The 57671-nt window shown below is 38.1% G+C and carries 51 protein-coding genes (2 of these 51 cut by a window edge); 30 read left to right on the forward strand and 21 right to left on the reverse strand.

Annotation, left to right across the window (positions count from 1 at the left end; translation table 11 throughout):
- From dnaE to CH354_RS16340, 3 genes are all read left to right on the forward strand, one after another.
- Positions 1 to 1779 carry the 3' portion of a DNA polymerase III subunit alpha gene (dnaE, locus tag CH354_RS16330; RefSeq protein ID WP_100727407.1) on the forward strand. The gene continues 1719 nt to the left of window position 1, outside the view, so 1779 of the gene's 3498 nt are visible here — the last part of the coding sequence; the start codon falls outside the window, past its left edge; it ends in the stop codon at positions 1777 to 1779.
- 53 nt (positions 1780 to 1832) lie between these two features.
- Positions 1833 to 2891, forward strand: a complete 1059-nt coding sequence (locus CH354_RS16335; RefSeq protein ID WP_409036418.1) for a helix-turn-helix domain-containing protein — start codon at positions 1833 to 1835, stop codon at positions 2889 to 2891.
- A 71-nt stretch (positions 2892 to 2962) separates the two neighbouring features.
- A complete protein-coding gene (locus tag CH354_RS16340) occupies positions 2963 to 4852 on the forward strand; it encodes an AMP-dependent synthetase/ligase (RefSeq protein ID WP_100727358.1) in 1890 nt (629 codons plus the stop codon).
- A 41-nt stretch (positions 4853 to 4893) separates the two neighbouring features.
- Here CH354_RS16340 and CH354_RS16345 read toward each other — a convergent pair whose 3' ends face one another.
- Positions 4894 to 5808, reverse strand: a complete 915-nt coding sequence (locus tag CH354_RS16345) for a M23 family metallopeptidase (protein WP_100717596.1) — start codon at positions 5806 to 5808, stop codon at positions 4894 to 4896.
- 45 nt (positions 5809 to 5853) lie between these two features.
- On the opposite strand from CH354_RS16345, the gene CH354_RS16350 reads away from it, so the two are divergent.
- From CH354_RS16350 to CH354_RS16365, 4 genes are read left to right on the forward strand one after another with little or no spacing between them, the layout of a single operon-like run.
- Positions 5854 to 6771 carry a sigma-70 family RNA polymerase sigma factor gene (locus tag CH354_RS16350; RefSeq protein WP_100727357.1) on the forward strand — a complete coding sequence of 306 codons (918 nt, stop codon included), beginning with the start codon at positions 5854 to 5856 and terminating at the stop codon, positions 6769 to 6771.
- A 36-nt stretch (positions 6772 to 6807) separates the two neighbouring features.
- Positions 6808 to 7518 carry a hypothetical protein gene (locus tag CH354_RS16355; protein ID WP_100727356.1) on the forward strand — a complete coding sequence of 237 codons (711 nt, stop codon included), beginning with the start codon at positions 6808 to 6810 and terminating at the stop codon, positions 7516 to 7518.
- A gap of 12 nt (positions 7519 to 7530) precedes the next feature.
- Positions 7531 to 9348: a CHAT domain-containing protein gene (locus CH354_RS16360; protein WP_100727355.1), complete on the forward strand. Its 1818-nt coding sequence runs from the start codon at positions 7531 to 7533 to the stop codon at positions 9346 to 9348.
- Complete coding sequence (locus CH354_RS16365; protein ID WP_100727354.1) at positions 9345 to 10085, forward strand: hypothetical protein; 741 nt, start codon at positions 9345 to 9347, stop codon at positions 10083 to 10085. Before CH354_RS16360 ends, CH354_RS16365 begins: the two co-directional genes overlap by 4 nt.
- 6 nt (positions 10086 to 10091) lie before the next feature.
- On the opposite strand, the gene CH354_RS16370 is transcribed toward CH354_RS16365, so the two are convergent.
- Positions 10092 to 10358 (reverse strand): sigma-54 down-regulated protein, encoded by a 267-nt coding sequence (locus CH354_RS16370; protein ID WP_100717631.1) that lies wholly within the window; start codon positions 10356 to 10358, stop codon positions 10092 to 10094.
- 122 nt (positions 10359 to 10480) lie between these two features.
- Between CH354_RS16370 and mtnA the strand changes: the two genes are divergently transcribed.
- A complete protein-coding gene (mtnA, locus tag CH354_RS16375) occupies positions 10481 to 11554 on the forward strand; it encodes an S-methyl-5-thioribose-1-phosphate isomerase (protein ID WP_100727353.1) in 1074 nt (357 codons plus the stop codon).
- Positions 11551 to 12063 carry a peptide-methionine (S)-S-oxide reductase MsrA gene (gene msrA / locus CH354_RS16380; RefSeq protein WP_100717602.1) on the forward strand — a complete coding sequence of 171 codons (513 nt, stop codon included), beginning with the start codon at positions 11551 to 11553 and terminating at the stop codon, positions 12061 to 12063. The genes mtnA and msrA overlap by 4 nt, the downstream gene beginning before the upstream one ends.
- A 34-nt stretch (positions 12064 to 12097) precedes the next feature.
- On the opposite strand, the gene CH354_RS16385 is transcribed toward msrA, so the two are convergent.
- From CH354_RS16385 to CH354_RS16400, 4 genes are read right to left on the reverse strand one after another with little or no spacing between them, the layout of a single operon-like run.
- Entirely contained in the window at positions 12098 to 13579 is a 1482-nt protein-coding gene (locus tag CH354_RS16385) for a DUF342 domain-containing protein (RefSeq protein ID WP_100717603.1), read from the reverse strand.
- Positions 13580 to 13631: 52 nt separating this feature from the next.
- Positions 13632 to 14669 (reverse strand): alpha/beta hydrolase family protein, encoded by a 1038-nt coding sequence (locus CH354_RS16390; RefSeq protein WP_100727352.1) that lies wholly within the window; start codon positions 14667 to 14669, stop codon positions 13632 to 13634.
- A 6-nt stretch (positions 14670 to 14675) separates the two neighbouring features.
- A complete protein-coding gene (locus CH354_RS16395) occupies positions 14676 to 15191 on the reverse strand; it encodes a chemotaxis protein CheX (protein WP_100727351.1) in 516 nt (171 codons plus the stop codon).
- Positions 15192 to 16358 (reverse strand): hypothetical protein, encoded by a 1167-nt coding sequence (locus CH354_RS16400; protein ID WP_100727350.1) that lies wholly within the window; start codon positions 16356 to 16358, stop codon positions 15192 to 15194.
- A 77-nt stretch (positions 16359 to 16435) separates the two neighbouring features.
- On the opposite strand from CH354_RS16400, the gene CH354_RS16405 reads away from it, so the two are divergent.
- From CH354_RS16405 to CH354_RS16415, 3 genes are all read left to right on the forward strand, one after another.
- Positions 16436 to 17176: a class I SAM-dependent DNA methyltransferase gene (locus CH354_RS16405; RefSeq protein ID WP_100717607.1), complete on the forward strand. Its 741-nt coding sequence runs from the start codon at positions 16436 to 16438 to the stop codon at positions 17174 to 17176.
- A 43-nt stretch (positions 17177 to 17219) separates the two neighbouring features.
- Positions 17220 to 18647, forward strand: a complete 1428-nt coding sequence (gene lpdA / locus CH354_RS16410) for a dihydrolipoyl dehydrogenase (protein WP_100727349.1) — start codon at positions 17220 to 17222, stop codon at positions 18645 to 18647.
- A gap of 528 nt (positions 18648 to 19175) precedes the next feature.
- Positions 19176 to 19961: a YqjF family protein gene (locus CH354_RS16415; protein WP_243396123.1), complete on the forward strand. Its 786-nt coding sequence runs from the start codon at positions 19176 to 19178 to the stop codon at positions 19959 to 19961.
- Between the two features lie 96 nt (positions 19962 to 20057).
- Here CH354_RS16415 and CH354_RS16420 read toward each other — a convergent pair whose 3' ends face one another.
- Entirely contained in the window at positions 20058 to 20897 is an 840-nt protein-coding gene (locus CH354_RS16420) for a DUF1554 domain-containing protein (RefSeq protein WP_165780361.1), read from the reverse strand.
- 742 nt (positions 20898 to 21639) lie between these two features.
- On the opposite strand from CH354_RS16420, the gene CH354_RS16425 reads away from it, so the two are divergent.
- The gene (locus tag CH354_RS16425; protein ID WP_100727347.1) at positions 21640 to 22287 is read left to right on the forward strand and encodes a hypothetical protein; all 648 of its coding nucleotides are present in this window, start codon (positions 21640 to 21642) and stop codon (positions 22285 to 22287) included.
- 88 nt (positions 22288 to 22375) lie between these two features.
- Here CH354_RS16425 and CH354_RS16430 read toward each other — a convergent pair whose 3' ends face one another.
- The gene (locus CH354_RS16430) at positions 22376 to 22774 is read right to left on the reverse strand and encodes a type II toxin-antitoxin system VapC family toxin (protein WP_100727346.1); all 399 of its coding nucleotides are present in this window, start codon (positions 22772 to 22774) and stop codon (positions 22376 to 22378) included.
- Entirely contained in the window at positions 22758 to 23036 is a 279-nt protein-coding gene (locus CH354_RS16435) for a FitA-like ribbon-helix-helix domain-containing protein (RefSeq protein ID WP_100727345.1), read from the reverse strand. The genes CH354_RS16430 and CH354_RS16435 overlap by 17 nt, the downstream gene beginning before the upstream one ends.
- 93 nt (positions 23037 to 23129) lie before the next feature.
- On the opposite strand from CH354_RS16435, the gene CH354_RS16440 reads away from it, so the two are divergent.
- Entirely contained in the window at positions 23130 to 23363 is a 234-nt protein-coding gene (locus CH354_RS16440) for a HepT-like ribonuclease domain-containing protein (RefSeq protein WP_100727344.1), read from the forward strand.
- 91 nt (positions 23364 to 23454) lie between these two features.
- Here the strand turns inward: CH354_RS16440 and len are convergent, their stop codons facing one another.
- Positions 23455 to 24126 (reverse strand): Len family endostatin-like outer membrane lipoprotein, encoded by a 672-nt coding sequence (gene len / locus CH354_RS16445; RefSeq protein WP_243396125.1) that lies wholly within the window; start codon positions 24124 to 24126, stop codon positions 23455 to 23457.
- A gap of 256 nt (positions 24127 to 24382) precedes the next feature.
- Here len and CH354_RS16450 point away from each other — a divergent pair, with 256 nt between their 5' ends.
- Positions 24383 to 24679 carry a toxin gene (locus CH354_RS16450; protein WP_100727343.1) on the forward strand — a complete coding sequence of 99 codons (297 nt, stop codon included), beginning with the start codon at positions 24383 to 24385 and terminating at the stop codon, positions 24677 to 24679.
- The gene (locus CH354_RS16455; RefSeq protein WP_100727342.1) at positions 24660 to 24932 is read left to right on the forward strand and encodes an antitoxin; all 273 of its coding nucleotides are present in this window, start codon (positions 24660 to 24662) and stop codon (positions 24930 to 24932) included. The genes CH354_RS16450 and CH354_RS16455 overlap by 20 nt, the downstream gene beginning before the upstream one ends.
- Before the next feature lie 173 nt (positions 24933 to 25105).
- Here the strand turns inward: CH354_RS16455 and CH354_RS16460 are convergent, their stop codons facing one another.
- Positions 25106 to 25951, reverse strand: a complete 846-nt coding sequence (locus tag CH354_RS16460; RefSeq protein ID WP_100727403.1) for an alpha/beta fold hydrolase — start codon at positions 25949 to 25951, stop codon at positions 25106 to 25108.
- 48 nt (positions 25952 to 25999) lie between these two features.
- Between CH354_RS16460 and CH354_RS16465 the strand changes: the two genes are divergently transcribed.
- Both CH354_RS16465 and CH354_RS16470 read left to right on the forward strand, forming a co-directional pair.
- On the forward strand, positions 26000 to 26389 hold the full coding sequence (locus tag CH354_RS16465; RefSeq protein ID WP_100717614.1) for a DMT family transporter: 390 nt from the start codon (positions 26000 to 26002) through the stop codon (positions 26387 to 26389).
- 26 nt (positions 26390 to 26415) lie between these two features.
- On the forward strand, positions 26416 to 28227 hold the full coding sequence (locus CH354_RS16470; protein ID WP_420843839.1) for a sulfatase: 1812 nt from the start codon (positions 26416 to 26418) through the stop codon (positions 28225 to 28227).
- Between the two features lie 66 nt (positions 28228 to 28293).
- Here CH354_RS16470 and CH354_RS16475 read toward each other — a convergent pair whose 3' ends face one another.
- Positions 28294 to 32553, reverse strand: coding sequence for a beta strand repeat-containing protein (locus CH354_RS16475; protein WP_100727341.1), 4260 nt, complete (start codon positions 32551 to 32553; stop codon positions 28294 to 28296).
- A gap of 78 nt (positions 32554 to 32631) precedes the next feature.
- Between CH354_RS16475 and CH354_RS16480 the strand changes: the two genes are divergently transcribed.
- The 3 genes from CH354_RS16480 to CH354_RS16490 all read left to right on the forward strand — a co-directional run bounded on the left by CH354_RS16480 (position 32632) and on the right by CH354_RS16490 (position 37298).
- Positions 32632 to 33825 (forward strand): CaiB/BaiF CoA transferase family protein, encoded by a 1194-nt coding sequence (locus CH354_RS16480; protein WP_100727340.1) that lies wholly within the window; start codon positions 32632 to 32634, stop codon positions 33823 to 33825.
- Positions 33826 to 33900: 75 nt separating this feature from the next.
- A complete protein-coding gene (locus tag CH354_RS16485) occupies positions 33901 to 34992 on the forward strand; it encodes a metallophosphoesterase family protein (protein ID WP_100766543.1) in 1092 nt (363 codons plus the stop codon).
- Positions 34989 to 37298, forward strand: a complete 2310-nt coding sequence (locus CH354_RS16490; protein ID WP_100766544.1) for an ATP-binding protein — start codon at positions 34989 to 34991, stop codon at positions 37296 to 37298. Before CH354_RS16485 ends, CH354_RS16490 begins: the two co-directional genes overlap by 4 nt.
- On the opposite strand, the gene tpx is transcribed toward CH354_RS16490, so the two are convergent.
- Together tpx and CH354_RS16500 are read right to left on the reverse strand one after the other, a co-directional pair.
- Positions 37282 to 37797 (reverse strand): thiol peroxidase, encoded by a 516-nt coding sequence (gene tpx, locus CH354_RS16495; protein WP_100717619.1) that lies wholly within the window; start codon positions 37795 to 37797, stop codon positions 37282 to 37284. The two genes, CH354_RS16490 and tpx, sit on opposite strands and share 17 nt — an antisense overlap.
- Positions 37798 to 37845: 48 nt before the next feature.
- A complete protein-coding gene (locus CH354_RS16500) occupies positions 37846 to 38973 on the reverse strand; it encodes an LBF_2804 family protein (protein ID WP_100727337.1) in 1128 nt (375 codons plus the stop codon).
- Positions 38974 to 39030: 57 nt separating this feature from the next.
- Between CH354_RS16500 and CH354_RS16505 the strand changes: the two genes are divergently transcribed.
- Positions 39031 to 40119, forward strand: a complete 1089-nt coding sequence (locus CH354_RS16505; protein ID WP_100728997.1) for an acyl-CoA desaturase — start codon at positions 39031 to 39033, stop codon at positions 40117 to 40119.
- Between the two features lie 4 nt (positions 40120 to 40123).
- Here the strand turns inward: CH354_RS16505 and CH354_RS16510 are convergent, their stop codons facing one another.
- Positions 40124 to 41950, reverse strand: a complete 1827-nt coding sequence (locus CH354_RS16510; protein ID WP_100727335.1) for a sensor histidine kinase — start codon at positions 41948 to 41950, stop codon at positions 40124 to 40126.
- Positions 41951 to 41999: 49 nt separating this feature from the next.
- Here CH354_RS16510 and rsgA point away from each other — a divergent pair, with 49 nt between their 5' ends.
- The 4 genes from rsgA to CH354_RS16530 all read left to right on the forward strand — a co-directional run bounded on the left by rsgA (position 42000) and on the right by CH354_RS16530 (position 49190).
- Positions 42000 to 42953, forward strand: a complete 954-nt coding sequence (gene rsgA, locus CH354_RS16515; RefSeq protein WP_100717623.1) for a ribosome small subunit-dependent GTPase A — start codon at positions 42000 to 42002, stop codon at positions 42951 to 42953.
- Between the two features lie 65 nt (positions 42954 to 43018).
- Entirely contained in the window at positions 43019 to 43990 is a 972-nt protein-coding gene (locus tag CH354_RS16520; RefSeq protein WP_100727334.1) for a FecR family protein, read from the forward strand.
- Complete coding sequence (locus CH354_RS16525) at positions 43987 to 45600, forward strand: LIC10124 family lipoprotein (RefSeq protein WP_100727333.1); 1614 nt, start codon at positions 43987 to 43989, stop codon at positions 45598 to 45600. The genes CH354_RS16520 and CH354_RS16525 overlap by 4 nt, the downstream gene beginning before the upstream one ends.
- On the forward strand, positions 45597 to 49190 hold the full coding sequence (locus CH354_RS16530) for a tetratricopeptide repeat protein (RefSeq protein ID WP_100727332.1): 3594 nt from the start codon (positions 45597 to 45599) through the stop codon (positions 49188 to 49190). Before CH354_RS16525 ends, CH354_RS16530 begins: the two co-directional genes overlap by 4 nt.
- A 77-nt stretch (positions 49191 to 49267) precedes the next feature.
- On the opposite strand, the gene trmB is transcribed toward CH354_RS16530, so the two are convergent.
- Complete coding sequence (gene trmB, locus CH354_RS16535) at positions 49268 to 49927, reverse strand: tRNA (guanosine(46)-N7)-methyltransferase TrmB (protein WP_100719769.1); 660 nt, start codon at positions 49925 to 49927, stop codon at positions 49268 to 49270.
- 48 nt (positions 49928 to 49975) lie between these two features.
- Here trmB and CH354_RS16540 point away from each other — a divergent pair, with 48 nt between their 5' ends.
- Complete coding sequence (locus tag CH354_RS16540; RefSeq protein WP_100727331.1) at positions 49976 to 50923, forward strand: MBL fold metallo-hydrolase; 948 nt, start codon at positions 49976 to 49978, stop codon at positions 50921 to 50923.
- Between the two features lie 20 nt (positions 50924 to 50943).
- On the opposite strand, the gene CH354_RS16545 is transcribed toward CH354_RS16540, so the two are convergent.
- Together CH354_RS16545 and CH354_RS16550 are read right to left on the reverse strand one after the other, a co-directional pair.
- On the reverse strand, positions 50944 to 51963 hold the full coding sequence (locus CH354_RS16545; protein ID WP_100727402.1) for a hypothetical protein: 1020 nt from the start codon (positions 51961 to 51963) through the stop codon (positions 50944 to 50946).
- Positions 51964 to 52037: 74 nt separating this feature from the next.
- Positions 52038 to 52508, reverse strand: a complete 471-nt coding sequence (locus tag CH354_RS16550; RefSeq protein WP_243396127.1) for an LIC_13246 family protein — start codon at positions 52506 to 52508, stop codon at positions 52038 to 52040.
- Between CH354_RS16550 and CH354_RS16555 the strand changes: the two genes are divergently transcribed.
- From CH354_RS16555 to CH354_RS16565, 3 genes are all read left to right on the forward strand, one after another.
- On the forward strand, positions 52492 to 53058 hold the full coding sequence (locus CH354_RS16555) for a hypothetical protein (protein WP_100727330.1): 567 nt from the start codon (positions 52492 to 52494) through the stop codon (positions 53056 to 53058). The genes CH354_RS16550 and CH354_RS16555 overlap by 17 nt on opposite strands.
- A 46-nt stretch (positions 53059 to 53104) precedes the next feature.
- The gene (locus tag CH354_RS16560; RefSeq protein ID WP_100719767.1) at positions 53105 to 54316 is read left to right on the forward strand and encodes an NADP-dependent isocitrate dehydrogenase; all 1212 of its coding nucleotides are present in this window, start codon (positions 53105 to 53107) and stop codon (positions 54314 to 54316) included.
- Between the two features lie 85 nt (positions 54317 to 54401).
- Complete coding sequence (locus CH354_RS16565; protein WP_100727329.1) at positions 54402 to 55682, forward strand: adenylate/guanylate cyclase domain-containing protein; 1281 nt, start codon at positions 54402 to 54404, stop codon at positions 55680 to 55682.
- Positions 55683 to 55774: 92 nt separating this feature from the next.
- Here CH354_RS16565 and CH354_RS16570 read toward each other — a convergent pair whose 3' ends face one another.
- The 3 genes from CH354_RS16570 to CH354_RS16580 all read right to left on the reverse strand — a co-directional run.
- Positions 55775 to 56614 (reverse strand): hypothetical protein, encoded by an 840-nt coding sequence (locus CH354_RS16570; RefSeq protein WP_100727328.1) that lies wholly within the window; start codon positions 56612 to 56614, stop codon positions 55775 to 55777.
- A gap of 112 nt (positions 56615 to 56726) precedes the next feature.
- Complete coding sequence (locus tag CH354_RS16575; RefSeq protein WP_100727327.1) at positions 56727 to 57482, reverse strand: rhomboid family intramembrane serine protease; 756 nt, start codon at positions 57480 to 57482, stop codon at positions 56727 to 56729.
- 86 nt (positions 57483 to 57568) lie between these two features.
- On the reverse strand, positions 57569 to 57671 hold the 3' end of the coding sequence (locus tag CH354_RS16580) for an SLC5 family protein (protein WP_100727326.1). The gene runs 1739 nt beyond the window's last position; only the last 103 of its 1842 coding nucleotides appear in the window; its start codon lies off the right edge, out of view — the gene reads right to left on this strand; the stop codon is at positions 57569 to 57571.

Raw genomic sequence — 57671 nt, forward strand, 5'->3', positions numbered from 1 at the left:
CAAAAACGACATGGGATCCAACTTGATTTAGATACCATTCCACTCGATGACCCAGCTACTTTTAGTTTATTAAGAAAAGCGAATGTGTTAGGTATTTTCCAGTTGGATTCTTCCTCGGGGATACGTGATCTTTTTGCAAAAGCACAGGTACAAAAATTTGAAGAAATTGCCGCCTTGCTTGCGTTATACAGACCTGGTCCAATGGGTTCAGGGATGTTGGATGATTATTTAGATCGTAAAAACGGAAAGAAAAAGGTTATTTTTCCTCACGAAAGTTTGGCAGAGGTGCTCGGCGAAACTTACGGTGTTGTTGTTTACCAAGAACAAGTAATGGGTATCTCAAGGATCATGGGTGGATTCTCTGTGGGAGACTCGGATGTTCTTCGTAAGGCGATGGCCAAAAAAGATAAATCCAAACTTCCTGCTTTAAAGGAAAAATTTGTAAAAGGTGCCATTGAAAAAAAGATCAATGAAAAGTTAGCAACCGAACTATTTGAGCAATTAGAAAAATTTGGTGAGTATGGATTTAACAAATCCCACTCGGTTGCTTATGCATTTGTGACTTATCAAACTGCTTACCTAAAAGCAAATTATTCTATTGAATACCTCACTGCTTTATTATCGGGAGACCATTCTAAAATTACTGATGTTGTGAAATACATCAATAATGCAAAAGATATGGGAATTAGAATCCTGGGTCCAGATCTAAGAGAATCGGGAATATCATTTGAGATTACAGACGACAAAACAGTTCGATTTGGATTATCTTCCATCAAAGGTGTGGGAGAACTTGCCGCAGAAAATATCATCAAAAATCGAAATGAACTTGGTGGTTACAATCAACTCAGTGATTTTACACAAAAATTAGATACTCGTCTTGCGAATAAAAAAGTTTTAGAGTCACTCGCACAAGGTGGAGCATTCGATTCTTTTGGTTATACGAGAAAAACAATTTTTGAATCTACAGATATCATTCTAAGCTATGCAAACAAAAAACAAGCCGAGGAAAAAGAAGGCCAATTTTCTTTGTTTGGTGGAGCAAATGGTGGAACGGAAGAAAACTTAAATTTACCAAAAGATGGAATAGAGTGGAATGGAGACGAACTTCTCCGTCGAGAAAAAGAAACAACAGGTTTGTATTTGTCTGGCCATCCACTTGACAAATTCACAGAACAACTCAAAAGCCTAAACCCAACTTCCATAGAAAATTTAGAGGAAGTTCGACCTAAATCCAAAGTGGAAATTGCCGGTGTATTATCCAAAAAAGTTGTTAAACTCACAAAGAAAAAAGAAGAATTTGTCAACTTTATGTTGGAAGACCAAACTGGGGAAATTGAGTGTGTGGCTTTTCCAAAAACATACGCTGAATTCAAACATCTTTTCTCTGAAGACAACACAGTTTTCATTAAAGGAATTTTAGAACGGATTGATGCCGACGAATCCGAGTTAAAGGGTCAAATCATTGTTAACAAACTAGAAGAGCTCAATTCGGTAACGATTGAGAAAAAAATGGAAAAAACCCTTCATTTAACCATCAATATGAAGGAAGAAAAAAATCGAGATGTGATTTTAAAACTCCAAGATATACTTTCTGTTCATAGAGGTGCCTCTTCTGTATTTTTCCATTTAATTGGGAATGGTGATGAAAAAAAAGTCATACGTGCCCATGATCATTTTTCCATCGAAATCACAACAGACCTAATGAAGATGTTAACCGATATTTTAGGAAAAGGTGCTGTGCGGTATACGGTAGGGGAAGAAGTGAGAGTTTACGGGTAAATCCTGTGGGAAAAGAATCAATTTCCCTCGTTTTATTATTAGAGTTTTTATGGATGGGGTCTGGTGCCATCTTTTGCCTCATTTGGGCATTGTCTAACATCGTCAAAAATCGAAAAAAATCCGATCTGCTTTGGTCCTTCATTTTGTTTTCGACAGGCTTGTGGTTGTTAACTGGAGCCTTTATGTTTACAGGATTTTATTACCAACTTCCTTTCATAGTTTTCATCCATATCCCATTTGTATTCTTATCAGCTTCCTTTTTGTATCTTTATTTGGAATATTTGTTTTTGGAGAAAAAAATCAATCTGCATTGGATTTGTTTTTTACCTTCCTTGGTTTCCATTGTTTTACTCGTTCCATATTATCTCAAATCAGATGTAGAAAAAATAAATATTTTAAATACAATCACATCTACTGAGTATGGAAGTATACTAACAGGTCTTAATTTTGGAATCAAACTTTCCATTTTAATTTCTGTAGGAATATTTTTATTTCGCGAATGGATTCCTAATGTTCGTTTGTCTGTATTTTTTACGAAACGTGCAATTTATTCCTTAGTATTTATACTTTTAATATGGATTGATTTACTCGTAGGTAGTATAGGTTTTAGTTTTCAAATTCCCTTCTTTCGGAAATTGAGCGCATACCTTTTACCCATTCTTATGTATTTTTATTTTTTCACACGCGAATTATGGGAACCCTTTGTTTCTGATGTTCGTGAGACAATTCAAAAAAATAAATATGAAAAATCGAAGTTGGTTTCTGTTCCACTTGAAGTAATCGATCAAAAATTATTCGAATTGATGTTGGAAAAAGTTTTCTGTGATGAGGACTTAAGTTTATCTAAACTTGCAGAGTTAGTTGGAGTTAAATCGGGACAATTGTCAGAATACTTTCATAAACGATATGGTTTTGGTTTTTACAATTACATCAACCAATATAGGATCGAAGAAGCAAAACGTTATTTATTGGAACCAAAAGAACGAACCATTTTGTCCATTGCTGATGCAGTAGGTTTTAATTCCAAATCCACTTTCAATCGTGTTTTCTTGGAAAAGGTAGGAGTGACTCCAACAGATTTCCGAAAACAATCAAAACCTTCCGAACCATAAGTCTCAAAGAATTCTAGAGGACGACAAACATTTTTGTATCGATTACTCTTGTATCCTAAAGAGGAATATCGATGCGAACCATGATAGATTTTTATTTAGATCTCCCGAAACGATTTGGGCATAAAAAAGCTTTTGGAACCAGATTAGGGCCTGGTGTTTACCAATTCAAAACCTATATGGAATTGTTAAATGATGCAAAACATTTGGCATTGGGACTTGGCGAAACTTTATCTGAAAGAGACAAGGTCGCTATTTTTGCTGACAATTCATATGAATGGATCCAAACGAGTATCGCAACAACTCTCCTTGGTGCAATTGACGTACCACGTGCTTCGGATGTTACCGACCAAGATATATTGTACATTCTCAATCACTCGGAATCCAAAATACTCTTCGTCGAAAATGAAACTGTATTTGAGAAAGTGATCAGGTTAGAAAAAGATTTAGAATTTCTAAAAGAAATCATTTTGTTTTATCCACCAAAACAAAATAAGGAACTCAAATCCAGGAAAATTAAGACTATAACCTTACAAGAATTAGTGACAAAAGGAATCCAAAAAAGAAAAGAAGACCCTTCCGATCATATATTTTTAGAGAATACAATCAAAGAATCTGATTTGTTTACTATGATTTATACATCTGGTACAACGGGAACACCGAAGGGAGTCATGTTGACTCATGGAAATATCTTATTTCAATTGAAGAACTTGCCACTCAGTTTGAAAAAAGGGGATAAAACGCTTTCGATTTTACCCATTTGGCATATTTTCGAGAGGATTTTTGAGATCTTTAGTTTATCTTATGGAGCTTGTACTTATTATAGTAGTGTTCGTACACTCAAAGAAGATTTAAAATTTGTTAAACCCAACTTTATGGCTTCTGCACCTAGGTTATGGGAAAGTATTTATGGTGGAATCTTAGGTACTTTAAATAAATCTTCGTTAACCAAACAAAAGATGTTTCAACTTTCGATGTATTTTGCGAAACGTTTTTTTCACTCAAGACAAGTCATTACTGGAAATGTACTCGATATCCATCCAATGGTTCTATGGAAACAAATCATACGATTTGTTTACCATTTGATTCGATTCTTTATCGTATGTATTCCATATTTTATTTTTGACTTTTTGGTTTTATCCAAAATTCGAAATGCAACAGGAGGAGAACTAAGAGGTTCCGTATCAGGAGGAGGGGCACTACCATTTCATGTTGATGAATTCTTTAATATGATTGGCATTCCTGTTTTGGAAGGTTATGGTATGACAGAAACTGCACCAGTACTTGCCATGCGAACCTTCGAGGAAATTATTCCTGGTTCCGTTGGAAAAATATTTCCCAAAACAGAACTACGACTTGTCGACTTAAACACAGGTGAAGTTTTCCTAGATACTGAAATCGGCAAATATGTTTATGGAAGAAAAGGAGAAATTCACGTAAAAGGAAAACAGGTTATGGCAGGTTACTATAAAAACCCTGAAGCAACAAACAAGGTGCTCGTAGCAGGTTGGTTGAATACTGGTGACTTAGGTATATTTACTTCAAACCATAACTTACGTATAGTAGGTCGTTCCAAAGAAACGATTGTATTGCTCGGTGGAGAAAATGTGGAGCCAGTTCCGATCGAATCCAAAATTTTAGAATCTGAATGGATTGACCAATGTATGGTTGTTGGTCAGGACCAAAAATTTTTAAGTGCACTGGTTTATCCCAATCTAAATCGATTTGAAACGACACCAGGAAAAGAATTTTGGAAAGATAAAGATGTGATCCAAAAAATGGAATCAGAGATCAAATCAAAGATCAATGCCCAAACAGGATTTAAATCGTTTGAACGAGTGGTTGGTGTGATTGTGATCCCAAAACCTTTTGAAATAGGTGATGAATTCACTGCGAAGTTATCACTCAAACGCCATGTGATCACAGAAAAATATAAAAACCAAATCCAGGCTCTATACGAGTGATTGGTATTTCGTGAATCTTTGAATCGGAGATTGGTGGAGGATTAATTTCCTCCACTGATCCTTGTGATGTTGATACTAAAGTTTCTTTCCCCTTCATGACCAGAAAAATCTTTTGTTTGTACTTTGATTGTATTTTCGCCTGCTTTGAGATTCAAAACTCCTACCAGATAACGATCTTTAAAGAATAAATCATCAAAACTATGGCCATCCTTTGTTTTCCATTTGGAACCATCAAACTGAAGGGATTCAAAATTTGCCACTTTGTATGTTTCGCCATTAAACAAGTATTTCACTTCTTTGATGCCTCTTCTTTGGCTATTTTTGATTCCGCCATCAATGATACTCACCGTAAGTGGAAATGCTTTGGATACATTGATATTGTCACCATCATTGAGATTGGTATAATTTTCTCCCACATGGATGAACAAATTGGCGATTTGAGGAGGCATATTGTCTTCGACTGGAGGTAAATAAGAGAGAGGGTCGAGTAAAATTTTTCCGTAGTCTTTCCCTAGAACAAAGTGTAAATGTCCACCAGTTGAGTGACCTGTGTTGCCTGATATTCCAATTGTATCACCCGCTTTCACTGGTTTGTGATTTTTGACGAGTTCGTTCCTAGTTCCACCTAAGTGGTAATATCCGCTCACATAACCATTTTTATGCGCAATCCAAACAATATTGCCTGATCCTCTTTCTTCCTCAAAAGGATTATCTTCCGCATAACGAGAGTACAAAATGAATCCATCTCCCATGGAGCGAACTGGTTGTAAGACTGAGGAAATGTCTAAACCATTGTGAAAATGGTCTTTTCTCGATTCACCAAACGTGCTCGTGATTAGAGAGGAGAGTTCCAAACCTTGGATGGGCCAAACAAAATTAAGTTTCCCTTCGGACTTCTGTCCCTCAGCGAAAATAAAACTTGCCAGAAGAGTCAAAATCACAACAATACGTTTCATGTTATTAGAAGTCTTGGGGTGGGTTCCTTTTTAGGAAAGTAGTTTATGGAACAGACTTCTTATTCCACCGAAGAAATTTTAGAACTTGTCAAAGAATGTGGGACTGGCAATGAAAAAGCCCTACAAAAGTTTTTTGATCATTATTCCCAAGATATTTATAATTTTCCCATTCGAGTTTTCCATCTAACGGAAGATGATGCTTCCGACTATTATATTTATGCTTTTGAGCGACTCAAATCTGGCAAACGGTTCAAGAGTTTTGTCGGGAAATCGAGTTTTAAGACTTGGTTTTTTTCCGTACTGCGAAACCTACTCATCGATTGGCAACGCACCAAACGTGAGGTCAAAACCCAGTCGGTTTCCAAGGTCAATAAGGAAGGAAAGGAATACAGTACAATCGAAGACGAACCCGATAAACGTGCGGATGCCCTTGCCCATGCCCTTGATGTCTCAGACCAATTCCAATCCGTACTTTCCACAATTAAAATGGAAAATCGAATCGTATTCAAATTATCTTTTGTGTACTACCTACACCTAGATCCTGAAGAATTAGTGTACATTGCAGAAAAAACGAGCCGGCCCGAGGAAGAGATTCGTTCTGAGATTTTGTCTCTACGAGAAGAGTTATCCAACCGCGAAGAGGAAAACCTCAAGATGGAAGACAAAATCACATCTTTGTATTTGAATATTCTAGATTTAAAAGAGCAGAAAAAACAAAAGGCACAGGGAGATTCTGTAGAAGCACAATATTATAAAGAACGATTGGACCATGCCCTTGCGAAGAAGTACGAACAGCGAAAAAAACTGATCGAGAAAAAACAAAAAGGCCACTTCCTTGTCCGCACCCCTTACCGGGAAATTGCCCGAATCTTAGGGATTTCCGAAGGTGGGGTGAGTGTCACCCTGCTCCGAGTCCTCGAAAAAATACAAAAAAAAATGCATTCTGTAGCGGGAGAGTCGTGATTTCCTTCGTCATACAATATACCGTGGGGGGGCCACATGGAAAATCAGGACTTTAACGCAGAATCATTGGAAATAGCGAGGGAATTATTCCTGAAGGGTGCATTTCCTGGTGAGGCTGAGTTGCAAGATCACCCAGACCTTTGGGACGCATACTGGTACTGTGAGGAATCCTTTTTTGCCGAATTGAGAAAAGAGGTATGGAAGGAAGATGCGTTGGCAGAAACCTTTCTCCTCCAAAAAGCTGAAAACACTGTTCACCGTGCCCAACTTCCATTCCCAGAATACTTAAAAGAATACACTCGTAAACAATTATCGGCTCCCGAGTCAAAAGACAATTTGATTGTCCGCCTAACACAATCAGGGATCCGGGTGATTGACAGTCTCATTGAATCCTTCCAAATCCGAGAGACAATGGAACTAGCACCGATGATGCGATCGGCTTCGGCTGATGTACGTTCCGAAAATACTAGCTCTGTTATTTTCGAAGAAACCACTAAAGAAAACCAAAAGTTCTATTACCAGATCGTAAAAGAAAATGAGACAGAAGTGTACCTATCCGTCAAAGCAGATGGAAGTTCTGGGTTCCAACAAGTGAACCTACGAAGGGATGGAAGGTTCATTTTATCCAACAAAATCAATTTGGATGGCAGTGCCAGTTTTTCGGGGTTAACCCCTGGTAGTTACACCATAGAGTTTGTGGGACCTAATCTTTCAAAATCGTTTGACTTGTCCATTCTCGTTGGATAGCTTCTTGGGAGAATGCTCTCCCTCATCATAGATCGTGTCGGAAATGTCAATATCTTCAATGTTTTAGAAGATAATCTTCCTGTAGAAGAATCCCACATCCAATCTACGTTAGATGACGATTTGATTTTGGAATATTTGGCTGAAGTGGAACGACTTGTCCATGTTTCACAATCTGTTTTGTCCAAACCCAACCAAATTTTAAATGTTGATATCTTACAAGATTTGAAAGTACTCGGGGAAACATTTTTCCAACAGTTTTTCCCAACCTCTATCATCGAAAAATTAAAAAACACAAACAAACAAAGTATCCATTTTAATATTGATCCAACACTCGCTCTTGTTCCTTGGGAATTATTACATGATGGAACGAGTTTTCTATCTGACAAATTTCGAATTGGAAAAACGATTCGGGGTGGTTTACATCGTTCCACTCATAAAGAAAATCGCAAAATTAAGATGCTCATCATTGCAGATCCAACAGAAGATTTGCCACATGCTCAGAAAGAAGGTGAAGTTTTATTCTCTGTTCTAAGCCAAAAAGTACCAAACCATCTTCTCGAACTAGAATTCATAGGTGGGAAACAAGTCACCAAACTCAAGTTACTCTCGCTGATCAAAGACAAACACATCATTCATTATTCAGGCCATTTACATTTTTCCGATGATTCCCTGGAAAATGGTTGGTTATTATCGGATGGAAAAGTACTAAAAGCTCGCGAAATTAAATCAACAGGTATAGATACCGATTTAGTTTTCTCTAACTCTTGTATGTCGGCAAAGTCTGCTGGTAAAAAATTAAATACAAATATTTTAAATCAATATGCAGGAGCTTTTTTGACTGCTGGAATCAAAACATTTGTTGGAACCAATTGGGAAATTTTGGACAATGAAAGGACAATTGATTTTACTGTAAGATTTTATACGTATCTTTTTTCAGATAAATCAGTTGGAGAGTCTTTATTTTTATCGAAAGAATTTGCAAGACGTAACTACCATGCGAATGATTTAACATGGGCTAATTATTCTTTGTATGGAAATCCTGATTTTTCAATGTTTGTGAAAGAACGAAGGAATTTTCATTCAGCAAAAATTTTAAATCCAACTGCTGTATTGGAGTTTTATCCAACACCAATTGCTGCTTCTTATTCCAAGTGTAATCAATTAAATAAAAACAAAACGATTGATAAAACTAATCTCCTCAATTTGATTCGATTGTTTGAATCGATAAGCCAAGTGATAGGGATGATTGTTTTTAGTGATCATGCAGCACATGCTATGAACAAATCCATTCCTAATAATTTGGATGATGCTGTGACCCTTCGTAAATGGTGGGAACTTGTTTACAGTTGTGTATGGGATTTTCAAAAATTAAAAATAACAAGTATATTTGATTCTGCTCTTCCCGTTTTACACGAACAAAAGGAAACCATTTTTAAAATCTTAGGATGGTTGGAAGTTTGGGAAGAGAGTGATATCGATTCGGAAGAATTGGAATCATACCAGATCATACTTCAGTTTTTTTTAGAAAATATGTTATTGGAATTTGCAGAATTAGAACGAATCAGTATTTTATTGGTTTCGGAGAACAATAACCCACATTTTTATTTTAAAGGGATCAAACCGTCCTATTTATACCCAACTTCCCATGGATCCCGTGAAAAACTTCTAGAACAATTGTCACATCATAAAGGCAACTTGGTGTTGTTACACGAAAGCAGAAAAATGGTAATCCCATTTCAAACTTATTTCAAAGAAAAAAAAGAAACGGGTGAATTGGAACTTGTCTTCAATGGTCTGATTCCATTTGTAATCGGAGCAAAACAGAATTGAGTTTATGCCATCCAGAACGAGGAAATGTTTCTTGTGGTGCCTGTTGTGGTCTCTTCAATTTAAAACTGACAACCCAAGAATTCAAAAATTTACTATTAGAACGAACAACAGAATTTCAAAAGACCGTCAATTTTGAAATTAGGCATACATTCCCCATCTACCGAAAAGATAGAGAAACCAAAGAATCAAATCTTCCTAAAAAAGATGAGATGACATACAATTGTCCATTTTTGGGTTATGTAGACGACACCAAACAAAGGATAGGTTGTATGATCCATCCTATTTTTACAGGGGATCCCAAAAGTCAAAATTTTTCATTTTATGGAACATCCATTTGCCAGGCTTATGACTGTAAAACGAAGGAAAGTGCTCTTTCCGAATTGTGGGAAGTTTTGTTTGTCGAAATTGCGAAAGATTCGATCGAATATTCTTTTTTATCTGCAGATCATATTTTTACTCATGCAGTTGAGAAATTTTTTGCCCATTCCTATTGGAATGTGGAAGACATGTTTCAAACCTTTCGATTGGAACTTGTAGAATTGTTTCGATTACGATTGGTTACATCCATTCAAAAGAATTTCACATCCTTTGAAATCAATTACGATGCTTTTTTGACCTTAGACTCTGTTTGTTCCTATTTTGAGTCGGAACTCGGAATGGATTGGATCAGTTGGAAAGAAGAGTGGGAAAAGAAAAACCCGAATAGAGGTGAAGTATCCGGGTTTTTTGATAAGTGATTTGGATTATGCTTTTGAAGTAACAGTTGCTACTTTTGCTTTTGCTTCCGCAACAACAGTGTTAGCTTTTCCAACGATGGTTTCTACTTGAGAAAGACCTTCTTGAACGTATTTTCTAAGGTTTACAGAAATTTCGCTTTGGTCTTGAGCACCTTTCGCTGCTAAGTTTTGAAATTCTGCATTGATGCTAGAGAAAGCCTTTTCTGCTTCTACTTTTGCAGTGTTTACTGCGCCTAAGATAAAGTTTAATCCGTCTTTTACTTGTTGTTCCATTTTCATTTCTCCTTTTTTCGGTTCTCAGTTGTGCAATGCACTATTCCTTTTTGTGCGCTGCACAGAGATCCGTCAACCCGTTTTTTCATTTTTTTCCTGCATCGCACAAAAAAAATGGAAAGATGCCCCAACCGGAATTTTTACCCATCCAGTGGAAATCCACTTATCTCTCCTTACTTGACCAAAGGGCCTTGCCAGGAAAAAAAGAATTTTTAGAAATTAAGTCAGTTGAAGAAACAATCATTGCAATTCGTGAAATGGCTGTTAGGGGAGCTCCGGCTATCGCCATCACTGGCATTTTTGGTCTTACACTTGGTGCCCAAAAAAAATCAGGGAAAGTAAATTCCCAAGAAATTGAATCTCTCATCAAACAAGTGTTTGAGTCTAGACCAACTGCAGTGAATCTTAGTTTTGCCTTACAAGAAGCAAAAAAACGAGTGGAAGGGGAAAGCCTTTGGGAATCCGTGCAAACAATTTGGGAATCGTATGCATTAGAGATGATGGTGGAAGATCTAAATGCCAACCAATCCTTAGGAAAAAATGGGGCAAATTTATTTCCCAAAAACCAGGAAGAGTTTCATATCATCACACATTGTAATACAGGTGCGCTTGCCACGGCTGGTCATGGAACAGCACTTGGGGTGATTCGAAGCCTACGTGATATGGGAAAAAAGGTAGTTGTTTACGCAGATGAAACAAGGCCATTTTTACAAGGTTCCAGGCTCACTGCGTTTGAGATGATGGAAGAAGGGATCGAGTGTTATATCATCACGGATGGAATGTCTGGATGGCTCATGAACCACAGGAAAATAGATGCAGTCCTTGTTGGTTGTGATCGTGTTGCGGCCAATGGAGATACGGCGAATAAAATTGGTACATACAATTTAGCAATTGTTGCCCATGAACATAATGTACCGTTTTATGTTTGTGCAACAAAAGACAGTTTTGATCTCAATCTAAAAACGGGGGAGGAAATCCCCATTGAAATGAGAAAAGAATCAGAAGTGACCCAATTTGATTTTTTGAAAACTCCTGAGGGAAAGTATTTATTTCCAGAAGGGAAAACCTCACCCGTTGGTGCAAGAGCTCTCAATCCTTCTTTTGACATTACAAAGGCCAAATTTATTAAAAACTTCATTACAGAATTAGGATGTTTTGTACCTGGAGAGATTCCTGTTCGTCTAAAGAAAGTATGACGGAAAAAGCAATTTTAGGTGGTGGGTGTTTTTGGTGTACGGAAGCAGTTTACTTACGTATCCAGGGTATAATTTCCGTAGAATCTGGTTATGCGGGTGGTCAAACACCAAACCCAAGTTATAAGGAAATTTGCACAGGAACCACTGGTCATGCTGAAGTGATCCAAATTGAATTTAACCCAGAAGTGATATCTTATTCCAAAATTTTAGAGATTTTTTGGGCATCACATGACCCAACCACACTCAATCGACAAGGGAATGATGTAGGAACACAATACAGATCAGTGATTTTCTATTTGAATGAAAAACAAAAAGAACTCGCTGTCGAATCCAAAAGGAAACATGCTTATATGTTCCCTGATCCCATCGTTACTGAAATTTCACCAGCTCCCACCTTTTACAAAGCAGAAGACTACCACCAAAATTATTTTACCTTAAACCCACAAAATCCGTATTGCCATTATGTGATTTTTCCTAAATTGAAAAAATTGGGACTAAAGTTGAATTAATTAAAATTTCGGCTAATTTAAGTTAGCCGACTTATCATTTGCCTTTAAAGGCGGTGAGCATTGCTTTGTCTTGGTTTGGAAAAAAGTTCATCACAAAGGCAGATTGTGCTTTCGTGATTTTTTCCACTTGCCTTCTGTATTTGATGACTGCTCCAGGGTGAGCTGTGTTTCGTACGACCACTTTTACATTGTCTTGGTTGTAACGAGCACCTTTTAGTTCCTCAATTTTTGATTTGAGTAACTCAACAGTTTTGTTTTTTTTCTGATACGCATCAAAGATTTCTTTGAACTTTTCTTTTCTGGCATCATCAATTTTTCCACGAGAACGTTGCACCACTTCTTTGATCTTTTGGATTTCAGGTACAAGTGCTTCTAGTTCCTTTTCCATATCAGAAAGACGAGAACTTCCTTCTGTCAGAAGTCTGTCATTTTTATAATGGAATCCAACTTCTACAACTGTGTCCATTTGTGCAGATGAACCAAGTGAGGAAACGGTAATCCCTTGGTAGGAAATGAGATCACTGCCAATGATAGAAGAAGATTCCCCAGTTAAGATGATATTCCCCAAACAAAGGATTCTACTGCCTAAAATAAAGTTTTCGACAATACAATCACCATCAATTTCCAGGTTAGCATTTTCGACAAACTTGGCTCGAAGATCACCTTTGATGCGGATCACTCCCTTACCTTTTGCTTTTACTCCACCTTTGACTTCTAAATCTTCACCCACAACTACATCAGATGATTCAACGTTTCCATCTAAATAGAGGGAACCTTGGCAGTTGACAATCGCACCTTCTTCAATGGTTCCTTTGACACGGATAGTACCTTCAAAATTGATATTCCCTGTTCCTAAACCAATATTACTTTCAATATTTAACTCAGGTGATACAGTAAGTGATGTGTCTGTGGAAAATACCACACCACTTAACGTGGCAAAGTATTCTTTCAGTTGCCTACCTGGTTTTTCAGGGTCATCAATGGTTTTTGGTAAAATATTTTTACCCAAGGTGAGCCTTGGTCTGTCAATGGGATTCGGGTAAATTGGATTTCCAAGTACGTCTGTTCCTTGTTCTCCTGCCACCCCTTCAAATAAGGTAGCCAGTTTTTCCCCTTCTTTTACGTGAACATATTTATTGATATTGCGAAAATCAGCAGAGCCATCTTCTTTTAAAACAACTCGTTGGGCTCTTGGAAAATAAAACTTAATCCAGCCACTTTCTCCTTGTTTGGCGGGGATCCCTTTTCCAACAACAAATGTAAAATCCTCTTTTACCTTTGTTGGGTCTTTTAAAATTTTATCAATTTCGAGGGCTGCTTGGTCCACATCTTTCATTAAAATGCGGTCTCTATGAATGGACGCGTTATCAAGTGCCTCAAAAATGAGTATATTGCTCATTGAACCACCTAACAGCCAAACTGGTTTGACTAAGAGAGTGGCTGTCAAACGATCCTCGGAGATTTGGATCTTGAGTCCTCGTTCCGGATTGAAGTCCGGTGCATTTTTTACGTCCATTCTGACTCTAGTATCGGCAGGTTTCTTAGGAGAATCGACAATTTCTGGAGTGCTATTGGTCTAACCAGTGCAGAAAACTTCCAAAAGTTTGTAAGAGAGCAGGGACCCCAAAAATCTGGGAATGGAGTGGGAGACTGTCTCCATGGGTGAGGGCAGTGGAAGTCCTGTGGACATAAGGAATCCCTTTTCCTTTGAGGAGGAGGGCGAGTTTTTCCGATTCTTCCGCCGAGATGACGGGGTCGGTTTTTCCATGCAGAAGGGACACAGGGCCACTTAACATTTCCAATTGGTAAAAGGGAGAAAGGTTTTCTGGCATTTTTTCGGGCACAGTATCCAAAACCCGTTTTGCCAAACTGATTCGGAACGTACGGTCAAGGTGGACCTGTTGGAAAAACTCTTTTGCGCGACTGGAAGATTTTTGTAGTTGGAGTTCGGATTTTGCATTTTGCCCAGTTCGTTTGAGTCCGTTGTCCAGGGCAGCTTCATAGTATACGATTTGGAGTTCCTCCGCAATTTCTGGTTCAAACCGATGGAGCATATTGTATAAAATAACGTACACAGCGTATGGATCTACTTCGTAATGAGAGAAAACAAAAGGGACTGCTTCCAAAAAATTACAATACCCACCAATGAGCATACTCGATTTGATTTTGTCCCGAGTGTTGGATCTGGAAGCTGCAATGATTCCCATACCCGCAGAAAAACTAGCAGATAAATACCCTAAGTCATTACCGTTAAACAATTGTTTGTTTGAATGGATCTCAATCATCAAATTTTGAATATTGGAGATGGTAGTTTCTTCGATTTTTAATCCTTTGACTTCTGGAAGTTCGGGTAAAATGACACTATGCCCAGTACTTGCAATGTTTTCTGCTAAGTCGATGATCCTTTGGTCATCGATGCCCATAGCACTCATTCCATGTTGGATGTACACTCCTGGTAAGGATGTTGGTTCAGTGTCTTTGGGATAAAAAAGAAAACTACGACGACCCGTTTCGGATAAAGTGAATTCTTTTCGTTCGAGAGATTTTTTTTGTTTGATTCCGGCATAACTCAAAATCAGAGGCAGTGCCAAAACATAGGGTTTCATTCGACTTTAGTTTTGAGGAGTGGGGAATTTTTCCAACAATAAAATCAAATACAACCTTCCCATATATTCATCTCCACGTCGGTCTTTTAAATTAAAGATGAGAATGTATTGGCGAAAGTGTCCGAGTGATATGGGAACTAATTTGTGGTTTAAATTTTCTGGTGGTAAGATATCAATTTCGTAACGACCAAGACGCATTTCTGTAATCAATTTACCTGCTATTTGATTGGCAAATTCCATCATGATGGATGCAGAGTGGGCTCGCGAAGTTGGATCAATTTGAAAGGCTTTGGCTATTTTTGGTAATAGTTTGAGTTTAGTATAACCATCGAGTGCTAAATAGAGTTTTCCATTGATGTCACCTACAAATTCAACAAGGGTACAGTTTTCAAAACAAAGTCCTTCATTTTTGGACGGACCATATGCTTCCCTTTCGGCAAACACCAGTAAGGTTTTGTAAAAATGGTCAGGTAATACTTGTGAAACCGTTAGAATGAATTTTTCATCGATGAGTGGATCCATTTAAGCAGCGTGGTAGAGGATACTCTCTTCTAAAGAGCTATATGCTTTTTTGATCCAAGCATCAAACCGTAAGTCAGGAATGAGTGGGTTGGAATAACCTAGTGCCACTTCGGAAGGGTATCCCAATTGGTCTAGTTCTTCAATGAATTGTTGGAAAAAAGAAGAAAATGATTCTAGGCGTTCGTTGGGAATCAGAGCCGCATATAAGTCTTCTTCTAATTGGAAAAGACCAAGGCCAAGTACGGATTGTTTGATTCCCATATGGTTGAGTCCAATGGCAAGTTCCGATTGGAAGTTGGTATCAATGAACTTAAATAAAACCAAGGTCTTTTTTTCGGAAGTTTCAAATGAGGTTTTTGCCATTTGGTAAAAATGGGAGACTGTATATAGTTTAGTGAACGGGTGTTTGGTGACTTTTGCGTATTCACGTTTTGCCAGTATTTTTTCTGATAAATTGGTTGTTTCTTCCCAGAACACTTGGATGTCTTCGTTTGACCAACCTTCTTTGGAAGTAAAACATAAAAATCCGAACAGATTCGCGTTGATGGTGAGTGGAACATATAACTTACGTTTGTTTTTGGAAATCACAGGTAGAGATTCTCTGATTTGGTTTTCTTCCCATTCATTCCATTCCACTGGATTGTCGTCTGTTTCGACTAACATTTCTGACTTTTGCCAGTAACATTCCTTAAATTCTTTTCCATCAAAGTAAACATATTGGATGGAGGAGAGTTTAGGACTTGTGAAGGAAAAAGGAAATTCCTTTACCGTATCACAAAAAAGATTTCGTTCTTCCAATCGAACGGATTCTCTCGCAAAAAAGATAGGGTCTACTTTCCATAAGATCTCTTTTGGTTTTGGTTCTTCTGTAACCTCATTGGAGGCATCAGTTGTGTTTGAAATTTGTGTATCAAAAACTCCTTCTGAAGTATGAGTCTCCATTGTTTCCTGATTTGGACTTCCCTTTGTATCGGATAAGGCAACTTCGGTTGTTGGGCTTGTTTCAGGAGAATTGGTAAAAGACTGTAAATCCAAACTGTATAAAAAGAGAGTGAGGAGAAGGCATGAAACAGTGAGCAGAGTGAAACTTACCCAGGAAAAATAAAAGAGGGTTTGCAGGGTCACACCAATAGCAAAAAAAATGATAGGAATTGTATATCGTTTCATGGTACCTTAGCCGTTACTCAATATAACGGGTAAAATGGGGATTCGCTAAACTGATTTTCCTTTTCCACTAGGGGCAAATGAAACTCTATTCCGAATTAGCAGAATACTATTTTACCATCGAAGAACCCAGCCGGAAGTTTTCGGAAGAAATCTTATTCCTCCGAGAAACTTTCAAGCGACATAAAATTTATACCGTACTCGACATTGGGTGTGGGACTGGGGAACACATCAAAGAATTACAAGGGATGGGTTTCAAACCACATGGTGTGGACGGATCACCACGGATGCTCGAAATCGCAAAAGCCAGATTCCCTCATTGTAGTTTTGAACATGGAAAAATGGAAAACTACGTCGCCAAACAACCAGTTGACGGAGTGATTTGTTTGTATGGAACCTTTAATTATTTGGTAAATGATGATTTGGTTCAAAATTTCCTGCGTAATTGTTATAAAAACCTAAAACAAGCTGGGTTACTTGTTTTGGAAATTTGGAATGCCGATCCCATCCACCGCATCAAACGAAAACCCATTACTACCGTAAGTAATGTCAGACAAGGGACAACTTCAATAAGAAGGAACCGTGGATTTCGGTTAACAAGAGCAGATGACGTAGCCATCGTAGAAGTGAATTATGTTTATAATTTAAACCAAAAGGATTTAAAAGACAAACATACAATGCGAGTATTTCATTTCCCACAAGTCAGGAATTTCTTAGACGAAAACAAATTTGATATCTTAAACGTGTATAGCAATTACGACGGAGAAAAGTACATCAAAACGGGCGCAAGGATGCTCATCGTCGCCAAAAAGAGGTCTTGACTTTCTATTTTTAGTACGGTATCTCATTCTATCGGGAGAACGTATGTCCAATTCAAACCATTTCCAAGTGATCGTGATTGGAGGAGGGCCTGGTGGTTATGTCGCTGCCATTCGTGCTGCCCAACTCGGTTTACAAACATGTGTTGTTGAACGAGACAAACTCGGTGGAGTTTGTTTGAACTGGGGTTGTATTCCCACCAAAGCATTGTTAGAAAGTGCACATGTTTTAGAACACTTAAGAGAAGCATCCAAATTTGGAATCTCAGCTGACAATATCAAAGTCGATTTTGAAGCCGTGATCAAACGTTCCAGGTCAGTTGCAGACCAAATGGCAAAGGGTGTTGAGTTTCTCATGAAAAAAAACAAGGTCACCGTGGTAAATGGTGAAGCTAGTTTTACAAATGCAAAAACCATTGAAGTAAAATCCAACACGGGAGAAACCTCATCCCTTACTGCAGATTATTTTATATTGGCAGTGGGTGCCAAAAACAAAGCTCTTCCATTTTTACCATTTGACGGCAAACGCGTGTTATCTGCGAGAGAGGCCATGGTGGAACCGAAGACCATTCCCAATTTAGCGATTATCGGAGCTGGTGCTATTGGTGTCGAGTTTGCTGATTTTTATGCGAGTATGGGATCTAAAGTCACCATCATTGAATACCAAGACCACCTCCTTCCCAATGAGGACAAAGAAATCTCTGGGATACTTGAACGTAGTTTTAAAAAACGAGGGATTGAACAGTTTTTAAGTTATGGTGTGGAGACTGCGGCAGTCTCTGACAAGGGCGTCGAACTCACGTTACTCGATAGAAATTCTGCTAAAAAAGAGAAATTAAACTTTGATAAGGTGATTGTGGGAGTTGGGATCTCACCAAATACCTCTAACATTGGCCTTGATGCCATTGGAGTGAAATTAAAAAATGGGTTTGTGGAATATCTAGGAAACTATAGATCCACTGTGGATCATATTTATGCAATCGGTGATTGTATTCCCACTCCATCCCTTGCCCATGTAGCAAGTGCTGAAGGGATTCGGGCAGCTGAAGATATCTCGATTCGTATGGGAAATCCTCACCACATCCAAATCCAACGATTGAATTATGCCTATATCCCTGGTTGTACGTACTGCCATCCAGAAGTTGCGAGTGTGGGCCTTAGTGAAGATAAAGCAAAAGCCATGGGATATGAAATTAAAGTGGGTAAATTTCCGTTTACAGCGAGTGGACGTGCGCAGGCACAAGGGGATACAACGGGGATGGTCAAAATTGTCTCCGATGCCAAACATGGCGAAATTTTAGGAGCACATATCATTGGGCAAGGAGCAACAGAACTCATCGCAGAACTAACGCTAGGTGCCAATATGGAAATTACCATAAGAGAACTTGCCAATACCATCCATGCCCATCCTACCTTAGCGGAAGGGATCATGGAAAGTGCTGCGGCAGTGCTTGGTGAGGCGATTAATATATAAGTGAATGGATACGGGGACGGGAATCAGTTTGCATTCGGAGTTTCATTGGAACTTTTGAAGTTGATTTATTCCCCGTATAATAAAAATTATATGGAATTTATCCAATTTCATTTTAAGCTAAGTTAGATAAAGTTACTTTTAACAAATGAAGTTGAACATTCTTTACTTACAAACTTTCTTATGTTTGTTGCAAAATTGCGATGTCGGATTTGGAACATCTGGTAGAGACCATTGCAAAAATTATACACCAATATCATGGGGAAATACAAAAACCAGTAGGGCTACTGAATTTAGACAATGTATGGACAGTTTAAATTTTCTTTCTCAAGCTCAAGTTTTTGAAAACAACAGGGAATTATTTGATCTATTAGCCATCGACTGCGCTTTAAAGTTTAGTAATCTGAAAAAATGTGATAATGAAAGTTACTTGCCATATCCAATACCTTTTAAAAATTAAAGTAAGTCGTAAACTGCGCATAACAACATCTTAACGCCTAACTTCGCCTTGCATAAGAAGGTAATGTTCCAGTGCTTAACTTTCGATTCCGGAATTTAGGTTCTGACGATTTAGGTAAGTATGTTCGTTTGTATTTCGATTTTTTTGGTATGAAAAAACCTATCGAGTCTATCTTACATACGGTTAACCACAGGCTATGGCCAATTCCTAATCATTCCTGGTTTTGGTACCAGGAATGGAACGAAGTTATCTTTATGCATTACCAAGTGGAAGGGAAACGGTTACGAGAACTTGTTCCTCTTCATTTGGAATTGGATCAGTATGATGGAGAACATTGGGTATCAGTAGTTGCCTTTACCATGGACCGCGTACATCCAAGGTTTACATTCCCCATACAATTCCTTTCCACCTTTCATGAAGTGAACCTTCGCACCTATGTGACACGGAATGGAAAACCCGGTGTGTATTTTCTCAGTATCGAAGCAGAAAAAATCCTACCAACACTCTTTGCGAGATTGGCTTCGGGACTACCATACGAACATTCTCCGATCAATCGGACAAAACATTCTTACCGATTGCGTGGAAAACGTTGTGAGATTGGAATTGAATTTTTAAAGAAAGAAAGAATTGGCTCTCCCTCTCCCAAAGAATTTTGGCTTACGGAACGGTATTCTTTGTACAGAGGGAAAAACCCAGAGGAAACAGCAATGGATGTGCACCACAAACCTTGGGAATTGTTCCAAGTGGAATTTTCGAAACTAAACCTTCGTTATGCGGCCTACGATGGGTTAGTCAATTTTGGAAATCCAAACGTATGCCATTATTCACCTGGAGTGCAGGTGCTTGCCTGGTTGTGATATAAATGGGAAGAAAATTTGTAAGATACATCCAGTTCGAAAATTCAAATTGTGGCTCAAATGATTTTACGCTAAGTAACAATCAAAGTAGAAATTCTATTGTTCAATACAAAGTAAGGAATACGAACCTGTACAGTTCAAGCCGGAACTCGAAAGTGATGAAGCGCCTGTTTGATGATACTGAGTCGTTGTAACTTGACCAGTTGAACCATTGCTATAATTGACACAAGTGAGTGTAGAAAAAGTAGTCCAATTGCCCGACATTCCGCTGATACCAGTCGTGACAGATGAAGTCCAACTATTGGTTAATGTTCCAAAAATAAAAAGCCCATTTGCATTGGTAGTCATAATTGGAGTCACTCCGTCTGCTCTCACATAATTAGTATTAGGTTTTAATACCCAGTCAATTTGTCCATCTCCCACATTGGCAGTTACAGATGCCCTACGGCAAGGAATTGAACTACAACCAGACTCATCTACAAGTAAAGCTTTGTAATTGGAACTACCAGGTGGTTTACCGCTATCATTATTACAAATAGAATCTGCACCGGCAACACTGCCAATTGATGTGATAAAATAGGTTATAGAAGTGACGAAAGTTTTTAAAGTAAGCATTGCAGGTGAAAAAGACACTTCGTCTGACAAAGCACTTTCCTTTCTATTAAAGGAATTTTCGGCAGAAATTTTATAATAATAAGTAACTCCATTGATAATTCCTGAATGTGTGAGTTTCGCATCTTGTGTTACCAATTTGTTTGCAGTTGCAATATCTACATTGGGTGATGTCGACCAATAGACATTATAATGGCTCGCACAATATATGGGATTCCAGGTGATTACAACTTGTCCGTTACTTGGGAAACCCTTTACATTGATTGGCTTCGCTGGTGGTGCGGTAGTGATATTACAACTCGTTTGTAATAAAAGATGATCCACTCCACATTCTGTATTAGAATCATTGAAATTGCAAATACCCCTTGGTTTGCATTCCGAAAATAAAAGAAATACTAAAAGTAGGCTATGAAAGAGTTTGATGGCCATGGAGACTTTTGTAAATTTATTGACAATCTATAGAATGTCAATGATAGAAATTTAAAAAATATCGTCGCCTGTAAGGCAAAAGAAATCGCATCGTGAGCATTGTATCCCGAATGTCGAACTTCCGAGCTAAACTCGAAGACTTGCCTTCCCCTAATGGAGAAAGAAATCTGAACAAATAAATTGATGAAATGAAATGTTATTCGATTTTAATCGCCAGCTAGAGTAAGATCATTAAAATTGATTGTATTTTATGAAAGGCAAGTATATTAAAAAAAGTAAAATTCAAACTCTGATTTTGAAGGAAGATTAAAATAAAAAATACTCTTTTATAAATTGCCTTCGCTAGAGAAAACTAAAACAGATTCCGATGAACCCAAAAGAGATGTTTTATGATTTGGGAGAACTGTGATAAAATACAAAACTGCAAAAAATCAGTCATATTACCTTTTGCCGTTTGGATCATCATTGTAAATTTGAACTAAATTTGATTCATTTCAAAAATGGTTACAGTTCACGGATTCTATAAAGGAAGTTAGACTATGAAAGTTAAAATCCTCACGCTTGTGATATCCCTCTTCTATGGTAATGATGCAGAATGGCTAAAGAAAAGATAGAATCTCCAAGTAACCAAATCTAAATGAAAAATACCCATGCATTAACTCTCTTAATTCTCCTTATTTGTAAATGTTCGACTTCCCATCCCAAAACGTTGGAAGCAGAAGTGCTGACTGACGAAAGTTACGGATACTTTCGATGGCATAATTCCATCCGAGATGGTTATGTAGTAGTAGAAACAAAAATCTTCCAAGATCCAAAGGAATGCCATGGGGAATACAATTGTTCAACGCAAGACCATATCAAAAAGTTTGCGAATCTTCGGCCATCGGATCCTTCCCTCGCGATCCCTCTCAAACTGGGAGAGTATTATGCGATCACAAAACTTCGGTATGGCAATGCCTCCTTCTTCTATTGTCAAACAAGTGATCTAACAATTTATCATGGCTTTCAATTTAGAGAACCCTATGATCCAAAAAATCCAACGGTTCCTTACACTTCGAACACATGTGAATTTTTAAGGGAAGACAAAGTGGTTTGCCCTTCCATTCAGATTTCCAAAAAAGGAATTCAGGAAATCAAACTGTCAGTAGGAGAGATTAGGGGGAAATCGATTTCGTTTCGGCATTTATTGGAATCGAATCTAATCTTATCTACAATCAGTTTATTGTATTGTGGGCCAGTATTGAGAAGTGTTGATTTGATTGTGGTTGAGGAGAGAAGGTATTGAGAAGCAGAATTTGCCACAGACCAAACGAGGTCTTTTACCTAAGCGTTACGTTGTTGTTATTCGTAATGTTTTTGTGATGAAAGCTAATTTACTTACTCCAATTTTCAATACTTAAACCAGGAATCATGGAGAAATGTTTTTCATTGTTAGTTACTAATGTGTAATTTAAAAAGAGAGCAGTGGATCCAATTAATAGATCAAAATCATCGACAGTATTGCCTTTTTTCTGTAGGCTGGCTTTGACCTCACCAAAGGTTTCCACTATTCCTTTTGTTATTTCAATCACAGGAAAAAGTTCACCAATTCTATAGACTGTAGCTAAATTTTTCTCTCTACTTTTTGATTTCTTGGCACCAAATATAAGTTCGCCGTAAGTAATCACCGAAATGGCTTTAGACAGATTTTTTCTTTCGAGAAAGATTTTTTGAACGTTTTCATTACCTTTCAGACTATAGATGATAATATCAGTATCAATCAAATAGCTCATCTGTTATCCTTGTCCGATTTTTCTTTGATCTCGAAGATTTTATTTCAGTAATTAGTTCTTTGGCGGTTTTATCATCATGCCAGGAATTGGTTAGTTTCAGAAACTCAATCGTTCTTGACTCGCTTTCAAAGCCATCTCTCTCCAGATGATTTTCAATGATTTTGACAACTTCTTGGCTGACAGATCGATGTTCTAATTCCGCCCTTCGTTTCAACGATTCATAAAGTCTGTTGTCAATATCTCTCACTTGTAAATTTGCCATTTTTTTGAACCGATTCTGAGCTTGGACTTACTTCATGAATTTGCAAGCATTATTCATGTTATTTTGTAAGTTAATTTTCAATCCATGACTTAAATAACTGACTTAAATCAATACCAAAATGATGTGCTTCGAAAGAGGGCTGTAGAAAGGAATTTGGAAATCATTGGTGAAGTTGTCAAAAAAATTCCTGATTCGAAGAAGTTTGAAAATCCAGACGTTGAATGGAGACAATTTGTCGGATTACGAGATTTTATCGCACTTGGTTATTTCGTAATTGATGATGAAATCATTTGGAATCCAGTAAATCTATTGAATGCCATTCCTTGAACGAATTGAGTTGATCAAAAATCAGATTTAGATTCTAAACCTAACAGGAGCCAAGTGGCATTCACCTGGCCCCTGTGTTTGTATTGGGAATTTACTGCTCTACACAAATAATCCTATTAGCATTATTACATGTGTTGGTTGTAGTTTCAACTAATGTCGTTGTACTCGCTCCAACTACTCCTGTGACACCACTCACACCACCATTCGAACTTGTCCAATTGGTACAATTTACGTCATTGGCAAGGTTTCCGCCAGTGATGGTCATACCTGTCCAAAAACGAATTCCGTTACTACCTAGTGCAAAATTTATCTGCATCGTCGTATTAGAATCACGAAAGATTCTGTTGGATGTCGTTGTAGAACCAGTTGTATTGGAAGGGTCGGTAATATTCGAATAGAATGTATTCGCCTTTAATACCCAGTCCGTATAAGTCATAGTCCCTGTAGGATTGCCAAGCGCTTCTCTAACACCAGGAACAGTGACCATTGCTTTGTATGTTTTTCCTTGAACTCGGTTTGCATCTCCATTACAGGCTGCGTCTGCACCTGTTATGCCACCAACTGCAATGAGACCACTCCTTCCTGAACTTGTTAAAAATATATGACACCTTGTGGAACAGGGAGCGGAGGCAGATTGTGCGAGGAGGAGGGCAAATAAGGTTGTGTCGTCGTTACTATCTTTAGAAGTGTTGCAAGCGCTTAGGAAAGCACTAGCAAAAACAAGGAATACCAAGGAATACCAAGGAATACCAAGGAATACCAAGGAATACCGTTAGATCCATTTTGTTTGCCGTTTTTCATAGGTTCAAATCTGGGAGAAACGTTCCAAGGTGGCAAGAAAGAATTGGAGGAAGAGTGTGTGGCAAATCAAAATTTTCAAAGAGGTAATAGTTGGGGAAAGATGACAAACTAGTTAGGTGAGGGGTTTTTTGTCTATCCACCTAATGTCTGTCCGAGGGTTGGGGAGTCGAAAAATTAATGTATTGAAAAAAGGCACACATGACGCCAGGATTTAAAAAGTGATTTTTGACTGGGACCAAGAGAAAAATAAATTCCTCGCATCACAACGAAATATTTCCTTTGAAAGGATCGTTATCGAAATAGAAGCGGGAGCATTACTTGGAATCTTGGAACATCCAAATAGTGAAAAATATCCGAACCAACTCATACTGATGGTGAATATAGATGATTATGCTTGGGTAGTTCCTGTCATTAAAACGAAAAATTCGTTCTTTCTAAAATCAGCATCTCCTTCGAGAAAACAAACAAAACACTATTTAAAAAAGGAGAACTTTCATGAAACTGAAACTGACTGAGGAAGAAAAGGAATTAGAATTAACTTTCGAACGAAATGAATGGAAGCCTGTTTCCAATCAAAAGCACTACTTAAATCAGTTTAAAAAAGCTGCCAAAAATACGTTAGCCAAAGATAAGAGAATGAATATTCGTATTGCTGGAAAAGACATTCAATTATTAAAAACAAAAGCCCTTGAAATAGGAATCCCCTATCAAACTTTAGTATCCAGTATTTTACATCAATACGTAACGGGAAAACTAAAAGAATATTAGAGAATTAATCATTCAATAAAAAATTGTAAAGATGATGCGCCAGCGATTGCAGCGGAAATCCTTTTTGCGGAAGCAAAAGATTGGAGCGGAAAGCGCGGTCACATCTTCCATCAAATGGAACTCCACCAAAGGATTGTGAGGCGCCCCGCACTTCCATATTTTAGAAACGCATCTTAGTCTTCTGTAATCTCCAGGCATCGTTTCATCCAATTCCATGTTTCTACTGGGCGTTCGAAGGGGAAAAAATGTGTGAAACCTGGGAAGATGGTCACATCCGAATTGGGATGAACTTTTGTGAGTAGGTTTGCATACTTAGGACTACAAACTTCGTATGATTCGGGTATGGCGATGTGGTTTTCCGTTTTGATCCCATAGAAATTTTTAAAGACATGGAAGTGGGCGTGCCCAAAAATTTTGGCTTCGACTCTTGGGTCACAACAAAGTTTCACTTCGTCATCATGGCCTGTTGGTATAAAACAAGAATTGAGATAATCTTCAAAGATGGAAGGTTCAAAATTGGCAAAGGCTGGGAACTTTCGAAATGACCGCCTAACAAGCTCTATGGATTTGAAATGAGTCCTTCTTTTTTTGGCACCTTTGGCAAGTGGGTTTTCTAAAAATTTAGAAAGTAAAATGAGTTTCCAACCAAGGATGACTGGGTCCATTGCTAGAACTTTTGTAAATCGTTTGTGTTCTTTTTTTGCAGCGAGTAGCGAGGAAGCACCTCCGAGAGAGTGGCCGATGATAGTTGTTTCGTTAACCGATTCATGGTCGAGGAGGGAAAGGATTTGGTCTCGGAATACATTCCAATTTTGAAAGTCCAGCGTGAAGGCAGAACGACCATGCCCAATGAAATCGGGTGCAATCACTCGGTAGTGTTTTTTTAATCTTTCATAGTAATACTGGTAACAACCTGCACTATAGCCATTGGCATGACAAAAAACTAGGGTGGGGCCTGGTGTTTCTGAATCTAAATACGCAGTATCCCAATTTTTGTATCGAAAGGATTTAAGTTTCATTTTTCTATTTGACCCTTCCCGATTTGCATCGGATTTTGTCTCTATCCCATGCAATTCCAAGTCATCCTCTTCTTCTGTATAGCTGTATTCTTCAATGCATTGGCGAATATTTTAATCAAAACATCTTCTATGCAAGACAAACAAGTCACACCTGGAGAAGGTTTTTGGAATCTTGTGTTCACTGTTTTTAATCCTTATTTTATCGCAGGCCTTGCCAGTTTCGGATTGGCGTTGTTAGGTTATCGTTATGTTTTGGGTAAAGGATTGAAGTTATCCTTGGCATATCCTGTGTTTACTTCTAGTGGATTTATCATTGTTCTGATTGCTTCCGCTATTTTTTTTAAAGAACGTTTGAATTTTACCCAGTGGCTTGGGATTTCTTTTATTTTAGTGGGTGTATGGCTTACCGCCTTGCAGATGTTTGACGTTAACTCTTGAACACAAAATTCATTCGTAATTCTATAATTTCGATTTTTCCTTCTTTTCTCCTAAAACTTTGTTTTTTTCTCCTACTTAGTTTCCTTTGTTTCTGTAAAAAAGAGTCTGCCACGCCAGAAAAAAACCTTCCGGCCGAAGAAGCAGGGAAACTTGCACAAACAAAACCAAATATCATTTGGATTGTGATCGATAGCCTAAGAGGTGATATCATTGGGCAATATAATGTAACACCTAACTTAGATTTGTTTGCAAAAGAAGGAATTCAATTCGATTACCACCTTGTGAATGCTGCCTGGACAAGGCCCTCTACTTTAGTGTTTTTTACTGGGAAATATGCTTCTGCCAATCCTGTGAACTTTTGGGATTACCCAACGACAAAATCCGAAGTGGATGCTTTTTATCGTTCTGAGAAAAAACCTTTGCCCAAGGTGTTAAAGGAATTTCAATACAATACGGTGATGGTGGGGAATAATCCATTTTTGACCGATAAATTTGGGTTAGGTGTAGACGTTGGGTTTGATTCCTTATATGATTTTTCGAACTATAGTGAAGACACCAAAAAGATAACCAAAAAAACAATGGAAGTATTGGAAGATGTTTCCTCCAAGGGAAGTCCTTTCTTTTTGTTTTTGAATTACAATGACCCACATAAACCTTATACACCTCCCTCTGGATTTACCAATCGTATCCAAACTAAGGAAATCTTAGACGAACGGAAGTTAAACTATTTGGGAGAAGTTGCCTTTGTGGATGAAGAGTTGGGTAAAGTATTTGCCGATCTCAAAGCAAAAAACCTTTGGGATAACTCACTGATTCTCATCACAGCAGATCACGGGGAAGTGATGCATGCCTCACACGCCATCTCTCCCTTTACTGGAACCAATACCTATTATGGCCATGGACAAGATTTGTTTTTAGAGAATATCCATGTTCCACTTCTCATCAAACTCCCACATGCAGAAAAACAAAAAATGGTGAAGGCGATGACTAGGTCAATAGATTTGTACCCGACGATCCTTGATTATGCGGAACTCCCCATTCCCAAATCCATCAATGGATTGTCACTACGTCCGATCATTGAAGGTACGGAGACCACCAAACGAACTTACTATGGGGAAACTCGGTTTACACAAGGGTATGGAGAAGGAAAGGAATTTTTATTACAAAGGTCTTATCGCTTCCATGAATTGGGAAAATTTTGGCAAGGTTCTGTGGGAAATGAATTTTATTTGTACTTCGATACATCAAAAGATCCAAATCAAATTAGTCCCATTCGCATCAACCAAATGGCAAGTATCGGTGAACTTAAGTTAGATGCAAAATTAGAAAAAAAAATCCAAAGGTATTGGAAACAAATTCGATCCATGGAACCAAAACTTCCTTTATACCACCTTTGGATTCGGCCTAACCCATTGGAAAAAGAAACAGAGATTCAAATCAAGGTACAAAGTGGGATCATTCGTTTAGCAAAATTCCCAAACACTGTGGTTGTGGAAGAAAAAGGGAAGGTAATCAATATCCACACCAAGGATTCGCAACCTTTCCAAATCAGTTTTGAAGTGTATCCTGATGTGAGTTTTCCTGAGTTCCAAGTTTGGTTCGGGAAGAGGCAAGTTTCCAAATCAGACATCCATATTGGGTATTTTGGAGTGTCTATGTCAGCTTGTTCAAAAGACTGTGATCTGTTATACGAATCACAATCCATTCGTCCCATCATTCATCCCGAAACTAAAGTTCATTTTTGGAAAGAAGGTGGACAAAAAAAATCCTACGAAAGTAAACAAGAGTTAGGAACAGATGCTTTGGATATCTTAAAAAAACAAGGGTATGTTCAATAGTCCATAGATAATCAATAACTTCTATTGTCTGTGTTTTGATTCTGTTCGGTATTGAAGAGTATCAATTTAGTCATTGTCCTGGTTTGTGACAGATACGTTTGGTAAGGTCTCACCATTGAATCCAGAACCACCTCCTGTTAATGATCCAAATAAAATCGAATACAAGACATTCCCATCTACAAGTGCATCATCTACACCTGTAAGCACAACATTTTGAAATGTATTCCAATCGCTGGAAGTAAAGGTTAAATTTGGTACAGACGTTGTACCTTCTGCAACATTCGAGCTAGATACACTTATCGTGACATTGGACGTGGGTCTTGCTCGCAAACGCACTTGGAAACGAGATTGCCCACCCACTTCCGTAGTGATTAAGTTAGGTGAAGTGACAAGTCCTCCCGAGGCATTGGGAGAGGTTCCGCAAACTGCCATTGGATTTGGGTCTGTGCAAGGAACGATATCGTATATATGATAGAGATGTACACCTGGAATGGATGAAGGTGTGAGTGCACTATAAATTGTGGAAGGGGAAAATCCAGTTCCTGATTCACTCGAAGTGATTAGAGGGTTAATGTTATAATTCACATCCAAAACATCTGCGGTGTCCTGGCCAAGGATTGTGACAAGTTGCCCCGTTCCAAAATTGGAAGGAGTGAAGGTAAGTGGTGCTGTTGGAAATTGGACAAGTCCACCTGGAGTAGCTGAAAAGTTGATGGTGACATCCGCAGTGGGTTGTGAGTTGAGATGGATGTAAAACTCAGACCCGGCTCCTGATTGGGAAGTAATGACTGACCCAGGGGAAAATCCAGATGGGGTGATACCAGCTGTGTCATTGTCATTTAACGTAAGTTCGGGGTAGTTTGCTGATGGATAAGGATTTACATTATTATAAAATCCATCACTTGAAGTAAGTACACCTATGATGATGGGACAAGAGACATTTCCATCATCCACTGAATCATCAAAGGGTGTGATTGTGATCGTGTTATGGGCACCAATGGAATTCCAATTGGCACTTGTGATGGTCACTAGGTTTGTGGAAACAGAAAATTGAGAAACAGTGGGTCCTGTGAATAATGTACAAGGAAAAGTAGAAGATAAAGAAACGGGAATGGTCACATCATCTGTTGGTGCTTGGCTAAGTAAGACGTATACAGAAAAGGTGGAAGCATTTTCAGCACGCACCATGACTTGCGGAGTGATGATTGTCACTGGATTTTCCGAAACACTATAATTTACGAGACTTGCCGTCGTTCCTGTACTTGTCAGAAAACTGTCATACCAAGAAGGAAAGGATCCAGTTTCAGTTCCAGAAACTGTGATCGAATAACTTACATTTCCATCAATTAAGGCATCAGAGACTCCCAAAATTTCAACGGGAACGGATGTACTCCAATTGGCATCGGTAAAAACATATTGTTTTGAGCTAACGGGAGTTCCGCTGTCATTGATCATACCTTCTGTGTTATCAGAGGAAGTTAAGGTGACAGTCACTGAATTTCCTGGTATGGGTCGGCTCCCAAGTCGTAAACTGTAAAAGGTAGAAAATCCTGATTCAGTAGTGAAGTAAGGTTGACCTGTATCTAGTGTGAAAAGAATTTTTGGAGAAGGGTTATCATTATCTGTGATATTGATGGTAACATCATTTGGATTCATACCTTCATAATCGGTTCCTGAGCCAGAGATGACACCTAACGTGAGTGTATGGGTCCTTGTATTGGATTCATTGATGGCATCGTTTACAACGGAAATCGTTACCGTTTGGGGTGTTGCATAATTTAAATGGGTAAATGTTAAACTTGATGGTGAAACTGTATACTGTGTGGAATCAGGCAAGGAAAATGTTTCGGTTGTTATCGGAATGGTAACAGATCCACTTGCACAATTGGTTAAATTACTCGGTGTATCACAAGGGGCTGCATTGAGTCTCACAGTAAATGTCGCGTCTGGATCCCCTTCTGTGAGATTCAGTGTAGTTGTAGAAATGGTAAATCCTTTTGTGTCATTGTCTGTGATTGTCACCACCAAATTTCCGTTTGTGTCTGTATAACCAGGAACCGCACCGGTTGGAAATAACCCCGTAAAAAAAGATCCATTTGCTTGTGGGATCTGAATGGTGACCGGTATATCACCATCATCAAAAGAATCGGAAACCGAACGAATGGTGATGATTTGTGGTACATCCCAACCACTTTGGCTTGTGTTCCCCGTATAACTAGCGACTTGCGAATTTGTAGGTGTAAAGGTTAATGTGCGAGAAGCCGCTACGCTCGATGTGCTATTGAGTAATACAGCTTCCGTTCCATCAGAGGAGGTAATCGGACCAATTGTTACATTGGAATTGGGTTTTAATGACAAACGAATTTCGAAAGTGAGAGTGGATGTTCCGTTTTCAACGATGGAAGATGCCGAAAGGTTTTGGATGCGAACCAGTGGTTCATTACTATCTGTATTGATAGCTGTAACGGCTGGAATGACCATCGAATTGTATTTTGGATCGGTAGAATTTGCGTTACTGAAGTTAATGTTTACATTTTGATCCCCGTCATCCACACCATCTAACACAGAAGTAATGGTTACAGTTTGTGGTGTATTCCAATTGGCCGTGGTAAAGGATAAAGAAGAAGGTGAGACTGTGATTTCTGAAGTGTTACTAGAAGTGATGGAAGAGAGATTCACCGTTTGTGTGGGTTGTGAATTTAATACGACTGTAAACGTTTCGGTAAATGGAGTTCCATTTTCGTGTACCACAAGTCCTCCTACTGGCGTGACTGTGATTCCTGCAGTATCATCGTCAGTAACAGAAATACTCACTTGAGATGGAGGTGTGATGCTGTTATACACAGGATCGGCAGTTCCTCCTGTATCCACAGATCCAAATTGTAAAGTCACTGTCCTTGTATCTTCATCGATGGAATTATTATTGGTAGTGATTTGGACTGTTTGGTCAATGTTCCAATTTGCGTTTGTAAACACTAAAGTATTTGTATTCACATTGGTAATTGTATTGTTTTCGTTAATTCCTGTTAGAGTAACTGTGAATCCTGGAGGAGGTTGTGAGGAAAGTCGAATGGCAAAATTTAAAATTCCACCATTTTCTGATATTGTCAATCCTCCTGGTGAGGTGAGAACAAATCCTGGAACATCATTGTCTGTGTTTGTTACCGAAGGAAACACTGGTCCCGCCAATCCATTGTAATCTGTGTCAGTTGATGTTGCCGCACTCGAAACGATTGAGACTGTCTGTGAACCATCTACTATGAATTCGTCGACACCAGTGACTGTAATGATTTTGGGTGTAAACCATTCTGATGGCGCAAAGGTAAGAGAACTAGGACTTGCGGTAGCTTCCGTTCCAGGTGTCGCCACAATGGAGGGGATAGTGACTGCGTGAGTGGGAAGTGTATTTAAGACCACTCCAAAGGTAACAGCACCTCCTGCTTCTGTTGTTGTGAGACCTGATAAATTCACAACTGTAAATCCAGCTACATCATCATCTACATTGGTTCCCGTAATGATAGGGATAGACTTACCCATGTAAGCAGGGTCAAACGAAACGGTTGGATCTGCTGAAATCTGAAAGGTACTATCATCCACACTAAAATCGTCAACACCCGTAACAGTTACTGATTGTGGCACATCCCAGTTGTTAGGTGTGAATACAAGTTCAACAGATTCTACAGTTGCTTCTGTTGTATCATTCGAAATAAAATTACGAATGTATACATCTTGCATGGGTCTTGTTTGCAAAACATAGGAAATACGACCTGTTTCCCCAGTTTCTGAGGTGAGTAGGCCAAACACAGGACTTGCTGCCACACCTGAAGATTCATTGTCAGTGTTCACAACAAGTAAGACGGGAAGTGGTTGTGTGGAAAAACGAATGTCAGAGGTTAAGATACTTCCCAACTGCACTCGGTAATTTTGATTCCCATCGGACAAAAGATCGTCAACACCCGCCAAACGAACGGTATGTGGTGAGTCCCAATTGTCTTCATTAAAATCGATAAATGTATCCGATAATAAAACACCTTCGGTGGGATCGGAGATCGTAATGGGGCCAATTCTCACTGAACTGTTCGGTTCAATGTTCAAACGAAGTATGAATTCTGCTTGTTTTCCATTTTCACTCGTGAATAAAAAATTCGGGGCTTCATAAATTACAGAACCTTGTCCGGATGCCGAAACAAAAAAGGAACCGAACAACATCTGGAGATTAACAGAAGTTACCGATTGGCAGGAGAAAAGGAAAAATAGGAGGAAGAGGTAGACATGCGAGAACCTTTGTTTGAACACGAATCCGATTTGTCCTCTTCTGAATCCCATTTAGGGTTCTCCCTCTTTATTCTACGAGAAAAATGCCCGAAATCAGAAAAAAATTTCTAGGAAATGCAATAAAACCAAATGAAACAAAATACAAACCCAAATGCAAAAGGACCACTCACTGGAGTGAAGGTCGTTGATTTATCTTTACTCCTTCCAGGACCACTTTGTTCGCAACACCTTGCGGATATGGGAGCAGAAGTGATCAAAATTGAAAACCCTCGTGCCTATGATGGATCACGTGCGATGTTCAAAGGGAAAACTGGATACCCTGCACTCTTTATGATGCTCAATCGAAATAAAAAAGCGATTACACTCAATTTAAAACGAGAACAAGCAAAAGAGATTTTATTCAAATTATTAGAAGATGCGGACATCCTCTTAGAAGGGTTTCGACCAGATGGAATGGATAAGATGGGAATCGGTTATGATGTCTTAAAAGAAAAATTCCCACGACTGATTTACTGTGGCATTTCTGGTTACGGAACCAGTGGTAAGTACGTAGACTTTGCTGGGCATGATCTCAACTACTTAGCGATCTCAGGAGTCCTTGACCAAACAGGAAATCCTCCAAGGCCAGCAGGTTTTCAAATGGCTGATGTTGGTGGTGGTACACTCACTGCTTTATCTGCGATCCTTGCAGCCCTCTACTACCGAGAAAAAACAGGCAAAGGCCAAAAAATTGATATCTCCATGACAGATGCATCGGTGCAATTTATCTCTTTGTATGGAGGGATTTTGTCTGCATCAGGTGAATCTCCAGAAGCTGGGAATGATATCCTTTCTGGTAAATTACCAAATTATAATGTGTATGAAACAAAAGAAGGTAGGTATGTTGCACTTGGTGCTTTGGAGGATATGTTTTTCCAAACTTTTTTACGTGCGGCTGGTATGGAAACATTAACCAAAGACTATCCGATGACAGAGGAAAATATTCCTGTCATTAAACAAAAGTTAACCGAATACTTTAAATCCAAAACATATGCTGACTTACAACCAATTTTTGATAATACAGATGCTTGTTTATCTCCTATTTTGAATATGAAAGAAGTTTCAGAAGACCCTCACATGAAAGAAAGAGGGATGGTAATTGAAAGGAATCATCCAAAGTATGGACCCATCTTACAATTTGGTTCTCCCTTTCATTTTTCAGAAACTCCATTTGTGTACCGGAATGATCCTCCAGAACACGGGGAACACACTGAGGAAATTCTAACCCAGTTGGGATTTTCCAAAGACAGTATTTCGGGATTCAAAAAAGACAGAGTCATTTAACGGGTCTTGCTTTTTTAATCGAACTTCTGTACTTTGTCCTAGGGGGGAGGTATCCTCTCCCTGAAACAAATGTATATGAAGTTCTTACAAGTATCAGACCTCCACCTTTCCTCAGTCTCAAAAGAAGAAGAAACGTATTCTCTCGCAGTCCTCAAAGAAATTTTTGAAACAGCAGAAACAAAAGCCTGTGAACGAGTACTTTTTTGTGGGGATGTTTTTAATACATTTCCCGACCTAGAATCCTTACGTTCTGGGTTTTTAAAAGTTGTCTCCTCCTATTCAGGACTTGTTTATTTTTTGCCAGGGAACCATGAGGTCTTAGAAAAAAAGGGAAACCAAAACACCTATTCTGCCTACGATTGGTCCAAAAAAGTCATTGTCCTCGACCAACTTCCTTTTACCTTTTTCGAAGAAAATGGAATCGAGTTTGTAGCCATCCCCCACCAAGAAAACTATTCCGAAATTTTATTAAACCCTCCACCCGCAAAACAAACAAAACTGCGAATTGGTCTTGCCCACGGGACAGTTTCGGGTATGAGTTTCACCGGCTTACAAGAAGAAGAGGAAGAAGGTGGATCTTATTTAGACCCCAATTTATTGCAAACCTTAGATTTGGATTATTTAGCGATAGGTCACTTACACAGGCATCGTTTTGGGAGTGTCGGAAAATGTAACGTCGGATATGCGGGGTCTTCTCGGGTATGGAGGAAAGGAGAAGTAGGGCCAAGGGGTGGGATATTACTTGAAGTGAAACAAGGAAAAGTTCATGCAGAATTTATCCCTTTGCAAACAGCAGGCGAATACCGCGAAATCATTGTTAGTTTAGATACATATGGAAATCCAGAATTGAGTCCTGAAGAATACTTACAAAATACAAATCCTAACGATTGGATTTGTTTTCGGTTTGTTGGGTATGTGGATTCGATGGAAGGAAAACAAAAATTCCAAGAAACCATCCTAAGGGAATGGAAACCAAAATTTAGGATTTGTGAATTTGATCCAGATGAATCTCAAATTGTTGTCATCCAACACATTTCGGAAAACGAATTCATCAAACAATTTTTAGACAAAATGAATGAACGAAAAGACAAAATGGATCCAAGTTTGTGGAGACACACTCGCGTAACAGGCATTCGTTTTATTTTAGATGGGGGAAAAGTAAAGTGAAACTGAAATTAGAAAACTTCGGAATCTTTACGACAAAAGAGTTTCCCATCGAAAGGATTACTGTGTTTACAGGCCCCAATGAATCAGGAAAAACAACCATCTTAGATGCGTTTGTATCAGCCCTTATCAAGGTGGTTGGAAGTACAAAGTATGGAACCATCCTCAATGCTAGATACCAGGCCAATCGTAAATCCGATTTGGGAGTTTCCAAACAATCTCTCTCTCAAAATTTATACTTAAACTCACTTGTGATCCGAGAAGGGAATATGGATGTGGGATCAGAAAAAGAACTCATCCAAGTCATTGAACAATCGATCTTTGATAGTGGTTATAACCCAACTCACTTAAAGGAAATGGCAGAACAACAAGTGGCAAAAACTGGTGTCAGAAAGGTTGCCAAAGATTGGATGGCTACACTTTCTGAATTAGAATCCGCCAAACAAAGATTTGATGTGAGTGAAAGAAATCTAAATCAAATCGCAAATCAATTTGCCGAACTCCCTACTTGGGAATTGGAACGTCAGACCAAAAAAGACGAAGTAGAAACACTGACAATTGACCGAACGAATCTGCAAAAACAATTCGAAGAGTTAAAAGAAAAGGAACTCCATTCAGAAGCAGATCGTGTGTACCAACAAATCCTACAATGGGAAATGTATTCTTCTGCCAATAAAGAAGAGGTGGCTGGATTACAGGTAGATGCGGAAAAAAAAGCAAAAGAATTAGAAGAATCCATTCGCTCCAAAAAACAAAAAATTTCCCAACAAAAAGATCAAATTGTCTCCTTGGATTCTAAAATCGAATCCAACAAAACTTCCAAATCTCAATCCGAATCCAAATTCCAAACCTTAGAATCTTTTTACCCACTATTTGAAACTTGGAAAGAAACGGTAAATAAATTCCAACAAGATTTTCCTGTTGTTTCCGTTGTCATTTGGAATCCAACAAACAGAAATTTGGCGTTTGCTTCCTTTGTCGGAGTCCTCATTTCTCTGATTGCTGTTTTATTCACTGACTTCGGGTTTTGGATGTATCTACCACTCCTTCTCTTCATAGGGTCCACCTTGTTTTTTGGAACCAAGATGAAAGTTACCCGATTGGAAAAAGACGAAGTAAAATGGAATGAAATGGTGAGGCGTATTGCCAGTGAAATGGAAACAAAAACACTAGGCGTTTGGAAACCGGATTCTTTGCATTTAGATTCTCTCCAGTTGGCCTTCCAAAGGTTTGATAGGGAATATACAAAACAAAAATTAGAACTACAATCACAGAAGGAACAAATCACAAAACTTGAATCCGACTTAGATTCCTTACAAAACCAAGCCAAAAAAGAAAAACTAGAGTTAGAGGAATTAGAAACTTCTATTACCAAACTTTACCAATCCTTGGGAGTGAAGTCTTTATCGGAATTAAGCGAACGTTTGGTGGAAGGGCGACTCAAACAGGACAAAATCAAAACCTTAGAAGATAACCTGCGTTTAGAAGGTAAAAAATGGGGAACCACTGACACCGAAACCCTCAAACTCAAACTCAAAGATAAAATCACAGATTGGGAGAAAAAAGGGATTGGGAAAGGTTTTGAACTCGAAGATCGTACAAACAAACAAAAGTTAGAAAATGTCATCCAGGAACGATCGGAAACCATTCGTAATTTAGAACAAAGGATCATCGAGTTAGAAAAAAAATTAGAAACTGGGAAAGCAGTTTTGGAATCCCAAATGATCCCTGCACAAAAGGAATGGGAAAGTTCTAAAAAAAATCTAGAGATAAAAGAAAAGAAAAAAGCAGAACTCGAAAAAAATTACCAAGCCTTTGATGTGCTCATCGAAATCTTTTCAGAAATGCAAGCGGAGAGTACTGATAAAATGTCTTCTCTTGTTCGTTCTTTACAACATAGAATGGATGCCATCAAAGGATCACTTCCCACAAAACAAATCCAATGGGACGGATTTTCGGATGAAATCCAAATAGAAACAGAGGCAAACGAAGGTAAGATGGGATTTGGTCAATTGTCCACTGGAACCCGTGAACAAATTTCCTATGTATTACGATTAGAATATGCATTTCGGATTGGAACTCAATACAATCTCCCCTATTTATTGTTAGACGAACCGTTTCGTCATATGGACAATGTTCGGCGAAATGCCGCTTTGGAATATACCTTACAATGTATTTTGAATGCAGGTGAGGAATGGAAAGTGGTGTTTTTTAGTTTTGATGAGGATTTGGTTACGACAATTAAAGCTTTGGCAGAAAAGTGGAAACTTCCCTGCCAGATCCATTCTTTGATTAAACCAGTTTCTTAGCTTCCGCAAGAACGGTGTCGTAATTTGGTTCACTTCCGATTTCAGGAACAAGTTCCGTATACCGTACAACATCGTCTTTATCCACTACGAATACAGCTCTAGCGGAAAGACCTGCGAGTGGACCACCTGATATATGAGTTCCGTAGTTTTTGGAAAACGAAAAATCCTTAAACTGGGAACCAGTGATCAGGTTGTCTGAATCAATGCCTTCTGTGGAACAAAAACGTTTCATAGCAAAAGGAAGGTCACCAGAAATGATGAGAGTTGTGATTCCATTTTCTTTTGCAACTTTTTCGTTGAACTTTTTAGTTTCGATTGCACAAACAGGAGTATCAAGGCTCGGAACAGCTACGAGGATTTTTACCTTTCCTGCTAAATCTTTTAAGGATATATCACTTAAATCTTGTTTGGCGACTTTAAAATCGGGAGCTTTATCTCCTGGTTTTGGGATGGATCCTTCGAGAGGGACGGGATTTCCTTTGAGTGTTACTTGAGCCATATTTTCTCCTATGTTTCTTTTAGACTAAAGATGAGTCTCTTCGGTCTTTCATTCTTTTGGAAGGATTTTTTCCATCCATTGGAAAGATTCTGTTAGTTCCCCTTTTTGGATGGTCGCACTTAGAAATTGCACACGTTCCAAAATCCAAGTAGGTGAATGTTCACTTAGGCCTACAAAGGCATTTAGCTCTTCTGCATTCAATTTTCCATCAAAGGAGGCACAAATGGCAAAGATGGAAACCGGCCATTTTTTTTCTTCTTTTGAAAGCCCTTGTAACGACAAAACAAATTGTTCCCAATCATCCAGGTTTTGTAGGTTTTCTCTTTTTGGCAAAAGCCCAAGTAAGCCAAAGAGTAAATACTCAAAATTGGGATGGAAGGTTTTGGTATAGACTATGGAAAGGGCCACAGAACGTAACACTGATTCGATGAGTTTTGGATTTCTTTGTTTCGATTTGATTTGGAGTAAAATGGAATCTGCCAATTTTCTTGTGATGATTCGTTTTCTCAGTTCAAAGAGAATCATGTAGGTGGTGACAGAATCCCAAATTCCTGTAATGGGACCTGAGATATATTCAATGAGAAACCGCAAACTTGTCCTACCCAAAATGACTTTTAACATCAGTTTTGCGAAGATATTCGAGAGGAAAACTTTACTTTTATAGAGTACTGTGCGAAAAAACAAAGCCCTTTCATTTAAGTGTTTATAAGGATCTATCCCATACAAACGGATCCTTGGGTCAGGGATCTCCAAAACAAGTCGTGCCATCATCCCAGGAATCGGCGTGATGAGTTCAGGTTCTTCTGCCAGTTCCACATCGGCTGCCTTTGCCATTTGGTAAGAAAGATAAAACCCCAATCGAAACAATAGGTAAAATTCAATCACAGTCACGATGGTGAGTAAAGAGACAAACCAAACCAGACCCACGCAGGAAATCTTGGGAAAGGTTTCGAAAGAAATAGTAGGTAAATAAACAGAAAGGTAAACAAAAAGAACGGAAGGAAAAAATCCGATCCAAAAAGACCAAAAACTCCCCCAAAAGAGGAGCTGTTTCGAAACATCTGAAAAACCTCTCTCACCCTTGGACTTCTGTTCTTTCGTAAGAGTACGCAAGGAAATGATAACTCGGCGTCCCCATTGTTCTAAAATTCCTGGTTTGTAACGTTCTGTACTCATTTTTTTTGCAACCGGAATCTGATTTCGGACTCCTACCCCATGGAACAGGAATTTTCTATGACGACACAAGCTGAAATCAAAGTCAAAAACCCAATCGATTGGGTGACCACGATTTTTTTACTCACATCACCACTTGTTGGTATTTTCGGAACCCTATATGTGTATCTTTATGAATCCATTCATTTAGGAACTTGGGCACTCTTTTTGTTTTATTTTTTTGCAACAGGTATGGGGATTACAGTCGGTTACCACAGACTTTTTTCTCACAAAGCCTATGAAGCCAAATCTCCCATAAAACTATTGTTATTATTATTTGGTGCCGCTGCTTTCCAATCCACGGCGTTAGAGTGGAGTGAAGACCATCGTATCCATCATAAATTTGTGGATACGGACAAAGACCCATACTCCATTAAAAAAGGTTTTTGGTATGCGCATATTGGTTGGTTATTTCGCAAACGAAAGTATGTAGGCCAAGGGGTTCAAGATTTGATGAATGACCCACTTGTGGTTTGGCAACACAAACATTTTTATTCGATTTCGATCTTTATGTGTTTTATCCTGCCTGGCCTTATCACCATGTTATGGGGATCTTTTTTCGAAGGATTTTTTGTAGCTGGGTTTTTACGTTTGTTTGTAGTTCACCAGTTCACCTTTTTTATCAACAGTGCTTGCCATGTTTGGGGAGAAAGAACTTTTTCCAAAGAACAAACAGCACGTGATAATTGGATCATCGCCTTTTTTACGTTTGGTGAAGGATACCACAACTTCCATCACGAATTCCAAATGGACTACCGTAATGGAATCCGTTGGTATGATTATGATCCATCCAAATGGATGATCAAATTCCTTTCTTATTTTGGACTCACTTACAATTTGAAAAAAGTTTCTGAAGAAAAAATCTTACAAAAAACAATGTTTATCAAAGAAAAGGAAACTTTACACCAGTATGCAAACCTCGGTGAAGATAAACTAAAAACTTGGTCTGAACAATTGGCTCATCTTCGTGAATCAGCTATCACCGAATACCAAAAATGGTCCAAAGCAAAACAAACTGCGAACGAGACCGAAGCTGGACTTTCCAAAAAGAACTTTGAAACCACAAAGGAAAATTGGGAAAAACTTTTAAGTCGTCCACTGTTTTCGTAACAACTTACCCTCTCACCTCCCTAAAGATTTCTTTAGGGAGATTCGGCACGTCCCCTGGACCCACTAACGGTAAATAAACCATAAACAAAGTGCGACCGGGAGTTGATTCCACTTCAATCCTTCCCTTGTGTTTTTCAATAATTCCTTTCACAATCCCAAGCCCAAGACCTGTTCCTTCCCCCTGGTCTTTTGTGGTGAAAAACGGATCCCAAATTTTGTCTTTAATTTCAGTGGGGATCCCTGACCCATTGTCTTCAAAACTAATCATCACATATTCTTCTCCAATCCTTCTGGAAGAAATAATGAGTTTGGGGTGTTCGACTTTTTTCATCGCATGGATGGCATTGGTAATGAGATTAGTCCAAACTTGGTTGAGTTCATCCAAATTGCACCTAACAAGAGGGATGGTGCCGTAATTACGTTCAATTTCCACACCATGTTTGATTTGGTTTTGCATGATCACAAGTGTGTTCTCAAGACCTTCATGGAGGTCGGAAACTTCGTATGAATTTTGGCCTAGATGGGAATAGTATTTTAAAGCTTTTACGATCCTCACAATATTACGAATCGCATATTTGATATTTTTGATATTTCGTTGCAGACTTAAGGTGTTCTTTAACATCTCGAAGGTTTCTTTTCCACCCGATTTCCAAATTCGTAATAATTCTTCTTGCATATGCATTAGGTGGTGATCGATGAGAAAGGTGGCAAGATCGGTAGCATCGTTTTCTGGCATCCCATCGTGGATGAATTTGAGTTTGGTTTCTTTTTTTAACTTAAATTTGTCTTTTGGATCAATTTTGGTATTGGGATCTTCTTTTACAAAACTGAATAAGATATCCAAATACAAAGAACGAAAATCAGGATTTTGGATGAGGTGAGTGATATCACCTAAGTGGGATAAAACGAATACTAAATTGGCATCCAAATTGTCAGCGGCCCCATTGATGACGGCAGCCGGTGTGTTGATCTCATGTGCGATTCCTGCAACCATCACCCCAAGAGAAGCCATTTTTTCCGATTGTACGAGATGGGCTTGGGTTTCTTCTAATTCTTTTGTTCTTTCTCTTACTTTTGCTTCCAAGGTTTCCGTTAAGTTTAATAACTGTTGGTAGATCATGGAATTGGAAAGGGACATGAGAGAAACCGACAAGATCTCCAAAATGATTTCGATTTCTTCTAAATCGTAAATTTTTCCTTCTTTGTGTTTTCCAAGTAAAATAAAGCCCACCAAACTCGACTTAATCGAAAGTGTCGCTACCAACTCGGAATGAGTGTCTTTAAAAAAATGTAATGCTTCCTTCGCGATTTTTTCATGGCTTGGGGATACAAATTGGATAAAGTTTTCTTTGATATGAATCCCTTCACGTTCTGATAACCAAAGTAAAAATGGGTTAAAAACAGGAATGGATGGTAGATCTGAAAGTTTGTGGTCTTTGGATGTGAGAAAAGGCCTTGGTCTAAATTGCCCTTCCTTTTCATCCCATGTGTACACTTGCACAAACTCTGCAGGAATTTTAGAAGCTAAAAATTGGCTGATGGTTTCGCTGATTTGGTCTGGGTCATTAAAAGAGATCAGTTCTTCCTTAAATTTCTCTAAGGCAAATAGGTTTTGAACCAACTCATCGCGTTTTTTCGGTTTTTCTTCCACTGGTCTTTCGTTCTTTGCAAGGGGGAAGAGGAAGAGGGATAAAGTGATTAACCCCAACCCAAAACACCCCAATACCAAAAAGGTAGCCGCTTGTAACATGCCTAATCCGTAAGCAAAGGCGAACCAACCAAAAGCTGATAATAGAATGAAAGTAGAACGAAAGAAAACTTGTATTTGCATGTCGATTGTATACAATGTACGAACTTGAATATTTTGGTGTTGAATCCACTTGGGTAAAGAACTATTTACAATCGCGCGTATCTTTGGTGCCTATTATGAAATTTATTCAGAGGCCACTTCCTACGCCCTAGCTGTACTCAAAGGCAAACTTCGCCTCAAAAATTCAAACGAACGCCATCCCTTTGTGGTGGGTGACATGATCCTTGCCGAAAAATCTTCTGGTGAAGAGTGGGTGATTTCGGAACGATTGGAACGAAAAAACTACCTGACTCGTAAAAGTGATAAAGGCGACAGTCATGTGTTATGTGCTAACTTAGACCAAGTTGCGATCCTTGCTTCTTGTAAAGACCCAGAAACAAAACCAGGGTTTATTGACAGACTACTCGCTGCTTCTTACCATACAGAAATTCCTCCTCTTATCATTTTTACAAAAAAGGATCTTGTTTCTGAAGAAGAGATTACAGATAGAGAAACCTACTATAGAGAGTTAGGTTATGATGTCATGAGTGTTTCTCTACTTTCGGAAGAATCGATCCTACCTTTATGGGAAAAAATTAGAGGCAAACGTACCTTCCTCTGTGGGAACTCTGGTGTGGGCAAATCCACACTTATGAACCACCTCCACCAAAAAACCGTTCAACGAACCAATTTGGTAAGTGGTTCTACAAAAAAAGGAAAACATACTACCACCAATTCCTTTGCCCTATTTTTGGAAGGAAATACCGTCCTCATTGACTCTCCAGGGGTCAAAGAATGGGGGATTTTGCACCTCACTCCAAACGAACTTTGGGAAAGTTTTCCTGAATTACGCAAAGTAAAGGAAGGTTGCCAGGAAATTTATTGCTGTGAACTGGGTTCTGAGTGTCCAATGCGTAAATACATGGATGAAACTATGGACGAAACCCGAAAAAAGAGCCTCGAATCCATGATCGAAAGTTTAGAGAACCCCTACCGTGTGACCCGCAGGGACCATTGGTCGAAAGCTGTCACAAAAAGATATTAGGGAAAAGAGTTGCCAAGGCTTCAGTTGTTATCTATTTTAAGAAAGTTATTTCCGGAGGAAGGAATATGAAACGTACAATCATACAAAAATTGTCGGTTTTGGGATTTGTGGCGATTTTTGCCATGTTTGCCGTAGCTTGCCAAAAGGACTCAAAAGAGACTGTAACAAACGTTACAGATAAAAGCCAACCAGCTAGTAATGTGGTCATTGCCTTTGTAAAGGGTGATGTAGTCGTGTTAAGAGAAAGTGGACAAATCAAACCAAGCTTAGGTGATACTTTAACTTCACAAGACACAATTGTTACAGGCCAAAATGGATCTGTTGAACTTTTAGTAGGTGAAGATGGTGTTCTCAAACTAAACAAAAATACTTCACTTAGTGTGAGCCAAGCATTTGCAGCAAACGATGGAACACGTGAAACTGAAGTGAACATGCAATACGGAAAACTAGTAACTGTTCTTCGTAAAGAAAGAAAAACAGAGTCTTTCAATGTAGTGACTCCAACATCAATCGCGGGTGTTCGTGGAACTATTTTCCTTACCAATGTAGAGAATCCTTCTGCTAAAGGTGGAAATGTTGCATGTGGATCCTCAAACTGTGTTGTAAAGTATACAGTTCTTGATGGTGCAGTTGCGATCCGTAAATCAAACTCTGACAATGAAATCGTAGTCGACAAACAAAAGTCAGCTGAAGTGGCTTCTGACACAAAACTTTCTGATAAAATGATCAAACCAATGGACAAACAATCCTTAGGTGAAATGAAAGAAATGTTAGTGTTTGAAAACACAAAAATGTTACAATTTGAGTCTCTTGCAAATGAACTCAAATCTAACAATGAAGAACTTCAAAAGATGAACCTTGGTTCTTCTGTAGAAGAATTAGAAAAAGCAGCAAAAACTCGTGAAATCACCAAATCAAAGTCAGATGAAGTGATCACAACTGCAAAATCAATTGAAGATTCTAAATACATTAAAAAAGATGTGCAAAAAGATTCACTAAAATTAGCTCCAAAAGAGAGTTTTGATAAGACGAAATGAGATATGTTTATTTACCGGTCCTTTGTTTTTTAGTCGGTTATTGTTCTTCGGTCACAAAGATCGAAACACTCAATCGAAGTTTTACAAAACCTAAGTTTGTCACTCCAGATCTTGGAGAGTCTGAACCCCTTCCTTCGGGTAGAGATTACAGAGAACGACTGGTAAATAAATCAACCCCAAGTTTCACTCTCCTCTGGAAACAAATTCCAGAGGGGTTTTCTCCATCTGATTTAGCCCTAATCGAAGAAAAAATCCTCTTCCCTCATTCCAAATTGGGTGTTTACCAAAAAGCCCCGATCAAACAAGATCCCAAGTTTTTCGAGTCGAATGATATTGATCTCATTTTGGAACTCAGTCTTTCCAAATCAGTGGATCGAATGACAGTGGATGTCCAATACAAAGACCCTGTTCTTTCTCAAAACTTCGGTAAGTCGGTTTTTGTTTACCAAGAAGAAAAAGAACCAAAATCTAAATCAACAAAATCCTTCGATGTATTTCATGGGAAAAAACAGCTCCTCCCTCTAACGGAGTTTGTCCCTTCATATTTTTTAGAAGTTTCATCTCCTTCTGTCGATGAGTTGCGAAATTATTTTACAGCTTCTTTACAAGGAAAAGTTTCTGTTTTTTCTACATCTCCTGGCACCATCATTTATCTGGATGGAGTAGAAGTGGGAAAAGCACCTTTACTCAATTACACACTTGTCAATGGAAAACATACACTTTCATTTGCAAAACCCGGTAAAGACCAAGTAAAACGAAATATCTTAGTTCGTGCAGGGAAAACAACAAGAGTATTCCAAGAATGGAATGATGATATTTCCCAGGGAACCGTCGTTGTTTCTAGTTTTCCTCCAGGCCTTGATGTTGTCATTGATGGCCAAAAAAAAGGCAAAACACAATATGCTGAATCGGGAGTTCCTTACGGAAGTTATCCGGTCCAATTCATCCGAACCACTTCAGATTCCCATTTTGAATATGCAAAAGCAGGAATCAAAATTCGACCAAAACAAATTACTTCCATTGCTTTACCAATTTCTTTGGAAGATGGAGTGGGTTGGGAATCGGAAGAATTTTGGAACCTATCAACACCTTCACCTAACTTCTCTGCAACGTTTCCAGGTAAATTGACATTTGCAAAAAACAAAGAATTACCAAAGGGTTGGTATGGAGTTTTTTCCGAAGACCTCATTCCTGATTACCTCGAAGTTGAACTGATATTGGATTTAAAAAAAGAATACAATGGTGCGCTTGGGCTTTCGATCCATGACCATTCGCAAAATTCAATTTTAGTATATGTAGACCAAACAGACTTTCATATCGTAAAGTTTTCGCAAAGTGAATCAGAAGCACCTGTTCGGTCCTCCTATCGGTGGAATAAGGAAGATGAACTCAAAGGTCGTAGCATAAAGTTCACAACTGACATCGAGAAAAAAATGATCCGTTTGTATTTGGGTAACAAAATGGTTGAGGAATTTCCTTGGAATTTTGAAACTTTTTGGAATATAGGTGTTCTCACTCCACATAATGCTACTTTGGTGGGAGTCCCACTCAGAGGATTAAAAATCCAATACCCAGACATGGTTAAGTTTGAACAAAGGTTCCAAAAATGAAACAATTGATTGTTGTATCTGTTTTACTCATCACGTTTATTGGTTGTCGGTCTCGTGATTTTCAGTCAGTCTCCGTAAAAGATTCTGTTGTCGAAAAATCAAATGCTTCAGATCGACAAAAAATCGAAGAAGCTAGGACTCTAATCGCTGACGGAAGTAATGAATTCCAAAAAGGAAACATTGATGTTGCCTTAGAAAAAGCCAAATCTTCTATCCAAACATTTGAACTTGTGGAAGGATATGCCTTACTTGGCGCTTCCTATTACCAATTAGGTGAATATGAAAATTCCAAATCTGCTTATGAAAAAGGAAATAATTTAGACCCTCAAAATGAAAAAATTCTCATCGGACTGGGAACAGTTCAGTCCACGTTAGGTGAGAATGAAGCAGCTCTCAATACTTATCAAACTCTAAATAAACTAAAACCAGAAGAATCCATTTACACCTACAAAACTGGACTTTTATTAAAAAACTTAGGTCGTTACCAAGAAAGTTTGGTCACTTTAAAATCATTAGAAGATAAAAAAGATTTTCCATATCCGATTGAGTTACTCAATCAATTAGGTGATGTTTGTTTAGAACTAAAGAGATATGATGAAGCTGAGAGTTATTTTGCAAAAGCTGAAAAATTAAATCCAGAACTTAAGTCTGCAAAAGATGCAAAACTTTCCACAAAAATTGCCTCTCTTATCCAAAGAGGAAATGACTTCTTAAACAAAAAAAATTATACAGAAGCAACTAACGAATTTAAAAAAGCCTCAGATTTACAACCTCAAAATGCTTCGGTTTGGTCCTTTTTAGGGAACGCACAATTATTAAATGGAAAATTGAAAGAAAGTGAAGAGAGTTTTAAAAAATCTATCTCCCTCTCTGATACAAATGCAAATGCATACGTTGGTTTGTGTAATGTTCTCATTCAAACACACAATTATTCAGAATGTTTAAAAACTTCGAAACAAGCCTTACAAAAAGTTCCAAAAAACGCTGAGATTCGCAACAAACAAGGGATATGTGAGTGGAAATGGGGTGAAGTAAAAAAAGCAACACTTAGTTTCCAGGATGCATCTGCTTGGGATCCAAATTTTATCGAACCTAAAATGAATTTGGCATATGTTTTGATTGATTCTGGTCGTTTTGATGAAGCATTAGATGTTTTAAAAAAGGCAGAATCACATCCAAAAGCAAAAAAAGAAGACATCCGAAAAGCGAAAGTATTAGCGGAATCACAAAAATTCATAGCAGGTGGTGATACTTTTTTACGCCAAGGAAAACGCAAACAAGCGTTTGATGAATATGGCAAAGCAATGGGTGTAAACCCTGAAAACCCAGCTGTTCAGAATGCCTTTGGTCGTGGGTATTTTGCGTTTAGTGAATACAAAAAAGCAGAAACTTCTTATTTAGAAGCTTACCGTTTGGACAATGCTAATCCAGGTGCTTTACAAGGTCTTGCTCGTGTGTATGCAAAAACTGGTGAGTCCAAAAAAGAAAAAGAATATATTAAAAAATTAGAAACTCTTTCGGCTACAGATCCATTTAGTGCCATCACACTCGGAAGGATTGCAGAAGATGCAAGCAAGTGGGATGAAGCTGAATCCATTTATATGGGTCTTAAGAAAAAGTTTCCAGGGAATGAAGCAGTAGATTATCGATTGGGAAGTTTGTATTACAAACGAGCTGTTGAAGAAAATACAAAAGAGAATTATACAAAAGCAAATGAGTTCATTCAAAAATCCAAAAAATACACAAAGGACATTCCGGAACTCATTGAAACTGAAAAAACTGTTTCGGAGAACTCTCGTTTTGCGGAGATTTTGCCTTTAGTCAAAGAAGGGAATACATTTTTTAATCGCAAAAAATTCATTGAAGCTGTGACTCCTTACCAAAAGGCATATGACCGAGTGCCAAAAGCTTCTCTTCTTGTGAAAATCGCAGAGTGTTATATCGAAAAGGGGGAGGAAGAAAAAGGCCTCTCTATTTTAGAAAATGCGGTAAAATCCAATAAAGAAAATGCCATCTCTTTCAAAGAAGGGATCTATTCCTTCTATTATAAAAAGGGAGAACTCAAACGTGCCGAAGATGGGTTCTATGACATATTAAAAGAAAAGCCTGATTCATATTACGCCTATTACATGTTAGGCCTCGTTACTATGAAACGTAAAAATTATGAAGCAGCTATTGGTGAATTTGACAAAGCGATCCTCGTAAATCCAAACTTTGCACCAAGTAATGTAGCAAAAGGTCTTGCGTATTATAAATTGAACCAAATGGATGCTGCCAAACGTGAATTTGAAAAGGCAAGGGCCAAAGATTCCGAATTTGGACTTTCTTCTTATAACTTAGCGATTGCTTATTTTAATGAAGATTTAACTAATGAGGCAAAATCAATTCTAGAATCGATTCGTAAATCAGATCCTGATTTTATGGACGGTGAAATCCAATTGGCGTACATTTACTTTAAAGAAAATAAATTGGATGAAGCTGAAAAAACCATTGATCGTGTTTTAAAAGAAGAACCTTCTGCTGAAGCAATGTTTGCCCAATTCCGAATATTGGATGCAAAACAAAAACAATCTCCATCTGAAAAAACCAAGTCCAAACGAAATGTAGTGAAGGAAAAAATCTTACGTGAATATGGTGAAACAAAATACGCAAGGTTACTTCCTTCCGATGCTTTGGATGATGAACCACTTCATGTAACAGATCTTAATTTATCGGGAACACCAGTTTCGACTCCTATTGTTTATCCAAACCGTATCATCGTAAATTATGGAACAGCGATTGTTGGTTATGACCGTATCACCAAGGAACTTGTTTGGAAACAATACACTTCTACTCCATTCCAGTTGCTTGTGGCAGGTAAAGAACTTGTAGGAATTTCCAATGATACCGCTACTAAAATTTACCCTGAATCAGGAAAGATGACTTTCAAAAAACAAGTATTAGCTGGTTGGAAAGTAAAACAAGGATCAGCTGACAATAATGGATTTTTTCTCTTATTGGAAAAAGATAAATCTACCAATCGAAAACTGGTTCGTACCAATCCAAATTTGGAAATCCAAGAAGAGTGGAATGGAAACGATTTTGTTGGATTTTCGTTGAATGGAGAAGGAAAACTATTTGTGATTCGTGATACAAAAAAAGACTTTTTAGTCCAAGTTTTTAATTCATCCGTAGCAAACGAAAAGGAATCTAAAGTATCACTTCCTATCGCCAAAAAAGACACCAAAGAGTCTGCTAACTTTTTAGGTTGTCTTGAAGAATCTTGTTTAGTTCAACTTGGTGGCCAAATCTACGAGGGCACAGAAAAAGCAAAATTATATGCCATTGGCAAAACTGAATCGGTAAGATCTGTTTTAAAAAACCCAGACTCTCTTCTAGTGAATACAGAGAACACCACCTATCTTTGGAAAGGTGGTTCAAAATGGAAAGATTCATACCAAATTGAAGGGGATTTTTATTACCCTATGGATGGTTTGGTAGTGGAAGGAAGATCTAAGGAATTGGTCATCATCAAAGGAAAGGAAAAAACACCTGTTCCTTGGAAAGGTGATCGTGACGGTTTACGAATCAGTACGGTGACGGTAGATTAGAACGAGCGGGATTTTCCGTCACAAATCATTTTACTGAGACCTAATCGATAACTACGGATGAAAAACGATAAAACGAATCACAAAGTTTTGGTTCGTTTTAAGTAATAAATCCGTTTCCCTTCACTTCGTTTTTCCGCTTCAAAAAATGAAATGGGAAATCCAGGCCTTTCAAATTCATATTCTTTGTCCTTCCATAAAAACTCAGGGAATTTGCGAAATAGGGAGATGGTTTTTCTCGCATATGGACCGTAGTCAGTGGCAAATAAAAGTTCACCACCTGGTTTTAACAGACTGTATATTTGTTGTATCATATGTGGTTGCATCAGTCTGTTTTTATGATGCTTTTTTTTGGGCCATGGATCTGGAAAATTGATGATGATTTTGTCAAAAAATTCTTTCTCAAGGAGTTCATCGAAAAACCATTGGAAGTTAACGGTCATATAACGAATATTTTCCAATCCTAACGATTTTCTTTGTTTTTCGGTGTGGATGATGCGGTTTACCTTTTTTTCCATGAGTAGGTAACCTGTTTGTTGGTCATTTTTCGCCAATTCAATGGCAACTTCACCCCAACCGGAACCTAACTCTAAAACAAAGTTTTTGGTGTGTGAAGGGAAAGAATTTTTTAGGTCGATTTTTTTCCCGCGTTCGTTAGGTTGCAGGAGATAGTCAGACTTGTAGGGAGTTCTGATGGTGAACTTCCAAAGTTTTTCTTGGATTTCTGGATTAACTAACAATTGCTTTTCTTCCGATGATTTAATGTCAGGATTTTTAAAAGGAACTAGATGAAAATAACTCTTTTTGGTGTGCGAGGTAGTCTTCCCACTCCGATTTCAAAACAGGAACAACGAGAAAAAACCTTAAAGATTCTGCATTTAGCAAAAGAGGAGTGGAAAAAAGATCCAAATGGTTTTTCCGAAGAGGAGTTTTTAAACCATCTACCAATCCCTCTCTCACAAGACTTAGGTGGCAATACCACCTGTGTTTTCATCGAAGGTGATGGTGGAGAAAGAGTGATTTTAGATATGGGAACTGGGTTACGTGTTCTTGGAAACCAACTTGCCCCAGAAGCTTTTAGTGGAAAGGAGATGGACATTCATATCCTTGTATCCCACACACATTGGGATCATATCCAAGGTTGGCCATTTTTCAAACCAGGGTATTCACCTTCAGTAAACATCCATTTTTATTCTTGTATTCCCAATTTAGAAGAACGTTTAGAAAGACAACAACATCCAGAAAACTTTCCTGTCACCTTCCAACAGATGGCTTCTAAAAAACATTTTCATTTATGGAAAGAATTTGAATCCTATATGTTAGGTGGTCTAAAAATCATTCCTTTTGGTCTTCGCCATCCAGGATCTTGTACGGGTTACCGCATTAGAGAAGGTAATAAGATATTTTTATTTTGTACGGATGTTGAATACCGTGAAGAAGACAGAGAACATTTATTAAAGATGAAACCCCAAATTGCTGGAGCAGATCTTATCATCATCGATGCACAGTATAGCACTTCTGAAGCGGAGAAAAAAATAGGTTGGGGGCATACGGCTGTCAGTAAGGCTGTTGAATTCGCAGAAATGATGGAAATTCGATCCGTGGTATTAACTCACCATGAACCTGACCATACAGACCATGAAGTGGCAAGGATCATTTTAGATGAAGCACGTTTACTAAAACCAGGTGGAATGCAAGTTCACATTGCACATGAAGGCCAAAAGTTTATTTTATAAGTTTTGAAACAAACTAACACTCACTCGTTAATCAAATAATTGGAATGGTAACCTTTTGCTTCCCCTGAATATTCAGGGCATTCTAATTTAAGTTCTGCGTACCAATGGATTTGGTATGGTTTTGCAAAAAACAACTGGATAAAAAATCGTAAAAATGAAGAAATATTTTCCAAGGCACTCATGGTTGCTATGGGACGAGTTCGTTTTACATTCAATTTACAAGTTTCATTTTGGAAGTATAAAATTTCCGATTTTGGGATCGTATAACCAGATGTAGGTTCTTTTTCCCATTCTAACACTTCTACCCTCTCAACTGTTCCTTCTAAAATTAAATTACCTGAAGGATTGATTACAGCAACTCGACGGAAAAATTCACCTGGGAAATTAGAATTTCCAATAAATCCACCTGTAAAAATTCGATAATTATCTTTTGTTTGGGAACGAACCAATTCCCATTTTTTGGAAAACTGATAAACTGCTTCATTGGTAAGGATATGTTCGAGCCCACCCACACCCTTTACTTCCTCCGTGACATCTTTGTACCGAATGGTACCTGTGACAGTGGAGTAAGAAAATGGGATGTCTGCTTGTACAAATTTTCCTTTCTCCATTAAAGGAAATTTCCCTTTGGAAATAGGAACATTCCCTCTACGTGGTTTGTAGTCCAGTTTGATTTCCCAATCTCCGTAGTTCATATAAAACGAATACACTCCGTTTTTATATTCCATCCAGTTTTCACCACTTCGTTGGTAAAACTGTCCTTTTTTAAATTCATATTCTTCTGCATCAAATTCGCGAGTGGAATAAAAGACAGGTTGGTCTTTGGTTTTTAGCAGTAATGAGATTCCATTGTTGAGGGAACCTGGACCAAAATTACTGACAAGAAAGGTTGCAAAGAGATTGTACTTTTCATTTCGAAAGGTAAAATTCCAACCTTGCAGATAACCTTCTTCAGGGTAGTGTTGTGTTTTAAAATCTTCAGCAGAAAGGTTTTTGGTTACACTCAGAAAAACCAAAACCAATAAGAGGAGGTTACCAATGTTACTCTTCCATCGCACCGCCAAAGACTAAAAGGACCTGAAAAAAGAAGCAAGGTTTTTCTTGGGGATTTCCTTTAAATGGATAAAAGGGTCGGAACAGAGATCGAAAAGAGATCACCCAAACACACTAAAGAGAACACTGGGTGTTCTGTATTTCCGATTTGTCGTAAACGCTCTCTTTCCTCAGCTATGCCATCCACATGGATCCAAGTTTCTGTTTCCTCATTGGGTAAAATGCGGCAAGCTACCTGGTATTCAAACGGACCAATCTTTGCAAAAAAGATTTGGACAGAGTTAGGATCAGAATCGGCAAGAAGGCGCCTAAATCCAAATTGTTTGGATTTGGTTTCCCCTCTCATTTCGTAATAATGGTTTAAAATCCTTAGGATATGTAAAAACTCTTCTTTTTTCGAAACCAATTCATGCCAGGATAGTTCATTCTCATTCATACCAAAGGGAGGTAAACAAGAGAGTGACTTGGTTCTTAAAAACGGATTCTCACTTGAAAAATACTTTCCCCTATCCAAGATGAACGAAACAGACATGGTCACGGAGATCTTAGAAATATTCTGGAAAGAGAAACTTCGGTTCGCCCAATACTGTTTTGATGAATTGGCACATGTGGATGCCAAATCCTTCCAAGAAAAAGGCAAAACTGGGAAATCTCCCCATTGGGTGTTACAACAAATGGTATCCTATGACAAAACCTTTCGGTTTTATCTGCCAATCTCACTCAAACTCAGCAGTTTTTTCTTTTTTCATAGTTTCAAAGACCAGGAAATCGAAAAGGATTTGGAGACCATACGCGATCGTTATACCCCTCCCGCATTTCCAGCTCATTTTTGGGAAATACACATTTCAGAAGCGAAGGAATTAAAAATCAAAGCAAACGATCCCTTTGTTGCTGAACATTGTGAATCGTGGAAAGAAGTTTTGTCCCAATTAGAAGCGAAACTTTCTCTCGTTTCGGAATCGGACGCTTATAGAAAAAGATATACATCCTTCACTGGTATCCATACCATTTCAGGAGCGATCAATAATTCGACGGAGTTCTGTCATTATATTTGGAATCGTTATATGGGAAGTCCAAATTAAGTCTTATAATTTTAAAGTTTAAATAGTATGAGTTTAGGAGAAATCAATGGGAAAAATTAAAGTAAAAACACCGTTAGTTGAGTTAGACGGCGATGAAATGACAAGAATCATCTGGAAAGAAATCAAAGATCGTTTCATTCACCCTTACTTAGATATTACATTAGAGTATTATGATCTCGGTGTAGAATATCGTGATAAAACGGATGACCAAGTCACTGTTGATTCTGCAAACGCAATCAAAAAACACGGTGTAGGTGTGAAGTGTGCGACAATCACTCCAAATGCTGACAGGGTAAAAGAATACAATTTAAAACAAGAGTGGAAATCACCTAACGGAACAATCCGTGCGATTTTAGATGGAACTGTATTTCGTAAACCTATTATTATCAAAAACATTCCAGCAGCTGTTAATTCTTGGAAAAAACCAATTGCAATTGGTCGCCATGCATACGGTGACATCTATCGTGACGTAGAGATTCTCGTAGATGGTCCAGGAAAAGTAGAACTTGTTTATACAGATGCATCTGGAAAAGAAAAACAAAGACTGTTAGTAAATGAATTTAAAGGTGCAGGTGTGGCTCTTGCGATGCACAACTTAGATGAATCTATTAAATCATTTGCAAAAGCATGTTTCACATATGCATTATCTGAAAAAATCAGCATCTGGTTTGCCACAAAAGATACCATTTCAAAAAAATACCATGCTCGTTTCCGTGATATCTTTGATACTATGGCAAAAGAACAAGAATCTGCAATGAAAGCTGCAGGTATCACTTACAGTTATTACCTCATTGATGATGCGGTTGCACAAATCATGAAAAACGAAGGTGGTCAACTTTGGGCTCTCATGAACTATGATGGTGACGTGATGAGTGATATGGTTGCTTCTGGATTTGGTTCTCTTGGACTTATGACTTCTGTTCTCGTCTCTCCAGATGGAAAATACGAATACGAAGCAGCTCACGGAACTGTGACACGTCACTACCGTAAGTACCAAAAAGGGGAAACAACTTCTACAAACTCAGTAGCATCTATTTTTGCTTGGACAGGTGCTCTTGCAAAACGTGGAGAACTTGATGGAACTCCTGATGTAGTGAATTTTGCCCACAAATTAGAAGAAGCAATCATCGAAACAATTGAAGGCGGAGAAATGACAAAAGATCTACTTTCCCTTTCAACAGCAGCAAAGAAAACAGAATTGGATACTTTCCAATTCATGGAAGCTGTACAAAAACGTTTGGATGCTAAGCTCAAATAAACAATACAATTCACCCTGTCATTTGGCGGGGTGATTTTCTTTATTTTCTTGCCATCTTTCTTTTTCCTTATCCAATAAACATTCCATGACAAACGAATCTAAGTCTTTACTCGATAGTTTTATGGATTGGTATTTGGTGGAACTTCCCAAAATTGATTCTCCCGCTGTTTTATTCCATTCTTATATTCAATACTTACAATCTTTAGGTTTTGATATTATGAGAGGGAATATGGGAACAAAAACCTTACACCCTCAAGTAGAGACATTAGCATATCTTTGGGCACCAAATTCTCAAAAAGAACTATTTGATGTGCAGGTGAATTCTTTATTCCACTCGAGTTCGTTTTACGAATTTCCAGATTCTTCCATTCGGGTCACCAAATTCAGATTAGGTTCAATCCAGTCTTCGCAATTTACAGCAAGTCCAATTCACTATGTTTTAACTGCTAAAAAAACTTATTATTATCAGTTTGATTCTGAGAAAAAAGGTGATTATCCTTATCCTATATTGGAAGAGTTAGCACCATTAGGTGGAACTGGGTATTTAGCTGTACCAGTAATTCAAAAAGGCAATAGTTATGCTTTTTTAAGTTTATTAACGAAAAAGCCAAATGGATTTAATGAAACAGAAGTAGATTTTTTAACAAAATCTTTAAACCTAATTGCACTGAAGTGGTGGACTTTTATCCAATCAGAACTCACAGAATCCTTACTCAGTATTTATTTAGGAAAAAGAACTGGTTCAACTGTATACTCTGGCAAAATTTATTTAGGTGAGTTGGAGAATATCCAATCAGTAATTTGGTTTTCTGATATTCGAAATTATTCAGGTATTAGTGAAACTCTTTCACCTAAAGAAGTCATTCAGTTATTAAATGACTATTTTGGAGTAGCAATTCCTCAGATCGAAAGGTTTGGGGGAGAAGTTTTAAAATTGTTAGGGGATGGTATCCTCGCTGTTTTCCCATACAAAGAGAAAAACAAATTAGTAGTAGGTAAAAAAGTATTACTCGCAGTACGTAAGTTAGGTGAATTATTAACTCAATTAAACCAATCAAGAGAAAAAGAAGGCAAAATTTCAATCCATCACGGAGTAGGTTTACATTCTGGTGAAATATTATATGGGAATATCGGATCTATGGATCGTTTGGATTTTACTGTGATTGGAGAAGCTGTTAATTTGACGAGTCGAATCGCCGGAATGTGTGGTGAGTTAGGAAAAGCAGTACTTGCCTCCGAAAACTTAGCGAAACAAATTCCGGTTCGGTGGGAAGAATTAGGCGAACATAAATTGAAAGGAATCAGTTCTCCAAAAAAAATCTTTGCGATATCCGAGAAGAAAAAATCAGTTCGTGAATCAAATTAATGATATGTCAGGGGAGAAATAAATTTCTCCCTTCATAGTACGTTTTGGGATGATCCTTATTTCAAGTCATTTATCATCCTGGAAAAAAGGATCTAACGAACAATCACCCATTTCCCATCAATCCGACTTAAATAAATGGGAATCGCTGCACCTTTTTTGGAAGTGATAATGGGATCTCCTTTTTTGTTTGTGATTTCTAGAATTTGATTGTTACAGAGTAATTTAAATTGTGTTTCGGAAGGATTGAGTTTCCAGGTGGATCCAATTGATTTTGTCATTCCTTGGATTGATTTTAATTCGTCTGCTTCATCATAAGGATAGTATCTAACTACCGACGTATCTTTTGCTCGAAAGGAAGTCGCAGACAAAATCTTTTTTGCATCTTTTGTATTGAGAATTTGAGTGAAGTCCTTTAAAAAAGAAATAGCCGAATCTTCCAATTCTTTTGAGAGACTCAAAGTTTCCGCTTGTTTCCACAACTCACTCGGCGGAGAGAATGGGGTTTGAAACGGAATTTCGATCCATAAACCCATTTGTTTTGGATTGGATTGGGTATGTTCGACTTTTTCAAGTAAAACACCTTCGTCAGGAAATTGGCCTTTCTGACCAATGATGAGTTTGACCTCAGCCTCAGCTGGTAATCCTGGTGTTTGTTTTTTACTTTGTTTTCGCTCTGAAAATCGGATTCTAATTTTATTATCATTAGGAAGGATCCAATAGTTGATATCGGCTTGTCCTGATGAATCCTCATTGGAGAGACCACTCCGCACATCATATCCATTTACTTGTATTTCTAAATTTACGGAGTAATTTTTATACGTGATAATATAATAACCTTCTTTAGGTGGACCAGGAGGAACGGGTTTGTCTTCCGATAAAATTTGTTGTAGGCTTAAAATTGATAAGAGTAACAAAGTTGCGAGTCGTTTCATTCTTTAGTCTCCATGAATGGTAAGGGAGAATTTTAACGATAGACTGAGCAATTGTCGATGTAAAAAAATTGATAGAAAAAGAATTCTGAGTGGTAAACACAAGGTTTTATGGTTAAGGCAGGAATTTTTTTCCCTTTCGATCAAAGAAAAAATTGGTATGGCAAACATGACAATGGAACCTTCCGTATTTTTTAGCTGGGATAGGGTGGTTACAAGATGGGCAAAGAACCGTTTTGTTTTGGAATGTAGTTAATCGTAAATTATGTTCCAGTCTGTCCAGATACTTGAGTCGGACAAATCCATTGGCAAGGATCATCCCAAACAAAAAAACCACTACTTGGCCCGCATACGTACTTCGGATGTCACTATGGAGTTCGACAATATACAAGTATCCTTGGATGAGGATCCAAATGCTTAAACTAAAGTAAATTGGCACATCTTTGAATGCTATTTTTTCGAATACCATTGTGCTTTTTACTTTTGGAAAAAAAACAAAATACATTCCTAAAAATCCTGAAACCACACCAGAAGTTCCCACAACAGGTATGATGGAATTCATGTGGAATAAATAATAAGTTAGATTTGTTAGGATTCCAAAAAACAGAAACAAAAAGAAAAAATTGAGAGGACCGACTACATCTTCAATATTATCAGCAAACATGTACAAGTAGATCGCATTGGTTGTCCACTCTACAAAAGAAGAATTAAAGAAGAAAGAAGAGAATAAACTCAATCCAAATTCTTTTTTAGGAGTGAATGCATACGTGTTATTTGTTTCTAAAAACTGAGTGCATAGAGTGATGACAATCAAACAGAAAGTGATAATTGGGAATCGAAATTTCTGATTTGCTTTTTCAAAAACAAACATTTTGATTGATGGGTCTCCTTGACAAAGGAGATATTCTTGTCTGCATATGTCGATTTCTTTTTACTTGCGACTGTTAGATTGTGTACTTAGAACCATAAATAAAAGAAAAATGTAAAACCTAGTAAAATTCCATACAACCATTCATCTCGTTTGCCAAGTACAGAAATGAGGTTTTGTTTTGCTGATTTT

Origin of the sequence: Leptospira levettii (assembly GCF_002812085.1) — a bacterium.
GTDB classification, from domain to species: Bacteria; Spirochaetota; Leptospiria; order Leptospirales; family Leptospiraceae; genus Leptospira_A; species Leptospira_A levettii.

What these genes read in the sequence shown, in the direction of transcription:
- CH354_RS16480 (WP_100727340.1), top strand. Translation starts at nt 32,632, where the DNA reads ATGAAACAAAATACAAACCCAAATGCAAAAGGACCACTCACTGGAGTG.
- CH354_RS16335 (WP_409036418.1), top strand. Translation starts at nt 1,833, where the DNA reads ATGGGGTCTGGTGCCATCTTTTGCCTCATTTGGGCATTGTCTAACATC.
- CH354_RS16455 (WP_100727342.1), top strand. Translation starts at nt 24,660, where the DNA reads ATGAAACTGAAACTGACTGAGGAAGAAAAGGAATTAGAATTAACTTTC.
- CH354_RS16525 (WP_100727333.1), top strand. Translation starts at nt 43,987, where the DNA reads ATGAGATATGTTTATTTACCGGTCCTTTGTTTTTTAGTCGGTTATTGT.
- tpx (WP_100717619.1), bottom strand. Translation starts at nt 37,797, where the DNA reads ATGGCTCAAGTAACACTCAAAGGAAATCCCGTCCCTCTCGAAGGATCC.
- mtnA (WP_100727353.1), top strand. Translation starts at nt 10,481, where the DNA reads ATGCCCCAACCGGAATTTTTACCCATCCAGTGGAAATCCACTTATCTC.
- CH354_RS16510 (WP_100727335.1), bottom strand. Translation starts at nt 41,950, where the DNA reads ATGCAAATACAAGTTTTCTTTCGTTCTACTTTCATTCTATTATCAGCT.
- CH354_RS16505 (WP_100728997.1), top strand. Translation starts at nt 39,031, where the DNA reads ATGACGACACAAGCTGAAATCAAAGTCAAAAACCCAATCGATTGGGTG.
- lpdA (WP_100727349.1), top strand. Translation starts at nt 17,220, where the DNA reads ATGTCCAATTCAAACCATTTCCAAGTGATCGTGATTGGAGGAGGGCCT.
- CH354_RS16340 (WP_100727358.1), top strand. Translation starts at nt 2,963, where the DNA reads ATGCGAACCATGATAGATTTTTATTTAGATCTCCCGAAACGATTTGGG.
- CH354_RS16560 (WP_100719767.1), top strand. Translation starts at nt 53,105, where the DNA reads ATGGGAAAAATTAAAGTAAAAACACCGTTAGTTGAGTTAGACGGCGAT.
- CH354_RS16405 (WP_100717607.1), top strand. Translation starts at nt 16,436, where the DNA reads ATGAAACTCTATTCCGAATTAGCAGAATACTATTTTACCATCGAAGAA.
- CH354_RS16435 (WP_100727345.1), bottom strand. Translation starts at nt 23,036, where the DNA reads ATGGCAAATTTACAAGTGAGAGATATTGACAACAGACTTTATGAATCG.
- CH354_RS16345 (WP_100717596.1), bottom strand. Translation starts at nt 5,808, where the DNA reads ATGAAACGTATTGTTGTGATTTTGACTCTTCTGGCAAGTTTTATTTTC.
- CH354_RS16460 (WP_100727403.1), bottom strand. Translation starts at nt 25,951, where the DNA reads ATGAAACTTAAATCCTTTCGATACAAAAATTGGGATACTGCGTATTTA.
- CH354_RS16500 (WP_100727337.1), bottom strand. Translation starts at nt 38,973, where the DNA reads ATGAGTACAGAACGTTACAAACCAGGAATTTTAGAACAATGGGGACGC.
- CH354_RS16565 (WP_100727329.1), top strand. Translation starts at nt 54,402, where the DNA reads ATGACAAACGAATCTAAGTCTTTACTCGATAGTTTTATGGATTGGTAT.
- CH354_RS16385 (WP_100717603.1), bottom strand. Translation starts at nt 13,579, where the DNA reads ATGGACGTAAAAAATGCACCGGACTTCAATCCGGAACGAGGACTCAAG.
- CH354_RS16520 (WP_100727334.1), top strand. Translation starts at nt 43,019, where the DNA reads ATGAAACGTACAATCATACAAAAATTGTCGGTTTTGGGATTTGTGGCG.
- CH354_RS16540 (WP_100727331.1), top strand. Translation starts at nt 49,976, where the DNA reads ATGAAAATAACTCTTTTTGGTGTGCGAGGTAGTCTTCCCACTCCGATT.
- CH354_RS16575 (WP_100727327.1), bottom strand. Translation starts at nt 57,482, where the DNA reads ATGTTTGTTTTTGAAAAAGCAAATCAGAAATTTCGATTCCCAATTATC.
- CH354_RS16400 (WP_100727350.1), bottom strand. Translation starts at nt 16,358, where the DNA reads ATGAAACGATATACAATTCCTATCATTTTTTTTGCTATTGGTGTGACC.
- CH354_RS16550 (WP_243396127.1), bottom strand. Translation starts at nt 52,508, where the DNA reads ATGTCTGTTTCGTTCATCTTGGATAGGGGAAAGTATTTTTCAAGTGAG.
- CH354_RS16370 (WP_100717631.1), bottom strand. Translation starts at nt 10,358, where the DNA reads ATGGAACAACAAGTAAAAGACGGATTAAACTTTATCTTAGGCGCAGTA.
- CH354_RS16395 (WP_100727351.1), bottom strand. Translation starts at nt 15,191, where the DNA reads ATGGATCCACTCATCGATGAAAAATTCATTCTAACGGTTTCACAAGTA.
- CH354_RS16360 (WP_100727355.1), top strand. Translation starts at nt 7,531, where the DNA reads ATGCTCTCCCTCATCATAGATCGTGTCGGAAATGTCAATATCTTCAAT.
- CH354_RS16425 (WP_100727347.1), top strand. Translation starts at nt 21,640, where the DNA reads ATGAAAAATACCCATGCATTAACTCTCTTAATTCTCCTTATTTGTAAA.
- CH354_RS16390 (WP_100727352.1), bottom strand. Translation starts at nt 14,669, where the DNA reads ATGAAACCCTATGTTTTGGCACTGCCTCTGATTTTGAGTTATGCCGGA.
- CH354_RS16475 (WP_100727341.1), bottom strand. Translation starts at nt 32,553, where the DNA reads ATGGGATTCAGAAGAGGACAAATCGGATTCGTGTTCAAACAAAGGTTC.
- CH354_RS16530 (WP_100727332.1), top strand. Translation starts at nt 45,597, where the DNA reads ATGAAACAATTGATTGTTGTATCTGTTTTACTCATCACGTTTATTGGT.
- CH354_RS16355 (WP_100727356.1), top strand. Translation starts at nt 6,808, where the DNA reads ATGGAAAATCAGGACTTTAACGCAGAATCATTGGAAATAGCGAGGGAA.
- CH354_RS16350 (WP_100727357.1), top strand. Translation starts at nt 5,854, where the DNA reads ATGGAACAGACTTCTTATTCCACCGAAGAAATTTTAGAACTTGTCAAA.
- CH354_RS16555 (WP_100727330.1), top strand. Translation starts at nt 52,492, where the DNA reads ATGAACGAAACAGACATGGTCACGGAGATCTTAGAAATATTCTGGAAA.
- msrA (WP_100717602.1), top strand. Translation starts at nt 11,551, where the DNA reads ATGACGGAAAAAGCAATTTTAGGTGGTGGGTGTTTTTGGTGTACGGAA.
- CH354_RS16465 (WP_100717614.1), top strand. Translation starts at nt 26,000, where the DNA reads ATGCAATTCCAAGTCATCCTCTTCTTCTGTATAGCTGTATTCTTCAAT.
- CH354_RS16485 (WP_100766543.1), top strand. Translation starts at nt 33,901, where the DNA reads ATGAAGTTCTTACAAGTATCAGACCTCCACCTTTCCTCAGTCTCAAAA.
- CH354_RS16430 (WP_100727346.1), bottom strand. Translation starts at nt 22,774, where the DNA reads ATGAGCTATTTGATTGATACTGATATTATCATCTATAGTCTGAAAGGT.
- CH354_RS16570 (WP_100727328.1), bottom strand. Translation starts at nt 56,614, where the DNA reads ATGAAACGACTCGCAACTTTGTTACTCTTATCAATTTTAAGCCTACAA.